This is a genomic window from Streptomyces bathyalis, assembly GCF_015910445.1.
Taxonomy (GTDB): Bacteria; Actinomycetota; Actinomycetes; order Streptomycetales; family Streptomycetaceae; genus Streptomyces; species Streptomyces bathyalis.
Genome location: NZ_CP048882.1, coordinates 6,731,840 through 6,788,689, shown reverse-complemented (window position 1 = coordinate 6,788,689; position 56,850 = coordinate 6,731,840). Strand labels below are relative to the sequence as shown.

Here is a 56,850-nt window from a genome sequence, read left to right as displayed (position 1 = left end):
CCTTCATCGGCTTCTTGCCCTGGGGCTGCACCCACAGCAGTTCGACGGGGTGCGAACCGGTGCCCGCCCACACGGAGTTCTTGTTCGCGCGCAGTTCGCCGGGGCCCGGGTCGCTCTCACCGGGAACGGGGTGCTCCGGGTGCTGCGTCAGCGAACGGATCTTCAGCCGCTCGCCCCGGAAGAGCGTCCACGCTCCGGGCGCCGGGGTGCAGCCCCGTACGAGACGGTCCACGCGCAACGCCGGCGCCGTCCAGTCCACTTGGGCGTCCTCGACGTTCAGCTTGGGCGCGAGCGAGACGCCTTCCTCGGGCTGCGGCTCGGCACGCAGCGTGCCGTCCTCGATGCCGTCCATGGTGGCGGCCAGCAGCCCGGCGCCCGCGAAGGCGAGCCGGGTGAGCAGATCGCCGCTGGTGTCGCTCCCGCGCACCTTCTCCGTGATCACCCCGTAGACCGGCCCCGAGTCCAGGCCCTCCTCGATGAGGAAGGTGCTCGCGCCGGTCATGTCGTCGCCGGCCAGCACCGCGTGCTGCACCGGCGCCGCGCCGCGCCAGGCGGGAAGCAGGGAGAAGTGCAGGTTGACCCAGCCCCGGGCGGGCACGTCGAGCGCGGCGCGCGGCAGCAGCGCCCCGTACGCGACGACGGGGCAGCAGTCCGGCCCGATCTCGCGCAGCCTGGCGAGGAAGTCCTCGTCCCGTGGACGTGCCGGCTTGAGGATCTCGATGCCGGCCTCTTCGGCCCGCTGCGCGACCGGGCTGGGCACCAGCCGGCGTCCCCGTCCGGCGCGCGCGTCCGGACGCGTCACGACGGCCGCCACCTCGTGCCGCTCCGAGGCGATCAGTGCGTCGAGCGCGGGCACGGCGACCTCGGGGGTGCCTGCGAAGACGAGCTTCATGGGTGGGGAACACCTCTCACTCAGCAGCGGCGCCGCGTATTGCGCGGTCGCGGACGACGACGCGCCAGTCTACGGTCCTCACGTTCCGTCACATTGCCCCGCCCGAGGGGGCGTACGGGCCGCCGCGCAACCCTGCCCTGCCAACCACACCGCCCCCGGGCGTGACCCAGGCCACTGTTACCGCGTTGGTCAAGTCATATTGACCGAAACGAGCCGTTCCGCGGCTCCTATCCTCTGCAAGATGGTTCGAGAGGCTTGTTCATGGCCGACCACGCAACCCACGACGCCCAGGCGAGGGCCAGCCTGCACCTTCTGGTGCGGGACATCGAGCGGGTCCGCCGCCAGGTGGACGCGCTGCGTACCCTCACCGCCCAACTCGGCAATGTCTACCGCCCGCGGCGGTCCGCCCCGTCCGCGGGCTTCGTCGTCTACGGACGTGCTCCCGCCCCCACGGTGCGGCTCGCCCAGGAACTGCGGGACAGCGTGGAGACGCTGGTCACCGCCGCTGTGGACTTCGACCGGTCGCTGGGATTCTCATGGGACGCGGTGGGCTCCGCGCTCGGAGTCACCAAGCAGGCGGTGCACCGCCGTTACGGATCGCGCCGCAACACCTCACGCGAACTGGCCGACGCGGGCGGGCAGTCCGCCGACGAGTCCACCGCGTCCGGCCCGGTACCGGCGCTGCCGGGCCCATCTGGAAACGGGAACGTCCTTCCCGCGGCTGCCGCCGCGCCTCCCGCTGCGGCGTCCCGGCCCGCCGCGGGCGCGCTGCCCGCGTCGCGTCCTGTACCCGGCCAGCCCGGCCGCGACCGCGACCACAGACCGGGGGCCCTCCCTGGCCCCCGCAACGGCTGACTCCTCCACGGCCGTTGCTCCGCCGCCCGGTGGCGTTCCGAACGCCACCGGGCGGTGTGATGTCCGCCCGCGTCGACGGGAACCCGGTGCCGCAGCGCTTCAGCCGATGTCCTGCGGGTCCACGCGGATCCACACCGGCGTCCCCTCACGCCGCGTCAGCCGCGCCACGTGCGCCGTCTTCAGCGCCGACGCCATCGCCGCGCCCGAGCCCTGGGGCACCCGCACCAGCGCACGCACCCACTCCTCGCCCACCGGCGGATCACCGGGACGGCGCGGCCTGCCGGGTTCGATCACGGCAACCGGCACCGGGCCCAGCACCTCGGCGTCGCCGGGGAGCCGGGCCTGGGACAGCAGCCCGGCCACGGCCTCCGGCCGCCCGCTGACCGCCGCCATCCGCGAGACCGGGGGAAAGCCCAGCTCCGCTCGATCCGCGAGTTCACGCACCGCGAAGCCCGCCGGATCCCAGCGCACGAGGGCCTGCACCGGCCGCAGCGTGGGCTCGGCCACGACCAGCACCGTGCCGTCACCGTCGTCGCCCTCGCCGCCCGGCCGTACGAGCGCCGCGGCCGACAGCCATCTGCGCAGCGCCTCTTCCCCGGCCCGCAGATCGGGACGTCCCAGCAGCGCCCAGGCGTCCAGCAGCAGCGCCGCCGCATAGCCGGGGCCCTCCGCGACGGGCTCCGCACCCGGCGTGGAGACGACGATCGCCGGAGAGGCGGGGACGCTCTCCAGCACGTGGTCACGCCCGGAGGTGCGCACCGGCACCGAGGGAAAAGCCCGCCCCAGTTCCTCAGCGGTGCGCCGGGCGCCGAAGACCCGGCCGCGTACCCGGGTACCGCCGCACTGGGCGCAGTGCCAGTCGGGAGCCTCGCGGGCGCACCAGCCGCAGCGCAGCACGGCACCCTCCTCCGGCGCCTCCAGCGGACCCGAGCAGTGAGCACATCTGGCGGGGGCGCGGCACTGCTCGCACGAAAGCCTCGGTACGTAGCCGCGCCGCGGCACCTGCACCAGTACCGGCCCGCGCTGCAGGGCGTCACGGGCCGTGGACCAGGCGATGCTCGGCAGCCGCGCCGTACGCGCGGCGGGATCACGTGCCTCATCGAACTCGCCGACCGTGCGGATCAGCGGCGCCGCCCTCCGCAGGGTCTCCCGGCCGGCCTCGATCGGCCTCGCCCACCCGGACTCGACGATCTGAGCCGCCTCGACCGTGCAGCTGTGCCCGCCGAGCAGGAAGCCCGTCTGCTCGGTGACGGCGCGCTGGAGCAGCACCTCGCGGGCGTGCGGCTGGGGTGCGTGGTCGTCGCTGAGGGCGGCGTCCCCGTCGTCCCACAGGACGGCAAGGCCCAGATCGCGGACCGGCGCGAACATGGCCGCCCGCGTCCCCACCACGGCGCGGACCGATCCGCGCTTGACCGCAAGCCAGCGCGTGTAGCGCTCCTCGGGGCCCGCCTCGGCGGTCAGCAGCACGTGGTGCCCGTCACCGAGCAGCGAGGTGAGCGCGGCGTCGACACGCTGCGCCGCACGCCCGTCGGGCAGCACCGCCAGGGCGCCCCGCCCGGAGGCGAGCGCGGCCACGACCGCGCGCGCCAGCTCCTCGGGCCAGTGCGGGCCGGGCAGCGCCGTCCATACGGCGCGAGGGGTTCCCCCGCCGGCCAGGGCCGTCAGATATCCCGGGCCCTCCGCGTACCGCTCCCAGGTCCCGGGCACCGGCGGCTCCGGCGGAGGCTGCGGCTCGGGCGACGGACGCTTCTCCGCGCGCGCCATGCGCGGAGGCACCGCCAGCTGCACGACGTCCGCGAGCGACCCGGCGTACCTGTCCGCGACGGCACGGCACAGGCGCAGCAGCTGAGGCGTGAGCACACGCTCCGGGGAGAGCACCTGCGCGATGGGGGCGAGGGCGCCCGGATAGTCGCTGTGCGCCACCCGCTCCACGATGAACCCATTGATCAGCCTGCCGCCCTCGCGCCGACCCTCCTTCTCACCGGCACCGAAGCGCACCCGCACCCGCACGCCGGGCTGGGCCTCCTCGTCCATCGCGGCGGGCACCGCGTAGTCGAAGTACCGGTCGAGATGGACGAGCCCCTTGTCGACCAGCACGCGCGCCACGGGCAGCTCGCCGGCGAGCTGCGCACCGCGCCACGTGCGCGGCTTCGCCTTCGGGGACTTGCGCTTCCGTACGGTCTCCCGCAGCAGCGCAAGCTGCTCCGGCGCCTCGCCGGAGGACTCCCCCTGCCCGTTGTCGCTGCTCACAGCGTTCAGTCATAGCAGACGGCAGGGACAGGGCGGCTGGAAGGAGCACGCTGTCCGCGCAACCGCATACGACGAGGCCCGGCCACCCCCTGAGGGCGGCCGGGCCCGTGAGTCCGTGCGCGGTGGCGCGAGCCGGCCTGTTACAGCCCGGCGGCCTTGCGCAGCGCGTCGACGCGGTCGGTGCGCTCCCAGGTGAAGTCCGGCAGCTCACGGCCGAAGTGGCCGTACGCCGCGGTCTGGGCGTAGATCGGACGGAGCAGGTCCAGGTCGCGGATGATCGCGGCCGGGCGGAGGTCGAAGACCTCGCTGATCGCTGCCTCGATCTTCTCCACGTCGACGGCGGCGGTGCCGAAGGTCTCGACGAAGACACCCACCGGCTCGGCCTTGCCGATCGCGTAGGCGACCTGGACCTCGCAGCGGGTGGCCAGCTCGGCAGCGACGACGTTCTTCGCCACCCAGCGCGTCGCGTACGCAGCCGAGCGGTCGACCTTGGACGGGTCCTTGCCGGAGAAGGCGCCGCCACCGTGGCGGGCATAGCCACCGTAGGTGTCGACGATGATCTTGCGGCCGGTCAGACCGGCGTCGCCCATCGGGCCGCCGATCTCGAAGCGGCCGGTGGGGTTGACCAGCAGCCGGTACCCGCTGGTGTCCAGCTTCACGCCGTCCTCGTCGATGAGGCGCTTGAGCTCCGGCTCCACGACGTACTCGCGGATGTCCGGGGCGAGCAGCGAGTCGAGGTCGATGTCCGCGGCGTGCTGCGAGGAGACCACGACGGTGTCGAGACGGACGGCCTTGTCGCCCTCGTACTCGATGGTGACCTGCGTCTTGCCGTCCGGGCGCAGGTAGGGGATGGTCCCGTTCTTGCGGACGTCCGAGAGGCGCTCGGAGAGCCGGTGGGCCAGCTGGATCGGCAACGGCATGTACTCGGCCGTCTCGTCGCAGGCGTAGCCGAACATCAGGCCCTGGTCGCCCGCGCCCTGCTTGTCGAGCTCGTCCTCGTCGCCCTCGACACGGTTCTCGTACGCGGTGTCGACGCCCTGCGCGATGTCGGGGGACTGGGCACCGATGGACTCCGAGACGCCGCAGGAGGCGCCGTCGAAGCCCTTCTTCGAGGAGTCGTAACCGATGTCCAGGATCTTGTTGCGCACCAGCGAAGAGATCGGGGCATAGGCCTTGGTGGTCACCTCACCGGCGACGTGCACAAGGCCGGTGGTGATCAGAGTCTCGACGGCGACCCGCGAGTGCGGGTCCTCCTTGAGCAGCGCGTCGAGGATGGTGTCGCTGATCTGGTCAGCAATCTTGTCAGGATGACCCTCGGTCACGGATTCCGAGGTGAACAGACGGCGGGACACATCGCTCCCTGGGGTTGCAGCGGCTGCTGGCTATTCATGGGCGGACCGGTCGGGGGCTGTGCGCGAGAGCAGAGGCCCAAGCACGGTCCGCCGCCAGTTTATCCATCTACGGCCGCATCCAATCACGTCGTCTCGAAGTTCGATACCACGGTGACCTGCGTAACCCTGCCCGGAATCGCCCACGAGGCCCTCTTGACGCGATGACGGAACAGCGACCACCTCGTGACATATCACACAAGTCGGGCTTGGCGGAACCGTTGATTCCACGCCGGTGTCCCACGGCCGCCCGGGTCAGGGAAAACGCAGTGCGACCAGGTCCCAAACCGTATCGGACAGCGCCTCTTTGGGGCCGTACGGGACGGGGGTCTCGCTGCCGTCGGCGCCGAGTACCACGGCCTCGTTGTCCTCGGCACCGAAAGTCCTGTGCTCCCCGACCTCGTTGACGACGAGAAGGTCGCACCTCTTGCGCGCGAGCTTGGTGCGGCCGTTGGCGAGAGCGTCCTCCGTCTCGGCGGCGAAGCCGACGACGATCTGGCCGGCGCGCGGCCGGTCCGTGGACAGTTCCGCGAGGATGTCCGGGTTGCGCACGAGGGCGACGGGGTCCGGGTCGGCACCGTTCCGCTTCTTGATCTTGCCGGGCGCGTAGACGGCGGGCCGGAAGTCGGCGACGGCAGCCGCCATCACCACGGCGTCGGCGTCCCCGGCGGCCTTCACGACGGCCTCGCGCAGCTGAGCGGCCGTCTCAACGGGCACCACGTCGACGCCGGCGGGGGCGGGGAGGGTGGTGTTCGCCGCGACCAGCGTGACGCGTGCGCCTCGGGCGGCGGCCGTACGGGCCAGCGCGTAACCCTGCTTACCCGACGAGCGGTTGCCGAGGAACCGCACGGGGTCGAGCGGTTCGCGCGTACCGCCCGCGCTGATCACCACGTGCCGCCCTGCCATGTCGGCGGGCACCTCGGCGCTTCCCCGGGTGAGGACCCGGCGGCACAACTCGAAGACGCTCTCCGGGTCCGGGAAGCGCCCCTTGCCGGTGTCGACGCCGGTCAGACGCCCCACGGCGGGCTCGATGACGAGCGCGCCCCGGCGGCGCAGCGTGGCGACGTTCTCCTGTGTGGCCGGGTGCTCCCACATCTCCGTGTGCATGGCGGGCGCGAAGATCACCGGACATCGCGCGGTGAGAAGGGTGTTGGTGAGCAGGTCGTCCGCGAGCCCGTGAGCGGCCTTGGCGAGGATGTCGGCGGTGGCAGGTGCGACCACCACGAGGTCGGCGCCCTGCCCGATCCGTACATGCGGGACCTCATGGACCGAATCCCACACGTCCGTTGCGACGGGCTTGCCGGACAGGGCCGCGAAGGTGGCGGCGCCGACGAAGTGCAGCGCCGACTCCGTCGGCACCACCCGCGTCTCGTGACCGCTCTCCGTCAGGCGCCGCAGCAGCTCGCACGCCTTGTAGGCGGCGATGCCGCCGGTGACTCCCAGGACGACCCTGGGCCGCTCCTGCTCGCGCTGCTCCATCGCTCGCCTCTCCCCACGCGGCGCCCGTCGCCCGGGCCCGGCCTGCCCTGCCTCTGCGTGTTCTGCGTTTCCGCTCACTCGCACATGACACACCACGGGCCCGGCAGCCGCGCTGCCGGGCCCGTGAGAGAAGCCTTGTCCGCTGCCTGCCCGCGCTACGCGGACGGGCGGACGATTACTGCGTGACCGGCACGTCGACGGCCTCGGAGGTCAGCAGCCCCGCGTTGATCTCGCGGAGAGCGATCGAGAGCGGCTTCTCGTGGACGTGTGTGTCCACGAGGGGGCCCACGTACTCGAGGAGGCCCTCACCGAGCTGCGAGTAGTACGCGTTGATCTGCCGGGCGCGCTTGGCCGCGTAGATCACCAGGCTGTACTTCGAGTCGGTGGCTTCGAGCAGCTCATCAATCGGGGGGTTGATGATGCCCTCGGGCGTGGAGATGGAAGAGGACACGCTCTGCCTTCCGGAGGGTGTGTGAAGGTCGGAAAAAGATCAAGAATCAAGCGATCCGCATCAAGGCTAGCAGCTCGGCGCTGACGTCCTCGACCGAGGTATTGACAAGGGTGGTGTCGAACTCTTCCTCTGCGGCCAGCTCCGTACGGGCCACCGCGAGACGGCGCTCGATCACCTCGGGGTCCTCCGTGCCGCGGCCGGTCAGGCGGCGCACCAGCTCGTCCCAGCTGGGCGGTGCGAGGAAGACGAGCCGGGCCGAGCACATCGCCTGCTTCACCAGCCGGGCCCCCTGCAGATCGATCTCCAGGAGCACGGGCTCGCCGCTCTCGAGGTGCTTCAGTACGGGCCCTCGGGGCGTGCCGTAACGGTTGCCGGCGAACTCGGCCCACTCCAGGAGCTCACCGTTGGCGATCAGCTTGTCGAACTCGTCGTCGCTGACGAAGAAGTACTGCACACCGTGCACCTCGCCGGGGCGCGGTCTGCGCGTGGTGGCGGAGACGGACAGCCAGACCTCGGGATGGACCGTGCGCAGATGCGCGACGACCGTGCTCTTGCCGACGCCCGAAGGGCCGGAGAGCACGGTCAGCCGCGGCGTGCCGGCGGGAGGTTCGGGGGTGGCCCCCCGGGGAGCTGCTGAACTCATGCAGCGATTATCCCGGTTTTCGGCGGTGCCTTGCCACCACGGCACCGCAGGCCGGGGCCCACGGTGCCGTGCGGTGCGAGGTCAGGCGGACGCGCCGCCGAACTCCCGCTCCAGAGCGGCGATCTGGTTGGAGCCGAGGCCGCGGACGCGGCGGCTCTCGGAGATCCCGAGACGCTCCATGATCTGCTTGGCGCGGACCTTGCCGACGCCGGGCAGACTCTCCAGGAGAGCACTGACCTTCATCTTGCCGATGACGTCGTTCTCCTGGCCCTGTTTGATCACATCGTGCAGGGTCGCACCGGAGTGCTTCAGCCGGTTCTTGACCTCGGCGCGCTCCCGGCGAGCCGCGGCGGCCTTTTCGAGCGCGGCTGCGCGCTGTTCAGGGGTAAGGGGCGGAAGAGCCACGCCTACGTCACCTCAGTTAGAACTGTCGGAAATGGATTCGGTGAGGAACCTCGTAGCCCCGCACAGGCGGAGCAGCGAGCAACGCGCCTGTTCACGCTGCTCCCGACGGAGACTAGCGGGCGACAGCGCCTGAGTCAGCGAGAACTGCGGAAAAGTCCTGGTCAGACTCAAGTCGATCGGTACATAACGGCCCAAACCGCTCCAGTTTTTTGGCCAACTGCGCGATTTTGCACGGGCGTCGACGTCACTGCGGGGCATCTCCGCAGGTACGACGCGGGTGCGGGGCGACGGACCGAGCGGAGCGGTGAAGGGGTGTCCCGGGGGCGGTCCGCGTTCTCACGGGCGACCGTTTCGCGCCCTTTCACGCACGTTCTATCGAGGGGTTCACCCGGCACCGCGCGCCTTCACGCGAGGGCTTCGGCCATGAGGCGCGCCTCGGCGGCTGCCGCCTTCCGCAGTGCTTCCCCCGACGGCCCGTGCTTGAGCACTCCCCTGCTGATGCTCGGCAGCACATTGCCAAGGGCCGTACCGAAGACGCGTGGAAGATCGGCCGCCGTCGCGCCCTGGGCCCCGATTCCCGGGGCGAGCAGCGCTCCGCCGATGTCAAGGTCGACGTCCGTTCCGCCGGCGAGCGAGTTCCCGAGGGTGGCCCCGACGACCGCGCCGAAGGGGCCGAGGGGCTCCTCGCCCGCGTTCTCCCGCGCGAGGTGCCCGAGGACGGTGGCCGCGACGGTGCGGCCGTCGCCGCCCGCCGCGTGCTGCACCTCGGCCCCCTCGGGATTGGAGGTCAGCGCCAGCACGAAGAGTCCGCAGCCGGACGCGCGGGCACGGTCGAGGGCCGGGCGCAGCGAACCGAAGCCCAGATACGGGCTGACGGTCAGCGCGTCCGAGAACAGTGGGGAGGAGGGGTCGAGGAACGCGTCCGCGTAGGCGGCCATGGTCGATCCGATGTCCCCGCGCTTGGCGTCCATGACGACGAGCGCCCCGGCGTCCCGTGACTCGGCGACGGCACGTTCCAGCACGGCGACGCCGCGGGAGCCGAAGCGTTCGAAGAAGGCCGACTGCGGCTTGAGCACGGCGACCCGGTCCGCCAGCGCCTCGACAACGGTGCGGGTGAAGCGCTCGAGTCCGGCGATGTCGTCGCCGAGGCCCCAGTCCGCGAGGAGCGCCGCATGCGGGTCGATGCCCACGCAGAGCGGGCCCCTGGTGTCCATGGCTCGGCGCAGCCGGACGCCGAACGGCTCCCTGCGGGCGGCGCCGCCACGGCCGGCGGCACGGGAGTGCCCGTTCCCGGGGCCGGTGGTGGTCGGGTTCATGGGGCTCATGCGGCTTCGGCCTTCCTGTTCTCGGCTCCGACGGCTTCGGCGAGCGTCGCGTACGGGCTTGCGGCCAGCCGCTCCGCCAGGCCCGCGTGCAGTTTCCGCGCCCAGCCGGGACCTTCGTACACGAAGGCGCTGTAGCCCTGGACGAGCGTCGCGCCGGCGAGGATGCGCTGCCACAGGTCGTCGGCCGTGGTCACCCCGCCGACGCCGACGAGAGTGACCCGGTCGCCGACCCGTGCGTACAGGCGTCGCAGTACCTCCAGCGAGCGCTCCCGCAGCGGGGCGCCCGAGAGGCCGCCGGTCTCCGAGGCGATGGAGGGGTCGCCGCTCAGCCCCAGCCCGTCGCGGGCGATGGTGGTGTTGGTGGCGATGATGCCGTCCAGGCCCAGTTCGACGGCGAGGTCAGCGACGGCGTCCACGTCCTCGTCCGCGAGATCGGGCGCGATCTTGACCAGCAGCGGCACTCGACGGTCCGGGACGGCCTCGTCTGCGGCCTCCCGCACCGCGCCCAGCAGGGGGCGCAGCGACTCGGTGGCCTGGAGGGCGCGCAGTCCGGGGGTGTTGGGCGAGGAGACGTTGACCACGAGGTAGTCGGCGTATGCGGCGAGCCGCCGCGCCGAGGTGACGTAGTCGGCTGCCGCCTCCTCCTCCGGAACGGCCTTGGTCTTGCCGATGTTGACGCCGACCACCGGTGTCCGTCCGGCGGGCCGGCCGGAGCCGCGGCGGCGGGCGCGGGCCGCGAGCCGCGCGCCGACGGCGGCCGAACCGTCGTTGTTGAAGCCCATGCGGTTGATCAGGGCCCGGTCCGGCAGCAGCCGGAAGAGCCGCTTGCGCGGATTCCCGGGCTGCGCCTGACCGGTGACCGTGCCGACCTCGACGTGGTCGAAGCCGAGCATCGCCAGGCCGTCAATGCCCTCGGCATTCTTGTCGAAGCCCGCGGCGAGCCCGAAGGGCCCCGGCATGCTGCGGCCCAGCGCCCGTACGCCCAGCTCCTCGCGGCGCGGGGCGAACCGCGCGGCGATCACCCCGCGCACCAGGGGAAGGCGCGCGGCGAGACGGATCAGGCCGAAGGCCAGCCGGTGAGCCGCTTCTGGATCCATCCGCGCGAACACGGTCTTGAACAGCAGGGAGTACATACGGGCCGGGCCTTCACGTGCGTACGGGCGGGGAGTCGGGGCGAGAGCGGTGCCGGATGCTTCGGGACGGGGACGGGGACGGGGACGGACGGTTCAGCCGGACCCGCGGGCGGCGGTGAGGTGGTCGGCGTGCTCCTGGAGCGAGCGGACACCCACCTCTCCGCGCGCCATCGCCTCGATGCCCTGCACGGCCGCGGCCAGTGCCTGGACGGTCGTGAGGCAGGGAACGGCGCGGGCGACGGCGGCGGTGCGGATGTCGTACCCGTCGAGGCGGCCGCCGGTGCCCCAGGGCGTGTTGACGATGAGGTCGATGTGGCCGTCGTGGATGAGCTGGACGACGGTCGGCTCACCGTCAGGGCCGGGGCCCTGGCTGTGCTTCCGTACGACGGTGGCGTTGATGCCGTTTCGCCTGAGGACCTCGGCGGTGCCGGAGGTCGCCAGCAACTCGAAGCCCATGGCGGCCAGTTCGCGTGCGGGGAAGATCAGCGAGCGCTTGTCGCGGTTGGCGACGGAGACGAACGCCCGCCCCTTCGTGGGCAGCGCACCGTACGCGGCGGCCTGCGACTTGGCGTAGGAGGTGCCGAACACGGCGTCGATGCCCATGACTTCGCCGGTGGAGCGCATCTCCGGGCCGAGGATGGTGTCCACCCCGCGCCCCTGCACGTCGCGGAAGCGCGTCCAGGGCAGCACCGCCTCCTTCACGGAGATGGGCGCGTCCAGCGGCAGATCGCCGCCGTCGCCCGTGGCGGGCAGCATCCCCTCGGAACGCAGCTGCGCCACCGTGGCACCCAGCGAGATGCGGGCGGCGGCCTTGGCCAGGGGGACGGCCGTGGCCTTGGACGTGAAGGGGACGGTGCGGGACGCGCGGGGATTGGCCTCCAGCACGTAGAGGATGTCCCCCGACATCGCGAACTGGATGTTGATCAGCCCGCGTACGCCGACACCGCGCGCGATGGCCTCCGTCGAGGCGCGCAGACGCTTGATGTCGTGGCCGCCCAGGGTGATGGGCGGCAGGGCGCAGGCGGAGTCGCCGGAGTGGATACCGGCCTCCTCGATGTGCTCCATGACGCCGCCGAGGTAGAGCTCCTCGCCGTCGTACAGGGCGTCGACGTCGATCTCGATGGCGTCGTCGAGGAAGCGGTCGATGAGGACGGGGTGTTCGGAGATCAGCCCCGCGTGCCGTTCCAAGTAGGCGGCGAGCGCGGCCTCGTCGTAGACGATCTCCATGCCGCGTCCGCCCAGCACGTACGAAGGACGCACCATCACCGGGTAGTTGATGCCGGCGGCGATGTCCTTGGCCTGGTCGAAGGAGTAGGCCGTGCCGTACCTGGGTGCCGGGAGCCCGGCCTCCTCCAGTACGCGTCCGAAGGCACCGCGCTCCTCGGCGAGGTTGATCGCCTCGGGCGGCGTGCCCACGATCGGCACGCCTGCGTCCTTCAGCGCCTGTGCGAGGCCGAGCGGCGTCTGGCCGCCCAGCTGGACGATCACGCCCGCGACCGGCCCGGCCTCCTGCTCGGCGTGGACGATCTCCAGCACGTCCTCCAGTGTGAGCGGCTCGAAGTAGAGCCGGTCGGAGGTGTCGTAGTCGGTGGAGACGGTCTCCGGGTTGCAGTTGACCATCACGGTCTCGTAGCCGGCCTCGCCCAGGGCGAAGGAGGCGTGCACGCAGGAGTAGTCGAACTCGATCCCCTGGCCGATGCGGTTCGGCCCGGAGCCCAGGATGATCACGGCGGGCTTCTCACGCGGCGCGACCTCGCTCTCCTCGTCGTAGGAGGAGTAGAAGTAGGGCGTGCGGGCGGCGAATTCGGCGGCGCAGGTGTCGACGGTCTTGTAGACGGGACGGATTCCCAGCGCGTGCCGCACCTCGCGCACCACGTCCTCGCGCAGCGAGCGCACCTGGGCGATCTGAGCGTCCGAGAAGCCGTACCGCTTGGCCACGGACAGCAGTTCGGGGCTCAATTCCCGTGCCGCAGCGAGCTCTTGGGCGACCTCGTGGATCAGGAAGAGCTGGTCGGTGAACCAGGGATCGATCTTCGTGGCGTCGAAGACCTCCTCCTGCGTGGCCCCGGCACGGATGGCGTCCATGACGGTGTTGATCCGCCCGTCGGTCGGCCGGGCGGCCTGCTCCAGCAGCACGCTCTTCTCCCCCACCGGAGAGGTGAAGTCGAACTGGCTGCCCTTCTTCTCCAGCGAGCGCAGTGCCTTGTTGAGCGCCTCGGGGAAGTTGCGGCCGATGGCCATCGCCTCGCCGACGGACTTCATCGTGGTCGTGAGGGTGTCGTCGGCCGCCGGGAACTTCTCGAAGGCGAACCGCGGCGCCTTGACCACCACGTAGTCCAGCGTCGGCTCGAACGAGGCCGGGGTCTTCTCGGTGATGTCGTTGGGGATCTCGTCGAGCGTGTAGCCCACGGCGAGCTTCGCCGCGATCTTGGCGATGGGGAAGCCGGTGGCCTTCGAGGCGAGCGCGGAGGAGCGGGAGACCCGCGGGTTCATCTCGATCACGACGACGCGCCCGTCGGACGGGTCGACCGCGAACTGGATGTTGCAGCCGCCGGTGTCGACGCCGACCTCACGGATCACGGCGATGCCGATGTCCCGGAGGATCTGGTACTCCCGGTCGGTCAGTGTCATCGACGGTGCGACGGTGATGGAGTCACCGGTGTGCACGCCCATCGGGTCGAAGTTCTCGATGGAGCAGACGACCACGACGTTGTCGTTCTTGTCGCGCATCAGCTCCAGCTCGTACTCCTTCCACCCGAGGATCGACTCCTCCAGCAGCACCTCGGTGGTCGGGGAGAGAGCCAGGCCCTGCCCGGCGATGCGGCGCAGTTCCTCCTCGTCGTGCGCGAAGCCGGAGCCCGCGCCGCCCATCGTGAACGACGGGCGTACGACGACGGGGTAGCCGCCCAGACCGTCGACTCCGGCCAGGACCTCCTCCATGGAGTGGCAGATGACCGAACGGGCGGACTCGCCGTGACCCGTGCGGGCACGGACGGCCTCGACGACCTCCTTGAACCGGTCGCGGTCCTCGCCCTTGTTGATGGCCTCGACGTTGGCGCCGATCAGCTCCACGCCGTGCTCGGCCAGGGCCCCGGACTCGTGCAGCGAGATCGCGGTGTTCAGGGCCGTCTGGCCGCCCAGCGTCGGCAGCAGCGCGTCCGGCCGCTCCTTCGCGATGATCTTCTCGACGAACTCCGGTGTGATCGGCTCGACATACGTCGCGTCCGCGATCTCCGGGTCCGTCATGATCGTGGCCGGGTTGGAGTTGACGAGGATCACCCGCAGGCCTTCCGACTTCAGCACTCGGCAGGCCTGCGTACCGGAGTAGTCGAACTCGGCCGCCTGGCCGATCACGATCGGGCCCGAGCCGATCACCAGAACGGACTCGATGTCGGTGCGCTTAGGCACGCCGGTCCTCCATGTGCGCCTTGGTGCTGTGCTGTTCGTTGCTGCTGTGCTGTTCGTTCCTGCCGTGCTCGCCGTCCGCGGCGCCGCTCATGAGCGCGGTGAAGCGGTCGAAGAGGTACGCGGCGTCGTGCGGACCGGCCGCCGCCTCGGGGTGGTACTGGACGCTGAAGGCGGGCCGGTCGAGAAGCCGCAGCCCTTCCACCACGCCGTCGTTGAGGCAGACGTGGGAGACCTCGGCGCGTCCGTACGGGGTCTCGCTGACGGTGTCCAGCGGTGCGTCGACCGCGAACCCGTGGTTGTGCGCGGTGACTTCGACCTTGCCCGTCGCCCGGTCCTGCACGGGCTGGTTGACGCCCCGGTGGCCGTACTTGAGCTTGAACGTGCCGAAGCCGAGGGCCCGTCCGAGGATCTGGTTGCCGAAGCAGATGCCGAAGAGGGGCGTTCCGCGCTCCATCACCGCGCGCATCAGCGCCACGGGGTGCTCGGCGGTCGCCGGGTCGCCGGGCCCGTTGGAGAAGAACACCCCGTCCGGCCGGACGGCGTAGACGTCCTCGACGCTCGCGTCCGCCGGCAGCACGTGCACCTCTATCCCGCGCTCGGCCATGCGGTGCGGGGTCATGCCCTTGATGCCGAGGTCGACGGCGGCGACGGTGAAGCGCTTGGTGCCGTGCGCCGGCACCGTGTACCGCTCCCGCGTGGCCACCTCGCCGCACAGGTCGGCGCCCTTCATCGCCGGAGCGGAGAGCACCCGCTCCAGCAGAGCAGCACCGTCCGCCGAGGCCGCGTCCCCGGAGAAGATCCCAGCGCGCATCGCACCGCGCTCGCGCAGGTGCCGGGTGAGCGCGCGGGTGTCCACGCCGCTGATCCCGACGACGCCCTGCGCGGCGAGCTCCTCGTCGAGGGTGCGCACGGAGCGCCAGTTCGAGGGCCTGCGCGCCGGGTCGCGTACGACGTAACCGGCGACCCAGATGCGCGCGGACTCCGGATCCTCGTCGTTGACGCCCGTGTTGCCGATGTGCGGGGCGGTCATCACGACCACCTGGCGGTGGTAGGAGGGGTCGGTGAGCGTCTCCTGGTAGCCGGTCATGCCGGTGTTGAAGACGGCTTCCCCGAAGGTCTGCCCCACCGCTCCGTACGCGTGTCCGCGGAAGCTGCGGCCGTCCTCCAGCACGAGTACGGCGGAACTTCCGGCGGCCCGCCGGTCGGTGCTCGTCATCATGTGTCCTTCTCCGGGGTTACTGCGTGGTGGTGCCTGCCGGCGACGCCGCTGTCGCCGGACGCGATTGCGGTGATCTGCTCCGCCCAGGCCGTGTGCCCGGCGGCGCGGTCGAAGCGGAAACCGGAGTCGAGGCGGCGGTCGCCGAGCTGCCAGGTGATCACCAGCAGGCCCCCTTCGGTGAGGACCTTGCCCGCGATGCCCTTGTCCAGGCGGGCGCCGCGCAGCTGCCCCGCCGGGACGAAGAAGTCCCGTGCGCCGGGCCGCAGCACCTGGACGCCCCCTGCCGTCAGCGTGAGTTCGGCCCGGCTGCGGGTGCCCAGGCCGTGGGCGACGACGCGGTCCAGCCACTGCCCGGCCGTCGTGGAGCCGTGGTAGCGGCCCGCCGCGTGAAGCAGGGTCTCGCCGGTCTCCTCCGGTGCGGGCGGCGACGCGGGCTCCGGCAGGTCGCCCTGAAGGGTGCCGCGCCACTTCCAGCCCTGCCGCATCAGCCAGTACAGCAGCGCGACGAAGAGCAGCAGACCGACGACCCAGCCGATGCGAGCGGCCCAGTCCGTGACCTCCTGCGACTTGGGTTCGCGCGCCAGGTCCGCGGCCAGGGAAGCGAGAGGTTGTGCGATCACGCCAGTTTCCCGTCGACGAGTGTTGCCCGTCCCCGCAGCCAGGTGTGCGTGACGCGTCCCGGCAGTTCGCGGCCCTCGTAGGGGGTGTTACGGCTGCGGGAGGCGAAGCCCGCGGGGTCCACCGCCCCACGGTAGTCCGGGTCGATGAGCAGCAGGTTCGCGGGTTCACCGGCGGCGACGGGACGGCCCTGGCCGTTCAGGCGCCCGATCGCGGCGGGGCGGTGCGACATCCGTTCGGCGATGCCCGCCCAGTCCAGCAGGCCGGTCTCCACCATCGTGTGCTGGAGCACGGACAGCGCCGTCTCGAGGCCGAGCATCCCCATGGCCGCGGCGCCCCACTCGCAGTCCTTGTCCTCGTGCGGGTGGGGTGCGTGGTCCGTGGCGACGCAGTCGATGGTGCCGTCGGCGAGCGCCTCACGCAGTGCGCGCACGTCGGTCTCGGTGCGCAGCGGCGGATTCACCTTGTAGACCGGGTCGTAGGAGCGCACGAGTTCGTCGGTGAGCAGCAGATGGTGCGGGGTGACCTCTGCAGTGACGTTCCAGCCCTTGGACTTGGCCCAGCGCACCAGCTCGACGGAGCCGGCCGTGGACAGGTGGCAGATGTGCAGGCGGGACCCGACGTGGGCGGCGAGCAGCACGTCCCTCGCGATGATCGACTCCTCGGCGACGGCGGGCCAGCCGCCCAGGCCGAGTTCCGCGGAGACGGTGCCCTCGTTCATCTGGGCGCCCTCGGTGAGCCGCGGCTCCTGCGCGTGCTGGGCGACGACGCCGTCGAACGCCTTCACGTACTCCAGTGCCCTGCGCATGATGACCGCGTCGTCGACGCACTTGCCGTCGTCGGAGAAGACCCGCACGCCCGCCGCGGAGTCGTGCATGGCGCCGAGTTCGGCGAGTTGCTTGCCCTCCAGCCCGACGGTGACCGCGCCGATGGGCTGCACGTCGCAGTACCCGGACTCGCGGCCCAGACGCCACACCTGCTCGACGACGCCGGCGGTGTCCGCGACCGGGAAGGTGTTGGCCATGGCGTGCACGGCCGTGTAGCCGCCCGTGGCGGCGGCCCTGGTGCCGGTGAGCACGGTCTCGGAGTCCTCACGGCCCGGTTCGCGCAGATGTGTGTGCAGGTCGACGAGACCGGGCAGCAGGATCCGGCCTCCGGCGTCGATCACGTCCGCGCCGGTGGCGTCGAGGCCGCTGCCGGTCTCCGCGATCTTCTCCCCGTCGATCAGTACGTCCTGGGGCTCGCCTCCGAGCACGCGTGCGCCGCGGAGGAGCGTACGGGCGGTGGAGCTGTTCTTGCCTGCCATGGTCAGTCGTTCTCCTCGGTACGGGCGGCTTCCGCGCGGTCGGCGGGAGCTGCGGAGACGGCGGGTTCGGAACCGCCGAGCAGCAGATAGAGCACCGCCATCCGGATGCTGACGCCGTTGGCCACCTGCTCGACGGCGGTGCAGCGGGGCGAGTCCGCGACCTCCGCGGTGATCTCCATCCCGCGGTTCATGGGGCCGGGGTGCATCACGACGGAGTGCTCGGGCATGCGCGCCATCCGCTGCCCGTCCAGCCCGTAGCGGCGCGCGTACTCGCGCTCGGTCGGGAAGAACGCCGCGTTCATGCGCTCCCGTTGGACGCGCAGCATCATCACGGCGTCGGACTTGGCGATGACGGGGTCCAGGTCGTAACTGACCTCGCAGGGCCAGCTGCCCACCCCGACAGGAACCAGGGTGGGCGGGGCGACGAGCGTGACCTCGGCGCCGAGCGTGCTGAGCAGGTGGACGTTGGAGCGTGCGACGCGGCTGTGCAGCACGTCGCCGACGATCGTGATGCGCTGCCCCGACAGGTCGCCCTCACCGCCGGCCAGGCGCCTGCGCATGGTGAAGGCGTCCAGCAGGGCCTGCGTGGGGTGCTCGTGGGTGCCGTCTCCGGCGTTGACGACCGAGCCGCCGATCCAGCCGGAGGTGGCCAGCCGGTGCGGAGCCCCGGAACGGTGATGCCGGATGACGACGGCGTCGGCACCCATGGCCTCCAGGGTGAGCGCTGTGTCCTTCAGCGACTCGCCCTTGGAGACGGACGACCCCTTCGCGGAGAAGTTGATGACGTCGGCGGAGAGGCGTTTGGCGGCTGCCTCGAAGGAGATCCGGGTGCGCGTCGAGTCCTCGAAGAAGAGGTTCACGACGGTGCGGCCGCGCAGGGTCGGCAGCTTCTTGATCGGCCTGTCGGCGACGCGGGCCATCTCCTCGGCGGTGTCGAGGACGAGCACGGCGTCGTCGCGGGTGAGATCGGCGGCCGAGATGAGGTGACGCTTCATCTGTTGCCTTCCGTGGGTCAGTCGTCCGTGGGCGTGGCGGACGGGCAGGCGGTGGGCGGGAGTTGGACGCGGACGGGGTCCGGGGCGTGCGGCTGCTTGCCGCCCTACCCGTGCCGGGGTGTCACGCGGCGGGGCTCAGGGCCGTCGACCGGCGTGCGGGACACGTCGGGAAGCGGCCGGACGGTCGTGCGGTGCACCGGAGGTCTCGTGCTCCCTCCGGCGGGGCTAGCGCTCCGCGTGCTGTGCTGGCTGCTGTCCGCCGCTGTGCGGCCGTTCGCCGCCGGGCGCGGACCCGAGGAGCACCCCGTCGCGTCCGTCCTCCTCCGTGAGCTGGACCCTGACCGTCTCGCGCAGCGAGGTGGGCAGGTTCTTCCCCACGTAGTCGGCACGGATGGGCAGTTCGCGGTGTCCGCGGTCGACGAGCACGGCGAGCTGAACGGCCCGGGGCCGCCCGATGTCACCGAGAGCATCCAGAGCGGCACGGATGGTGCGTCCGGAGAAGAGAACGTCGTCGACGAGGACCACCAGGCGCCCGTCGACCCCGTCCGGCGGGATGTCGGTGTGCGCCAGCGCGCGGGCGGGACCGAGCCGGAGGTCGTCGCGGTACATGGTGATGTCCAGCGAACCGTGAGGAACCGGGCTGCCGGTGACCTCCGCGAGCTTCGCCGCCAGGCGCCGTGCCAGGAAGACGCCGCGGGTGGGAATGCCGAGAAGCACCACGTCGTCGGCGCCCTTGGCGCGTTCGACGATCTCGTGGGCGATGCGGGTGAGGACGCGCGCGATGTCCGGCGCCTCGAGTACGGGGCGGCCTGCGGCCATGCCCCTGCTGCCGTCGTCCGTACGGCTGTCCATACGAAAAGGACCTCCTTCCCCGCCTCACGGGACGGGCCTTAAAGGACGTCTGAACTGTCAGCGCAACGGTACCAGGGGGCCTGAGTCCGTCCGTGCCGGGGCCGGATTCGATCGGAGAAATGTTCGGATGCGAACCGGACCCGTCAGTTCCGCTCTACCTCGCAAAGCTGATCGGCGTTCGGCTTGACGGCAGACATTACGCTGCGTAACCTCACAGTGAGTTACCACTTTCTCGTCCGCGGGGAGCGATATGTCCAGCGAATACGCCAAGCAGCTCGGAGCGAAGCTCCGGGCCATCCGCACCCAGCAGGGGCTCTCCCTCCACGGGGTCGAGGAGAAGTCCCAGGGCCGCTGGAAGGCGGTCGTGGTCGGTTCCTACGAGCGCGGCGACCGCGCCGTCACCGTCCAGCGCCTCGCCGAGCTCGCCGACTTCTACGGCGTGCCCGTGCAGGAGCTGCTGCCCGGCACCACCCCGGGCGGCGCCGCCGAGCCGCCGCCGAAGCTCGTCCTCGACCTGGAGCGCCTGGCACACGTGCCGGCGGAGAAGGCAGGCCCTCTCCAGCGGTACGCGGCCACGATCCAGTCCCAGCGCGGCGATTACAACGGCAAGGTCCTCTCCATCCGTCAGGACGACCTGCGCACCCTCGCCGTCATCTACGACCAGTCCCCCTCGGTGCTGACGGAGCAGCTCATCAGCTGGGGCGTCCTCGACGCGGACGCCCGCCGCGCGGTGGCCCACGAGGACGCCTGACGGCCTGACCGAGCGCCTTCCGCCGAAACGTACCGCCGCCGGTGGCGCGCCCTCTGAGGGCGTACCACCGGCGGCGGTTTCTCTTTGCCGTTCTCCCGATCGAGCCCCTTCACGGACGTGAGCGAGCCACCACGGAAAGTGACCAAATATCCGGTGAAGCTGGCCCGTTCACACGAATGGGGCAATGTCCCCGAACGGATTTCGAACCGCATTCCGGACACCGGAGTGCGGCCCTCCTCGTGCGGCGGAACGCGACCGGTTGATCCGGCGGCCAGCAGCCGACCACGGCGCGGAACGGGGGCCGCAGAAGCGGCCCCCGTCAGCGGCGGAGCGTCGGCTTGAGGTCCTGAAGACGGCCGAGGAGACCGTTGATGAACGGCGGCGACTCGTCCGTGGAGAACTCCCGGGCGATGTCCAGCGCCTCGTCTATGACGACCGCCTCGGGAACGTCTTCCGACCAGATCAACTCGTAGGCGGACAGCCGCAGGATGCTGCGGTCCACCGCCGGCATCCGGTCGAGCGTCCAGCCCACCGAGTAGGTGGAGATCAGCTCGTCGATGCGCTCGGCGTTCTCGGCGTAGCCCTCGATGAGCTGCATCGTGTACTCGCTGACGGGCGGCTGCCGCTCGTCGGTCCCCGCATGCCGGATCCAGTCCTGCATGACGGCCGTCGGCGTACTGTCCCGCTGGTCCGCCTCGAAGATGATCTGAAAGGCACGCTTACGGGCCTTGTTACGGGCTGCCACGGCTAGCTGTTCACCCGGCCGAGGTACTCGCCGGAGCGGGTGTCGACCTTGATCTTCTCACCCGTGGTGATGAACAGCGGGACGCCGACCTCGTAACCCGTCTCCAGGCGGGCGGGCTTGGAGCCACCGGTGGAGCGGTCGCCCTGCACGCCGGGCTCGGTGTGCTCGATGACGAGCTCGACCGCGGCGGGCAGTTCGACGAACAGAGCCTCGCCCTGGTACATCGCGACCGTGGCCTCGAAGCCCTCCATCAGATAGTTGGCGGTGTCGCTGACGATCTCGGGGGCGATGTGGATCTGGTCGTACGTCTCCATGTCCATGAAGACGAAGTACTCGCCGTCCTTGTACGAGAACTGCATCCCGCGTCGGTCCACGGTGGCCGTATCGACCTTGGTGCCCGCGTTGAACGTCTTGTCGACGGTCTTGCCGGACATGACGTTCTTCAGCTTCGTACGGACAAAGGCGGGCCCCTTGCCGGGCTTGACGTGCTGGAACTCGACGACGGACCAGAGCTGGCCGCCTTCGAGCTTGAGCACCATGCCGTTCTTGAGGTCGTTCGTGGATGCCACGGTTGCGGAATCTCCTGAGACTGCTGCTGCGGAGACCAGAGGGCCGCCCCGGCTCCGTCGCCCCGTCAGGGGCTAGAGGGCGAGCAGCTCTTTGGTCGTGATGGTGAGTAGCTCGGGTCCGCCGTCCGCCGCGGGGCGGACGACGAGAGTGTCATCGATCCGGACACCGCCCTGGCCCGGTAGGTGGACCCCGGGCTCGATGGTGACCGGCACACAAGCGTCCAGTTTACCCATGGCCCCAGGTGACAGCCGAGGGTCCTCACCGATTTCCAGCCCCACCCCGTGGCCCGTCGCCGGGCCCAGCGCCTCGGCGTGACCGGCGCCCTTCAGTACCTGGCGCGTGGCACGGTCGACGTCGCTGCAGGCCATGCCGGGTGTCAACGCCTCACGTCCGGCGCGCTGGGCGGCGAAGACGAGGTCGTACAGCTCCACCTGCCAGTCCTCAGGAGCGGTGCCGATGACGAACGTGCGGCCGATCTGGCAGCGGTAGCCGTGGTATTGGGCGCCCAGTCGCACGGAGAGGAAGTCGCCCTCCTCCACCCGCCGGTCGGTCGGACGGTGCAGGGCCAGACCGGAGTTCCGGCCCGTCGCCACGCATGTGGGGAAGGCGGAGCCCTCCGCGCCATGGTCGATGAGCCTGCGCTCCAGTTCGAGAGCGAGGTGCCGTTCGGTGCGTCCGACGAGGATCGACTCCAGCAGCTCGCCGAGCGCCTGGTCGGTGATCTCTGCCGCGATGCGCAGGGCGGCGATCTCCTCGTCGTCCTTGATGACGCGCTGGGCCTCGACCGGACTGTCGAGGGCCGCCAGACGGAGCCCGGACGCGACGGATGCCATGGCCCGGTGCCTGGCCACCGTCAGATGGTGCTCCTCGACGGCGAGGAGCCGTGCGCCCGCGGTGGCGGCAAGGTCGGCCGCGGCCACGGCCGTGTCTCCCTCCGGGTTGGAGAGCCGGCCGGTGCGCAGCTCGTCGTCGTGGTGGCTGCCGGGCTCGTGGTGCGGGGTGTCGTCGGAGGCGGGCCCGAGCAGCGTGTCGATGCCGTCCGGGCCGATCAGCAGCGCGGCACCGTACGGCGGACGGCCGGTCAGATAGCGGATGTTGGCGGGCCGGGTGACCAGCACCGCGTCGGGGGGACCGTCCTTCGCCGCAGTCGCGGAGCAGCGCTCACGGAGCAGGGCGCGGCGAGCCACATGGACCTCGGACATGTTTCCGAGCCTACGGAGAGCCGGGGACGGCGGCAGTCCGTGCGGGGCCGTGCGAGCGACGTGGCGTGCGACAGGGTGAGAACGTCCGCGCTCCGCCCAGGTGAACTGCGGGCCACCCGGACCCCTCCCGCGAACCCGGTGTCACCAGCGCGGCGGGCTCGCCAGGCTGCGGGCCACCACGTCGTCGAGCATCCGGGCCGTGGTCGCGACGTCCTGCCGGGAGTTGTCGATGATGGGCAGGCCCGAGCCGTACCAGCCGGCCATCCGGCCGTGGATCTGGGCGACCTCCTCATCGCTGAGCCGGCGGTTGCCGCTGCGGACGGCGTTGCGCTCCAGCACGACCTCCAGTCCGGGCAGGAGCACCACCGGGATCAGGCCGGGCCCGACGTGACGCTTCCAGCCGCCCAGCCCGACGACGGGACGGTCGGGGAAGACGGCGTCGTCGAGGATGCAGGAGATGCCGTTGGCCAGGAAGTTGCGGGCGGCGAAGCCGCAGGTGCGGCGTGCCAGCCGGTACTGCGCCTCGGAGTGGTCGTTCCAGCCGCTCTGCGGGTCGGCGAAGCCGGAGCGCACCCACTCGCGTACGTCGTCGAGGCTGATGTGCGAGGTCGGCACGGCACGCCGGTCGGCCCAGTAGCGGGCGACGGTGGTCTTGCCCGCCCCGGCCGGGCCGATGAGCAGTACTGCCACGGCCGCCCGCGTCGCGTCCAGCTGCGCGGGGTCCGCGTCGGGCGTGGGGATCTCGACGGGGGCGCCGCGGGAGAGCAGCAGATGACCGGTGGACTCGGTGGGGTTGGTGTCCGTATCGCCGGGGTGCCCCTGACCCGGCGGCGGCTGCGCCGGAGCGGTGGGCACCGGCGGCGGCGCACCGGGTGCGGGCGGCTGAGCGGGGGCCGGGGGCTGAGCGGGGATCGGCGGGCCCGCCGGCGGCGGCTGCACGGGCGGCCGTGCCGGTGGCTGGAGAGGGGGCTGAGGCGGCTGGGAGTGCGCGCCCGGCCAGGCCGGCTGCGGCACCACTCCGCCCGGGGCGGGAGCGGGGGGCGGTGGAGGCACCTGACCGTCGTGCTGCCCGTCGAACTGTCCGTCGTACTGGGGATGCGTGCCCTGCTGATGTCCCGGAGCGGGGTCCGGAGGAGGGACGGGCTGTTGCGCCCCGTACTGCTGCATCCGCTCCCCAACTCCGCTCGGGTCCGCCGACGCTGCCCCCGCAGCGCCATGATTGTGTGACAGTACCGGAAGGTACCGCCCAGGTCGTTCCTGTTGAACGCCGGAGAACAGCGATCAGTGCCCGATATCCGGAACCGGCACGGGCGTTCGCCCCGCGCCGTCGCCCCGGGGCCGGTGCCTACGCCGCGATCTCCGCGTGGGCGGCGAGCAGCATCGCCGGGTCGGGCCCCTCCAGCACCGACGGCTTCGCCAGACCGTCGAGCACGATGAAGCGCAGCATGTCGCCGCGGGACTTCTTGTCGACGCGCATCGTCTCCAGCAGCTTGGGCCACTGGTCGCCGCGGTAGGTGACGGGCAGGCCCACCGACTCCAGTACGGCACGGTGCCGTTCGGCCGTGGGGTCGTCCAACCGGCCCGCGATACGGCCCAGTTCGGCCGCGAAGACCATGCCGACGGAGACGGCGGCGCCGTGGCGCCACTCGTAGCGCTCGTTCTTCTCGATGGCGTGGGCCAGCGTGTGCCCGTAGTTGAGGATCTCGCGCAGCCCGGTCTCCTTCAGATCGGCGGAGACCACCTCCGCCTTGACCCTGATGGAGCGCTCGATCAGCTCGGCGGTGTGCGGGCCCTCGGGGCTCCGCGCTGCCTCCGGGTCGGCCTCGATCAGGTCGAGGATGACCGGATCGGCGATGAAGCCCGCTTTGATGATCTCGGCGAGGCCGCCGACGTAGTCGTGCACGCCCAGCGACTCCAGCGCGGCCAGGTCGCACAGAACCCCGGCCGGCGGGTGGAAGGCGCCCACAAGGTTCTTGCCCTCGGCGGTGTTGATGCCGGTCTTTCCGCCGACGGCGGCGTCCACCATGCCCAGGACCGTCGTCGGGACGGCGATCCAGCGCACCCCTCGCAGCCAGGTCGCGGCGACGAAGCCGGCGACGTCGGTCGTCGCGCCCCCGCCGACGCCCACGATGACGTCGCTGCGGGTGAAGCCGGTCTGGCCCAGCGCCTTCCAGCAGTAGGCGGCGACCTCGGCCGTCTTGGACTCTTCGGCGTTCGGGAGCTGAACGGCGATGGCCTCGTAACCCTGCGCCGCGAGGTCCTCGCGGAGCACCTCGCCGGTCTCGGTGAGCGCCTCGGGGTGCAGGACGGCGACGCGATTGGCGGCGTTGCCGATGAGCCCGGGGAGCTCCCCGAGCAGCCGGTGGCCGATGAGCACGTCGTAGGGCGTGGTGCCCGGGCCTCCGCCGACGGTGATGCGGGTGTGGGCGTCCTGCCCGTCCGAGGCCATGGGGGAAGGGTTCTGGCTGGTCACTTCTGCTTCAGCTCCAGGACGTCGAGGATCTCGCCGACGACCTCGTCGGGTGTGCGGTTCTCGGTGCTGACGACGGCCCTTGCGACCTCGGTGTAGAGGGGGCGGCGCGCGTCCATCAGCTCCCGCCACTGCTTGCGCGGGTTCATCATCAGCAGCGGCCGCGGTGCGTCGAGTCCGACCCGCTTGACGGCCTCCGCGACGTCCATGTCGAGGAAGACGACGGGGGCGCCCGCCAGCAGCTGCCTGGTCTCCGGAGCGAGGACGGCGCCGCCGCCCAGGGCCAGCACCCCGGTGTGCTCGGCCAGCGCCGTGCGCACGGCCTCGAGTTCCAGGGCGCGGAAGTGCGGTTCGCCGTCGTCGAGGAAGATCTCGGAGATCGGCTTGCCCGCGGCCTCGACGATGTCGTGGTCGGTGTCGCGGCAGCCGACGCCCAGTCGCTCGGCCAGGAGTTCGCCGACGGTCGTCTTTCCCACGCCCATCGGGCCCACGAGGATGACGACGGGCCCGGTCACTTGATCTCCAGGCTGTCGAGGAAGCCGTCGACGTTGCGGCGGGTCTCGGCGACGCTGTCGCCGCCGAACTTCTCCGCCACGGCGTCCGCCAGCACGAGCGCCACCATCGCCTCCGCGACGATCCCGGCGGCCGGAACGGCGCACACGTCCGAGCGCTGGTGGTGTGCGCGGGTCTCCTCGCCCGTCTGCACATCGACGGTGGCCAGCGCGCGCGGCACGGTCGCGATCGGCTTCATCGCGGCCCGTACGCGCAGGAGTTCACCGGTGGAGAGCCCGCCCTCGGTGCCGCCGGAGCGGCCGGAGCTGCGTCGGATCCCCTCGTCCGTGGAGACGATCTCGTCGTGGGCCCTGGATCCCGGCACCCGTGCGAGGCCGAAGCCGTCGCCCAGCTCGACGCCCTTGATCGCCTGGATGCCCATGAGTGCTCCGGCGAGCCGCGAGTCCAGACGCCGGTCCCAGTGGACGTGCGAGCCCAGTCCGACCGGGACGCCGTACGCGGCCACCTCCACCACGCCGCCGAGGGTGTCGCCGTCCTGGTGTGCCTGGTCGATCTCCGCGACCATCGCCTTGCTCGCGTCGGCGTCCAGGCAGCGCACCGGGTCGGCGTCGAGCCGCTCCACGTCGCCGGGCTCCGGGACGAGGCCGTAGGGAGCCTTGGCGGCGCCGAGTTCCACCACGTGGGAGACGATCTCGATCCCGGTGGTCTGCTTCAGATACGAACCGGCGACGGTGCCGAGGGCCACTCGCGCCGCAGTCTCCCGCGCGGAGGCCCGCTCCAGCACGGGGCGTGCCTCGTCGAACCCGTACTTCTGCATGCCCGCGAGGTCCGCGTGACCGGGCCGGGGCCGGGTGAGGGGCGCGTTACGGGCCAGACCGGCCAGCACCTCCGGGTCGACCGGATCGGCGGCCATCACCTGCTCCCACTTGGGCCACTCCGTGTTGCCCACCATGATCGCGACGGGCGAGCCGAGTGTGAGCCCGTGCCGTACGCCGCCGATGAAGGTGACCTCGTCGCGCTCGAACTTCATCCGCGCCCCGCGCCCGTAGCCGAGACGCCGCCGCGCCAGCGCGTCGGCCACCATGTCGGTGGTGACCGGCACGCCGGAGGGCAGCCCTTCCAGCGTCGCCACCAGTGCGGGGCCGTGCGACTCCCCCGCGGTCAGCCAGCGCAACCTGCTCAACGGTGCTCCTCGATCTCGCGCCTGGGCGGGCGCCTTCGCTCTACGTGTTCGGCTCTGCCCCGATCTTCCCACGTGCGCGGCCCGGGGCCCGCCTCGGTCCACTGGCCGGACTTGCGCGTCGGGGGCCCGTGACGGTCGTGCCGGTGCGTCCGTCCTCCCGGCGGGCGCGGCGGTCAGGCCGTGCGCGCGTGCAGTGCCGCCTCACCAGCGGCACGCATCGCTTCGAGCGGCGCGGGCGCGTGCCCCGTCATCAGCTCGACCTGGAGCACGGCCTGGTGCACGAGAAGGTCGAGCCCGGAGACGACGGTGCCTCCGCGATCGGACCACTCCGCCGCGAGCCGCGTGGGCCACGGGTCGTAGAGGACGTCGAAGAGCGTGCCGGGAGCCGCTGGTACGTGCTCGGACAGCGCGTCGGTGGCCCCCGCCGGGGTGGTGGCGATCACCAGGGGCGCGGTGAGCGCCTCCGCCGCGTCCGCCCAGTCGGCGGTGCGCAGGCTCAGCCCGAGGCGATCGCCCCAGCCGCGCATCTCGCGGGCACGCTCGTCACTGCGTACGTACGCCGTGACCAACCCGTCGCAGATCTGCGTGAGCGCGGCCAGCGCCGAGGACGCGGTGGCCCCCGCGCCGAGAACGGCGGCCTTCTCGACCCTTACGATGCCGCGCTCCCGCAAGGCGGCCACTATGCCCGGGATGTCAGTGTTGTCCCCGATGCGCGTTCTGCCCCTGAAGACAACGGTGTTGACCGCCTCGACGGAGTCGGCCGTGGGGCTGACGTCGTCCAGCAGCGGGATGACGGCACGCTTGAGCGGCATCGTCAGGGAGAGCCCGGCCCATTGTTCGTCGGTGGCGCCGAGGAAGGAGGCGAGGCCTTCCTCGTCCACCTCGTACCGCTCGTACGTCCAGTCCTCCAGGCCCAGTGCCGCGTACGCGGCACTGTGCAGCACCGGCGAGAGGGAGTGGGCCACGGGTGAGCCGAGAACGGCGGCGCGCCGTACGGCAGATGACGCCGCCGGAGCGGGCCGTACGGAGTGCTGCCGGTCCATCAGCCGCCGTTCTCCTTCTTCTTGCGCTGTTCCTTGTTGAAGTCCTGGACGTTGCGGTCGTGTTCGGCCTTGCTCGCGGTGAAGCGGGTGTCACCCGGTTTGACGGTGACGAAGTAGATCCAGTTGCCCTTGGTCGGGTTGAGCGCCGCTTCGATGGCCTGGTGCCCGGGGTTGTCGATCGGACCGGGCGGCAGTCCGCGGTTCAGGTAGGTGTTGTAGGGCGATTTCAGCTTGGTGTCCTCGACCGAAGTGTCCAGCGAGGAGCGTCCCTTGGCGTAATTGATGGTCGAGTCGAACTGGAGCAGTATGTCCTTGTCCAGCCGGTTGTGGATGACGCGGGAGACCTTGCCGAACTCGCCGTCCTGCTGCGCCTCTGCCTGGATGAGCGACGCTATTGTCAGGATCTCCTCGGGAGTCTTGCCGGCCTTCCTCGCCTCGCCCGCCAGATCGACCTTGGTGTGCTCGGCCTTGGCGCGTCCGACCATGTCCCGCAGAACGTCGAGCGGATCGCTCTTCTGGCCGACGCTGTAGCGCGAGGGGAAGAGGAAGCCCTCCGGGTTGCCCTTGGCGAAGGCCGGAAGACCCAGGTCCGTGGAGTTGGCGTTCTTGGCGGTCTTCTCGGTGGTGCCCTTGGCCTTGCCGAGCTTCTCGTCGATCAGCTCGTAGATCTTCTTCGCCCGCAGCCCCTCGGAGATGATCAGCCCGTTCTGGCTGGCCGGGTCGAGCATGAGCTTCACCGCTGCGGCGCCGGACATCTTCTTGCGGAGGCTGTAGGTGCCGGGCTGGATCCCGCTCGCCTTCTGCTCCGCCTCTGCGGCCTCGACGAAGGCGCGGGCGCTCTTGACCACCCCCGCCTTCTGCAGCTCGGTCCCCATGTCGGCGATCGAGGCGCCGTCCGGGATCTTCACCTGGGCCTGGCCGGAGCCCTTCCCGGGGTAGTCGGGCGCAGGTGCGAGGTAGGTCTGGTACAGGTCGTACCCGAAGTAGCCGGCGGTGCCGAGACCTCCCGCGAGGAGCACCGAGACCGCCAGGCAGGCGCAGCCGCTGCGGCGCTTGGTCTCTCCCCCACGGTTGCGGCGCCCGGACCGCTTGGAGCGCCCTTCGTCGTCGTCGAGGTCGTCGTCGCTGTCGTCGCGCTCCGAGAAGAAGGCGTGCTCTCCCTGGTCAGGCCCGGGATCCCAGCCTGTCTCGGGGTCTGCGTCGGGTCGGCCGGGAGGCGGTGCGGCATAGCCTTCCGGGACGGGCTGTGCGTACGGCCCGGGGTAGCCCTGCCCCTGCGGCTGCTGTTGCGGGAAGCCCTGCTGGGCCCCGTAGTAGCCGGGCTGCTGGCCGGTGTTGTACGGATCCGTGACGGTCGGCATGCCGTTCGGGTCCGTCGCTCCCATGCCGTAGCCGGGGTCGTAATGCCCGCCCGCTGCCGGCCCTTCGTAGCCGCCCTGCCCGTAGTACTGCTGTTGCTGCGGCTGTTGCGTGTAGTAGCCCTGCTGCTGGTGCGGCACCTGGTGCTGACCGGTGCTGTACGGGTCCGCGTACTGGCCGGCGTAAGGATCGCCGTCGCCCGGGTGGGTGCCGTCTCTGCCACCGTCCCACCCCTTGTCCCCGAAGAGAGGGTCGTCGGGATGCCACGGTGGGAGGCTCTGCCCCCGGCCATACTCAGTCATCGATCCCCTAGATCCGCCGGACGGCAGCCTTCTGCCGTACGCAAAATAGGCAGTGCACCCGCGGCACCATTGGGTGTGCCGACCCCCACCGGCGGTTGCGCGTGTCGCGGGAACGTTACCGTATCGCAATCAGACAACCACTTCGACGCATTCCCCGGGTGGGCTGCCTGACATCCGTTCAGTCTCCAGGGCGTTCTGCAGAATGACCACTGCCGCGGCCTGGTCGATGCGGGATCGGCCCTTCTTGGAGTTCACGCCGGACGCACGCATGTCGTGTGCAGCCGTGACTGTACTCATACGCTCGTCCACCAGCCGAACCGGCACCGGTGTGATCTTCCTCGCCAGCTCCTCGGCGAACGCACGGACCTTGGCCGCGGCCGGCCCCTCGCCCCCGTTGAGGGAACGGGGCAGGCCGGCCACGACCTCGATCGGTTCGTACTCCTCGACCAGTGCCGCCAACCGCCGCCGGGCCGCGGCCAGATCACGCCCCGGCACCGTCTCGACCGGCGTCGCGAGCAGCCCGTCCGGATCGCTGCTGGCGACGCCGATGCGGGCGTCACCCACATCGACGGCCAGCCGGCGGCCTCGACGCATCAGGCGCTGCCGCTCTCTGTCACGAGCCGTTCGACGGTGGCGATGGCCTCGTCCACCGCGTCCGGGTTCTGGCCGCCGCCCTGCGCGACATCCGGCTTGCCGCCGCCACCGCCGCCGAGGGTCTTGGCGGCACCGCGCACCAGGTCACCGGCCCTCAGGCCGCGGTCCCGTGCGGCGTCGTTCGTGGCGATCACGGTCAGCGGACGGCCGCCGGTGACGGCGAACAGAGCGACGACGGCGGGACGCGAACCCGGGATGCGCTGACGGACGTCGAGCACGAGCGTGCGCAGGTCCTCCGCGGCGGTGCCGTCCGGCACGCGCGCGGCAGCCAGGGCCACGCCCCGTACGTCCGTGGCGCCTTCGGCGATTCCGGCAGCGGCCTGGAGCACCTTCTCCGCGCGGAAGCGCTCGATCTCCTTCTCGGCGTCCTTCAGCCGGGTCACCATCGAGGAGATCCGCTCGGGAAGCTCCTCCGGACGGCCCTTCACCAGATCGGTGAGCTGGGAGACCACCGTGTGCTCACGGGCGAGGAACTTGTAGGCGTCGACGCCGACGAGGGCCTCCACACGCCGCACTCCGGAGCCGATGGAGGACTCGCCCAGCAGCTTGACCAGGCCGAGCTGCGCGGTGTTGTGGACGTGGGTTCCGCCGCACAGCTCCTTGGAGAAGTCGCCGATCGTCACCACGCGCACCCGCTCGCCGTACTTCTCGCCGAACTCGGCCAGCGCGCCCTGCTTCTTCGCGTCGTCGATGCCCATGTACTCGGCGGAGACGTCGAGTTCGCGGGTGAGCACCTCGTTGATCCTCTGCTCGACGTCCGTGAGGACCGAGCCGGGCACGGCCGTCGGCGAGCCGAAGTCGAAGCGGAAGCGGCCGGGCGAGTTCTCCGAGCCGGCCTGCGCGGCCGTGGGCCCGAGGGCGTCACGCAGCGCCTGGTGCGTGAGGTGCGTGGCGCTGTGGGCACGGGCGATGGAGCGGCGCCTGTCGATGTCGATCTGCGCGTGGGCGGACGACCCGACGGTCACCTCGCCGACCTGGACGACGCCCTTGTGCACGGAGACACCGGCGACCGGCTGCTGCACGTCGCGGACCTCGATGACCGCGCCGTTCTCCAGCCGGATGCGGCCGGTGTCGGCGAGCTGGCCGCCGCCCTCGGCATAGAACGGGGTGCGGTCGAGGACGACTTCGACCTCGTCACCCTCGTGGGCCGCGGGCGAGGAGACGCCGTCCACGAGCAGCCCGACGATCGAGGCCTCCCCCGCCGTGTGCTTGTAGCCCGTGAAGTCCGTGGCGCCGCTGCTGTCGGCGATCTCGCGGTACGCGGAGAGGTCGGCGTGACCCTGCTTCTTGGACTTGGCGTCGGCCTTGGCACGGTCGCGCTGCTCCTGCATCAGCCGGCGGAAGCCGGCCTCGTCGACCGTGAGGCCCTGCTCGGCGGCCATCTCCAGCGTGAGGTCGATCGGGAAGCCCCACGTGTCGTGCAGCAGGAACGCCTTCTCCCCGGGCAGGACCGAGCTGCCGGAGGCCTGGGTCTCGCTGACGGCGGTGTCCAGGATGTTGGTCCCGGAACGCAGGGTCTTCAGGAAGGCGGCCTCTTCGGCGAGGGCGACCGTCTCGATGCGCTTGCGGTCGGTCTCCAGCTCCGGGTACTGCGGCGCCATGGCCTTGATGACGGTGTCCGTGAGCTCGGCGACGGTCGGATCCGTCGCACCGAGGATGCGCATGTTGCGGATGGCGCGGCGCATGATGCGGCGAAGTACGTAGCCGCGGCCCTCGTTTCCCGGTGTGACGCCGTCGCCGATGAGCATGACGGCGGTACGGATGTGGTCGGCGACCACGCGCAGGGAGACATCGGTCTGCTCGGCGGCGCCGTAGCGCACACCGGTCAGTGCGGTGGCCTTGTCGAGCACCATGCGCGAGGTGTCGATCTCGTACATGTTGTGCACGCCCTGAAGGATCATCGCCAGGCGCTCGAAGCCGAGGCCGGTGTCGATGTTCTGGCTGGGCAGATCCCCGATGATCGGGTAGTCCTTGCCCTCCCCCGGACCGCGCTCGTACTGCATGAACACCAGGTTCCACAGTTCGACGTAGCGCTCGTCGTTGACGGCGGGACCGCCCTCGGGACCGAACTCCGGGCCCCGGTCGTAGCTGATCTCCGAGCACGGGCCGCAGGGGCCGGGAACGCCCATGTCCCAGTAGTTCTCGTCCTTGCCGAGCCGCTGGATGCGCTCGGCGGGGACGCCGACGACGTCGCGCCAGATGCGCTCCGCCTCGTCGTCCTCCTCGAAGACAGTGATCCACAGGCGCTCGGGGTCCAGACCGTAACCGCCCTTGTCCTGCGGGGTCGTCATCAGTTCCCAGCCGTAGACGGCGGCGCCTTCCTTGAAGTAGTCGCCGAAGGAGAAGTTGCCGCACATCTGGAAGAACGTGCCGTGGCGCGTCGTCTTGCCGACCTCTTCGATGTCCGGTGTGCGCACGCACTTCTGCACGCTGGTGGCGCGCTTGTACGGCGCCTTGACCTCGCCGAGGAAGTAGGGCTTGAAGGGGACCATGCCCGCCGGGACGAGCAGCAGCGTCGGGTCGTCCGCGATCAGCGACGCCGACGGCACGACGGTGTGCCCCCGCTCCTCGAAGAAGCGCAGCCAGCGGCGGCGGATTTCAGCCGACTCCATCAGTGGTCCTCGTTTCGGTCGTTCGGTCGGTCGGGGCCCTGCCGGTGGTGTGCGGAGCCCAGTTGTGGCCTGCGGGCTTGAGTGGGGAGCCCGGGGCCTTGGTCGGGAGGTGGAGTGTCCAGTCCGAGAGCGTCGTTCAACTCGCTTTCGCGCTGGGCCATTCCGGCGCGTACGTCCAGGGCGAAGTCCTTGAGCCGGTGGCCCCCCTTGACGGCCTTGTCAGCGGCACGGACGGCGAGCGCGTCGGGTGCGAGCGAGCGCAGCTTGCGCTGGACCTTGGTGGTGGCCCACACACCGGCTGCGGCGCCCGTGGTGAACCAGAAGGCACGGCGGAACATCTGCGGATCAGCCCTTTCCTCGCTCACGCCCAAGTCCGCCGCGCCGTGCACCCGGCAGGGTGCGGGTCACGACGACGGGCGGCGGCTTCTGCGATGCCTCGGCCTTCCGCTTCCGGCCGAGCGCACGCCGTACGCCGTAGCCGAAGGCCGCGACCTTCACCAGCGGTCCGCCGAAGGTGGTGGAGACGGTGGAGGAGAGCGCGGAGGCGTTGGAGGTGACCTCCTGGACGTCCGTCGCGATCGCGTCCACGCGGGCCAGCTGCGTCTGGGCGGAACGCACCGTCGCGGACGCCTCTCCCAGCAGCGGGACGGCCCGTTCGGTCACGCCCGTCACCAGCTTGGTGGCCGCCTTGAGCGTCTGTGCGAGCCTCACCAGCACCACGGCGAGGAACGAGACCAGAATCGCCCAGAAGACCGCCACGAGGAGACCGGCCACCTCTCCACCGGACACGCTGCACCGCTTCCCTCGGGTCGTTCGGGGTCCGCCTCCGTTCCTGGACGCGCTCGCACACGGACCGCGTCCGGCACCCTGTCCGGGCGGCGGAGGCTCTGTACCGAGCCTATCGCGCCCGCAGGGCCCGTTCGTACCGCATAAATGACGGCATCGGAGCAGGACGGAGGGCGTGCGCTCCGCCGGTGGAGCACGTACGCGCGGCACGGCCCCCGGCCGCGGTACGGGACCGGACGGAGCGGCCGGCGGCCCGAAACGGCATGTGCGGCATGGAGGTTGGTCGCGCTGAGACGAACGAACGCGCATCCGGGCCGGGTTGAGCTCTCACGGGGACACGGCAGCCCGCCGTGCCGGCGCCGGGCCGGGGGCCGGACGCGTGCGGCAGGCGGGCTGTGCCGTCGTGTTGCGCTGTCGTCGCAACGCGACGCCGAGGGCGCCGCAGGAGGCGCGAGGCGAATGTACCGCTGGACCGTGTGGCCTCTCCCGCGCCCGCGGGCTCAGCGTGCGTAGTACTCGATGACCATCTGCTCGTCGCAAACCACAGGGATCTCCTTGCGGTTGGGCGTGCGGTCGAGACGGAAAGCGAGCGCCTCCAGGTTGACCTCGAGGTAGCGCGGGGTCTCGCCGTCGGGGGCGTAGCCGCCCTCGCGTGCCACCAGGAAGGGGTGCTTGGTGCGGCTGCGCTCGCGGACCTGCACCACGTCGTCCGGCTTCAGCCGGTAGGAGGGCTTGTCGACCTTACGGTCGTTCACCGAGATGTGGCCGTGCACGACCATCTGACGGGCCTGGTAGATCGTGCGGGCCAGGCCGGAGCGGAGAACGAGGGCGTCGAGGCGGCGCTCCAGCTCGATGACGAGCGCGTCGCTGGTCTTGCCGTCGCTCTTGCGGGCGCTCTCGTAGGCACGGACCATCTGGCGCTCGCTGATGTCGTACTGGGCACGCAGCCGCTGCTTCTCCAGCAGCCGGACCTTGTAGTCACTGTTCTGCTTGCGACCCCGGCCGTGCTCCCCCGGCGGGTAGGGCCGGTGCTCGAAGTACTTCACGGCCTTGGGGGTCAGCGCGATGCCGAGGGCACGCGACTTCTTGACCTTGGGACGCGACTGGTTCACTGAACGGACCTCCATGTAAGTTAGGTGAGGCTTACCTTAGCGGAGGAGAACGTATGTTTCGACCTGGGATTCCCCGCACCGACTCCGGCGGGGGACAGCCGCGTCCCGTGGAAGACGCCCGGGCACCAACTGCCGCGGAGCGCGTACGAACTCTCGTTGAATCCAGCGTATCGGCCGTGCTGGACATTCCGTCGGCCCGGTCGGCGGAGCCCGCCCCGGTCGGATACGGCAGTCCGGAGGCACGGGCCGTCACCAAGGACGGTGACGTGGTGCTCCTCGTCCCCGCCTCCTCACCGGCGGCTCAGCTGGCGGAACACGCGAGCGGCGACGAGGTCGTCGCGGTGATGGAAATCACCGACGTCGCGCCCGTCGCGGTTCCCCACCGCGTGCGGGGCAGGGCCTGGGTCGCGGGCTGGCTGACCGCCGTCGGGCCCGGTGAGCGCGCGGCGCTCGCGCGGCTGGTCGCGGACCGGCACCCGGCCGGACCGCCGGCGGCCGACGTGGCGTGGGTCCTGCTTCGGCTGGAGGTCGGCGAGGCACACGTCGATGACCTGTGGGGCTCGGAAGCGGTGGAACCCGACGACTTCGCGGCGGCGACGCCCGATCCTCTGGCGCCCCACGAGGCCGAACTGCTCCAGCACCTGGCGTCCTCGCACGATGACCAGATGCGCACTCTGTGCGGGCTGCTGGGCGAGACCGGGCCGGCCTGCGCGGCGGCCGGCGCCGACGCTGTGCCCCTGTCCGTGGACCGCTACGGGATGCGGGTGCGCTTCTGCGGCATCGAGGGAGAGCCCCCCTCGGCATGCTTCGACGCCAGGTTCGAGTTCCCGGACCCGGTCGACGACGTGGCTCAGCTGCGGCAGGCGATGCGACTGCTCTTCGAGGCCGCCGAGCAGTAGCGGACGCGGGAGAGCGGCAGAGGACCGGGGACATGCGCGGTCACGCGCGGGCCCGGGATTCGCCGGGCCCCGCGCCGTGTCAGCCCTCCTGGGACTTCTTGGATTCCTGTGCGGGCTGCGGCTCCTCGGACGCGGGGGCGGTACCGCGCAGCCGCTCACGGACGCGCTCGGCCACCTCCGCGTAGCGGGCCTCGGCGCCGTAACGCGTCGGCTCGTAGTAGCGCTTGCCGTGGATCGCGTCCGGGGCGTACTGCTGCGCGGCGATGGCGCCCGGCAGATCGTGCGGGTACTGGTAGCCCTTGCCGTGGCCGAGCTTCGCGGAGCCCTGGTAGTGGGTGTCGCGCAGATGTGCCGGGACGGGGCCGGCCGCCCCGTCCCGCACGTCGGCGAGGGCCGCGTCGATCGCCATGTACGCGGCGTTAGACTTCGGGGCCAGGGCGAGCGCGACAACGGCATGGCCCAGCGTGATGCGGGCCTCCGGGAAGCCGATCATGGCGACCGCTTGGGCTGCCGCCACAGCCGTCTGCAGGGCCGACGGGTCGGCCAGCCCGATGTCCTCGCTGGCGGAGATCATCAGGCGGCGCGCGATGAACCGGGGGTCCTCCCCCGCCTCGACCATGCGCGCCAGATAGTGCAGCGCCGCATCGACGTCCGAGCCACGGATGGACTTGATCAGAGCGCTCGCCACGTCGTAATGCTGGTCGCCGTCGCGGTCGTAAGTGACCGCCGCCCGGTCGACCGCCTCCTCCAGAGTGGCGAGGGTGACGGCCGTCTCCCCCTTGGCCAGGGCGGCACCCGCGCCCGCCTCCAGGGCGGTCAGCGCACGCCGGGCGTCGCCTCCTGCGATGCGCAGCAGATGGCTCTCGGCCTCGGGCGGCAGCGTCACCGAGCCGCCGAGGCCGCGCTCCTCCTCAACGGCACGGCCGATCAGGGAGCGCACGTCCTCATCGGTGAGCGCCTCCAGCGTCAGCAGGAGCGAACGCGACAGAAGCGGAGAGATCACCGAGAAGTACGGGTTCTCCGTCGTCGCGGCGATCAGGGTGACCCAGCGGTTCTCGACCGCGGGCAGCAGGGAGTCCTGCTGGGCCTTGCTGAACCGGTGGATCTCGTCGAGGAAGAGGACCGTGTCCTTGCTGTACGCACCGGAGGAACGGCGCGCGCTCTCGATGACCGCGCGGACCTCCTTCACGCCCGCCGTGATGGCGGACAGCTCCACGAAGCGCTTGTCGGTGGCCTGGCTGACGACGTACGCGAGGGTCGTCTTGCCGGTGCCCGGCGGGCCCCACAGCATCACCGACGACGGACCGGCAGGACCTCCGCCGCCCTCCCCGACGAGGCGGCGCAGCGGAGACCCCGGGCGCAGCAGGTGCTGCTGGCCCACGACGTCATCGATGGTGCGCGGGCGCATCCGCACGGCCAGCGGGCTGGCCGACGGATCCTTCGCCTGGCGTTCCTCTGCGGCCGCGGTGAACAGGTCGGGTTCCACGCCAGGAACCCTAAATCAACCCTCCGACAACGACGGCGGGAGTGCCTCCGGCGTCAGCCGGTCCAGAACTCCCACCAGCGCACGAGGATCAGCAGGCCGATGATCCCGATGTGCAGGAGCGGAAGCACCCAGGGGAACTCGTCGAGGAAGCCCCGGACAGGAGCGGGTGCGGGCAGGAAGCCGTGCCGCACGTTGTGCGCCGTCACGTACCAGAACATGGTGATCGTGGCGACCCAGGCGAGGCTGCACCACAGGCACAGGGCGCCGATGTCGTACAGCGACTGGTACATGAGCCAGGTGCAGAATCCGACGCCGAAGAGCGTGCCGGCGTTGAACGTCAGCCAGTACCAGCGAGGGAAGCGGGCCTTCGTCAGGAGGCTCATCCCGACGCAGATCACGATCGCGTACGCCACGAGACCGATCATCGGGTTCGGCACCCCGAAGGCCTCGGCCTGCTCGCTCTTCATGATGCTGCCGCAGGAGATGACCGGGTTGAGGCTGCAGGCGGGTGAGAAGTCCGGGTTCTCCGCCAGCTTGATCTTGTCGAGGGTGATCACCCAGGACGCCAGCAGCCCGGCGGCCGCCGTGATCAGCAGCATCCAGGCGAAGGCTCGTCCGGCGCCGACGACGCTCCTGGGGGGCTCGTCCGTGCCCGTGCGAGCGTCGTCGAGGGGTGCCGTCATGGTCATAAGCCCTTGATCCCGTCGTCGGTCCTCTTCTGCCCCGTGTGCCGCTCATTGTGCACCAAGGCCCGCGCCGTCAGCGGAGTTTCGCGGCCACCTCGGCCACCACTCCGTCGAGCGGCACGGCGGTCTGCTCGCCGCTGAGCAGATCCTTCAGCTGCGCCACTCCCTGGGCCAGATCCCGCTCCCCGACCAGCAGCGCGTAGCGCGCGCCGGAACGGTTGGCCGATTTCATGGCGTTCTTCATGCCCTTGCCGCCGTACGCGAAGTCGGCGGCGACGCCCTCCCGGCGCAGTTCGGTCACCACCCGAAAGAGTGCGCGGCGTGCCTCGTCGCCGATCGGCACCGCGAACACGTCCGTGGCCGCGGGCAGTTCGAGCTCCACGCCCTCCGCGCGCAGCGCCAGGACCGTGCGGTCCACGCCCAGGGCCCAGCCGACGGACGGCAGCTCCGGACCGCCGATCATCTCCGACAGTCCGTCGTAGCGCCCGCCGCCGCCCACGGCGGACTGCGAACCGAGCCCGTCGTGCACGAACTCGAAGGTGGTGCGCGTGTAGTAGTCCAGCCCGCGCACCAGCCGGGGGTCGTCCTCGTAGGCGACGCCCGCCGCCGTCAGCAGTTCGCGCACCTGCTCGTGGTACGACTTGCACGCCTCGCACAGGTGGTCCCGCATCATCGGCGCGTCCGTCAGCTGCCGCTGCACGCTCTCCCGCTTGTCGTCCAGAACACGCAGGGGGTTGATCTCGATGCGGCGGCGCGTGTCCTCGTCGAGGTCGAGACGCCGCAGGAACTCCTGGAGCGCCGCACGGTAGACGGGGCGGCACTCCTTGTCCCCGAGGGAGTTGAGCAGGATGCGGAACTCGCGCAGCCCGAGCGAGCGGTACGCGTCGTGCGCCAGGACGACCAACTCGGCGTCCAGCGACGGGTCTTCGGCACCGATCGCCTCGGCGCCCACCTGTGAGAAGTGCCGGTAGCGGCCCTTCTGCGGACGCTCGTAGCGGTAGTACGAGCCCGAGTACCACAGCTTCACCGGAAGGTTGCCGCTCTTGTGCAGGCTGGCCTCGAGGGCGGCGCGCAGCACGGAGGCGGTGCCTTCGGGACGCAGCGCGAGCTCGTCGCCGCCCTTCGTGGTGAGGGTGTACATCTCCTTGGTGACGATGTCGGTGGACTCGCCGACACCGCGCGCGAAGAGCTCGACCTGCTCGAAGCCGGGCGTCTCGGTGTAGCCGTACCCGGCCCGGCGCAGCGGTGCCGAGAGCGCCTCACGCACCGCGAGGTAGTCCGCGGACTCGGGCGGGATGAGGTCGTAGGTGCCCTTGGGGGCCTTGAACGTGGTCACGGAAGGTCTCGTCACATTCCTCGTCGCGGGGCGGCGCCCGTACTGCCGCCGCCCGGCCCGGCAGCCACCTGCTGCATGAAGGGGTTGGTGGCACGCTCCCGGCCGATGGTCGTCTGGGGGCCGTGGCCCGAGAGCACCACCGTCTCGTCCTCCAGCGGCAGGCACACGCGCGCCAGCGACTGAAGGATCTCCTCGTGGTCGCCCCCGGGAAGATCGGTGCGTCCGATGGAGCCGGCGAAGAGCAGGTCGCCCGAGAAGAACACCGGTGGCACATCTGCCTGTTCGGGCATCCGGAACGTCACCGACCCTTTGGTATGGCCCGGTGCGTGCGTGACGGTCAGCTCCAGCCCGGCCAGGCGGAGGGTGGCGCCGTCGGTGAGCTCCTCGATGTCATCGGGCTCGCCCACGGTCAGCTCACCCATGAGCGGCTGCCCGATGCTGCGGCCCAGGGCCTTCTCCGGGTCGCTCATCATGTAGCGGTCCTCGGGGTGGATCCAGGCGGGCACGTCGTGGGCGCCGCACACCGGCACCACCGAGGCGACATGGTCGATGTGGCCGTGGGTCAGCACGACGGCAACCGGCTTCAGCCGGTGCTTGGCGACGGCCTCCGCCACACCTTCGGTGGCCTGGTGGCCAGGGTCGATGATCACGCACTCCTCGCCGGCGGCGGGGGCGACCAGGTAGCAGTTGGTCCCCCAGGCCCCGGCGGGGAACCCGGCAACGAGCACGATCGTCCTTCAGTCGTCCGGAAACGGTCACGGCGGCCGGGGCATCCTGCCCGGGGAGCGCCGGGAGCCCGCGGCGGTCAGCGCAAATCGCCCCGCCGATCAAGCTGGTCACAGCCTACCGGCGGCGGCCACGGAGCCGCGAACCCGTATACGGTACGGGCGGACTCTGGTAGGTACGCACGCATCCCCACGCACGCACGGCCCGAAGGAGAAGCCCCCGGTGGTCAGCAGCGAACAGCGCAGAAAGCAGCTCGCACGCGAGAAGTACCTGAGACAGCAGGAGCGGCGGGCGCAGCGCCGGCGCCGGGCACGTCTGCGCACCATCGGGATCCTGACGGGCGCCGCGCTGGTGATCGGGGCGGGCGCGGCCTACATGGCCTCGGGCGGCCTCGATGGCGAGGAGAAGAAGAAGGACGCCTCCGCGAACAAGGACCCGGACCCCTGCACCGAGGCCGCACCGGGCAAGCCGAGCGGAGAGAAGTGGAAGAAGGAGCCCGAACTCGGCATCGACGAATCCGCGAAGTACGCGATGACGCTGCGCACGACATGCGGTGACATCAGCTTCGACATGGACGCGTCGAAGACCCCGCGCACCGTCAACTCCTTCCGCTTCCTGTCCGGGGAGAAGTTCTTCGACCACACCAAGTGCCACCGCCTCGTGAAGCAGGGCCCCTACGTCCTGCAGTGCGGCGACCCCACCGCCACCGGCAAGTCCGGCCCCGGCTACACGCTTCCGGACGAGAACCTGAAGGACCCACGTGTGAAGGGCGGCACCTACCCGGCCGGCACCGTCGCGATGGCGAACCGGTACCAGGCGCAGACCGGCAAGGGCCGGGACACCGGGGGCAGCCAGTTCTTCCTCGTCTACAAGGACAGCAAGCTGCCGCCGGACTTCACGCCGTTCGGAAAGATCACCAAGGGCATGGGTGTGCTGAAGAAGATCGCGGCGGCGGGTTCGAGGCCGGAGCCGGAGAACCGGAACGTCGCCCCGATCGCGACCGTGGTGATCGAGGGGACCTCCGTACGCAAGTCCTGACCGGCCCGCCCGTATACGCACAGTGCCCTTCGCATGCACAATTTCGCTCCGTCGGCATGCGGACAGCGTGGGCGACGTTCGCCTATGTTGGCAGTGACGAGATCTGTGGACGATGCCGGGGGGCCCGCACCCAGCCTGGGCATCTTGTGGAGGAGGCGCTGTGAGCAGCGACCCGTCGTGGGGCCGCGTCGATGAGGCGGGGACCGTATACGTGCGTACAGCCGACGGTGAGAAGGTCGTCGGATCGTGGCAGGCAGGCTCCCCGGAGGAAGCCCTCGCCTACTTCACGCGCAAGTACGAGGGCCTGGTCGTGGAGATCAGCCTCCTGGAGAAGCGTGTGCAGACCACCGATCTGTCCGCCAAGGACGCCAGTGCCGCGATCGAGCATCTTCGCGAGCAGGTGGACGCGCATCACGCGGTCGGCGACCTGGACGCGCTCAGCAAGCGCCTCGACGCCCTGACGGTCGCCGTGGACAAGCGCCGCGAGGAGCGCAAGGCGGAGAAGGCGCACCAGAACGAGCGGGCGCGCCAGTCCAAGGAGGAGCTGGTCAACGAGGCGGAGGAGCTCGCGCAGAGCGAGCAGTGGCGGGCCTCCGGCGAGCGGCTGCGTGCCCTGGTCGAGAACTGGAAGCGCCTGCCGCGGCTCGACCGCAAGACCGACGACGAGCTGTGGCGCCGCTTCTCCCACGCCCGTTCGGCCTTCTCCAAGCGCCGCAAGGCCCACTTCGCCCAGCTCGACGCGCAGCGTGAGGAGGCCCGTCAGCGCAAGGAGAAGCTGGTGGCCGAGGCCCAGGCCCTCTCCGGCTCCCGCGAGTGGGGCCCGACCGCGGCCAAGTACCGCGAGCTGATGCAGGAGTGGAAGGCCGCGGGGCGTGCGCAGCGGGAGTACGAGGAGGACCTGTGGCAGCGCTTCCGCGGCGCTCAGGACGTCTTCTTCCAGGCCCGCAGCGAGGTGTTCGCCGAACGCGACGTCGAGCAGCGGGAGAACCTGGCGCGCAAGGAGGAGCTGGCCGCCGAGGCGGAGAAGCTGCTGCCCATCACCGATCTGAAGACGGCCCGTGGCTCCTTCCGCGCCATCAACGAGCGCTGGGACGCCGTGGGGCATGTCCCCCGCGACGCCCGGCCCAAGATCGAGGGCCGCATGCACGCGGTGGAGCGGGCGATCCAGGAGGCCGAGGAGGCCGAGTGGCGCCGTACGAACCCCGAGGCGCGGGCACGCGCGGCGGGGCTGACGGGCCAGCTGCAGGACGCCGTCGACAAGTTGCGCGGCCAGGCCGAGAAGGCCCGCGCGGCGGGGAACACCGCCAAGGCCGAGAAGCTGGAGAAGGAGCTCGCCGGCCGCCAGGAGCTGCTGGACCAGGCGATGAAGGGCCTGGAGGAGTTCGGCGGCTGACGGGGAGCCCGATCACCCGGGGACCGGAAGCCGGTGCGCTGTCTGCGGTGGCAGGCAGCGCACCGTTCTGTGTGCACCGGGCACACCGAGGCGCCGGACGCACCAGGGCAGGGCTCCATGACCGGGGAGGCCCCGAGGGTCAGGACGGCCTGCGTGCCGAGGTCACCCGGTAGACGTCGTAGACACCCTCCACGCCACGCACCGCCTTCAGCACGTGCCCGAGGTGCTTGGGGTCGCCCATCTCGAAGGTGAAGCGCGAGGTGGCGACGCGGTCCCGAGAGGTCTGGACGGCCGCCGAGAGGATGTTGACGTGCTGGTCGGAGAGGATTCGCGTGACGTCCGAGAGCAGCCTGGAGCGGTCCAGAGCCTCGACCTGGATGGCGACGAGGAAGACCGACGACTGGCTCGGCGCCCACTCCACGTCGATGATCCGCTCGGGCTCCTTCGTCAGGGAATCCACGTTGACGCAGTCCGTACGGTGCACGGAGACACCGTTGCCCCTCGTGACGAAGCCGATGATGGGGTCACCGGGCACCGGCGTACAGCAGCGGGCCAGTTTGACCCACACATCGTCGACGCCCTTCACGACGACACCCGGGTCGGAGTTCGCCCGCCGCTTGGCCCGCCGTGTGGCGGCCGGCATGGGCGGCGCGGTCTCGGCGAGGTCCTCGTTGGCGGCGTCCTCCCCGCCGAGGGACTGCACGAGCTTCTGAACGACGCTCTGCGCCGACACATGGCCCTCGCCGATGGCCGCGTAGAGGGCGGAGATGTCGGCGTAGCGCATCTCGTGGGCCAGGGTCACGAGGGAGTCGCCGGTGAGGATGCGCTGGATCGGCAGGTTCTGCTTGCGCATCGCGCGGACGATGGCGTCCTTGCCCTGCTCGATGGCCTCGTCCCGGCGTTCCTTGGTGAACCAGGCGCGGATCTTGTTGCGGGCACGGGGCGACTTGACGAAGCCCAGCCAGTCGCGGGAGGGCCCGGCGCCCGGGGACTTGGAGGTGAAGACCTCGACGGTGTCGCCGTTCTCGAGCGTCGACTCCAGCGGCACCAGACGCCCGTTGACGCGGGCCCCGATGGTGCGGTGGCCGACCTCGGTGTGCACGGCGTACGCGAAGTCGACGGGTGTGGCTTCCGCGGGAAGCGCGATGACGTCGCCCTTGGGGGTGAAGACGAAGACCTCGTTGCGGGACAGGTCGAAGCGCAGCGACTCCAGGAACTCGCCCGGGTCCTCGGTCTCCTTCTGCCAGTCCAGCAGCTGGCGCAGCCAGGACATGTCGTTGACGTGCTCGTCGCCCTTGCCGGTGCCCTTGGGCACGTCCGTGCGCACCTTGGAGGCGCCGGCGACGGCCTGCTGCTTGTACTTCCAGTGGGCGGCGATGCCGTACTCGGCACGGCGGTGCATGTCGAAGGTGCGGATCTGAAGTTCGACGGGCTTGCCCCCAGGCCCTATCACCGTCGTGTGCAGCGACTGGTACATGTTGAACTTCGGCATCGCGATGTAGTCCTTGAACCGGCCGGGAACCGGATTCCACCGTGCGTGCACGGTGCCCAGTGCCGCATAGCAGTCGCGGACGGTGTCCACCAGGACGCGGATGCCGACCAGGTCGTAGATCTCCGCGAAGTCCCGGCCGCGGACGATCATCTTCTGGTAGACGCTGTAGTAGTGCTTCGGGCGGCCGGTGACGGTGGCCTTGATCCGGGCGGCGCGCAGATCGCCCTGCACCTCGTCGGTGACGACGGCCAGATACTCGTCCCGCTTCGGGGCCCGCTCGGCGACGAGCCGCACGATCTCGTCGTACATCTTCGGGTAGAGGATCGCGAAGGCGAGATCCTCCAGCTCCCACTTGATGGTGTTCATGCCCAGGCGGTGCGCGAGGGGTGCGAAGATCTCCAGGGTCTCCCGGGCCTTCTGCTCCTGCTTCGCCCGCTTCAGGTAGCGCATCGTGCGCATGTTGTGCAGCCGGTCGGCGAGCTTGATGACCAGCACCCGAGGGTCCTTGGCCATGGCGACGACCATCTTGCGCACGGTCTCCGCCTGCGCCGCCTCACCGAACTTGACCTTGTCCAGCTTGGTGACGCCGTCGACGAGGAGCGCCACCTGCTCTCCGAAGTCGCGGCGGAGGGTGTCCAGGCCGTACTCGGTGTCCTCGACGGTGTCGTGCAGCAGCCCGGCCATGAGCGTCGCCGGGTCCATCCCGAGCTCCGCGAGGATGGTGGTGACGGCGAGCGGGTGCGTGATGTACGGGTCGCCGCTCTTGCGCTTCTGGCCGCGGTGCCAGCGCTCGGCGACCTGGTAGGCGTGCTCGATCTGGCGCAGCGTCGCCGACTCGATCTTGGGGTCGTTGCCGCGCACTATCCGCAGCAGCGGCTCCAGGACCGGGTTGAAGGGGCTGGAGCGCTGGACGCCGAGACGCGCGAGACGGGCCCGTACGCGGTTGGAGGAGCCGGAGCGGCCCGAGACACCGGAGACGGCGCGGGCCGGGGCCACACGCTCGCTCTGCGCCTTCTCGGCCGACTCCGCGGCTGCGGCGCGCTCCTCCACGGCCGTGCCGGCGGGATTGGCGCTGCCTCCGTCCTCATGCGCGGATCCGGTCGGGCCGCGGCCGCCGCGCTGCGGCCCGGCAGGGGGACGGGAACCGCGGGTCTCACGGTGGTCCGCGGCGCCGGCGCCGTCCCGAGGCAGCCCGTCCGGGGCAGCGGCGAGAGCGCCGGGCCCGCCGGGCTCGGCGTCGTGACGCTGTGCCGCGGTGTACGGCTGGGCCTCGTCTGGCAAGAGCACTCCTCGTTGGACCCCAGGTCGGACTGCTGCCATGGTATCGACCTCGGAGGCGCCCCCGCCCGCCACCGGCGGTGCGGCCACAGCACGAAGGCGGTCACCCGCGTCTCCTGGGGAGAACGTACCGGGTGACCGCCCCATGGCGTCCTGTCGTGGTCAGACCGTGACCAATGCGTCCAACGGGGCATCGCGCAGCGTGGGCTTGAGCTTGTCCCGGCCACCGAGGAAACCGAGCTCCATCAGGACCGCGATGCCGGCGACCTGCGCCCCGGCCCGCCGCACCAGCTGCAGCGCGGCCTCGGCGGTGCCCCCTGTGGCCAGCACGTCGTCGACGATCACCACCCGGTCCTCCGAGGTGAGGTCCTCGGCGTGCACCTCCATCTCGGCGGTGCCGTACTCCAGCTCGTAGGACTGCGCGAGCGTGGCGCCCGGGAGCTTGCCGGCCTTGCGTACCGGGATGAAGCCGAGGCCCGCCCGCACGGCCACCGGCGCGGCGAGGATGAAGCCCCGCGCCTCGAGGCCGACGACCTTGGTGGCGCCGCGCCGGGAGCAGATCGCCGCGAGGCTGTCGGTGAGCACCGTGAACGCCTCGGGGTCGGCGAGGAGCGGCGTGATGTCCTTGAACATCACCCCGGGCACCGGGTAGTCCGCCACGTCGCGGATCCGGCCGAGCAGCATGTCGCGCACGGCGCCGGGGACCGCGGCCTCCGGGTCGCTGATGCCGGTCATCGGATCACCTGCGCTTTCCGGACGGACGGTTGCGGCTGCGGCTGCGCGAGGGCGGCTGGCGACGCTGGCTGCGGGAACCTGCCTCGCTCCCGCCGCGCGGGCCGACGACTCCGGCGGCGGCCGTCGCGGCGGCGTCCGGGGCCTGCACACCGCCGTGCCCGGGGCCCTCGAAACCGTCGGACGGACCGTGGCCCTCGAATCCGTCCTCCTCGTCCTCGCGGGCTTCGCGGTCCTCGTTCTTGAGCCTCTTGCTCCGCACGCGGCGGGCCAGGGCCTTCATCTCCGGCTGACGCTCCTTGAAGTCGGCGACGAGCGGCGTCGCGATGAAGATCGAGGAGTACGCACCGGCCGCGAGGCCCACGAAGAGGGAGAGCGCGATGTCGTTGAGCATGCCGCCGCCCAGCAGACCGCCGCCGATGAACAGCAGCCCCGCGACGGGCAGCAGCGCCACGACTGTGGTGTTGATGGAACGCACCAGGGTGGAGTTGATGCTGCGGTTGGCGATCTCGCTGTAGGTGTAGCGCGTCTGCTTGGTGACGCTTCGGCTGCTCTCTCTCAGGCTGTCGAAGACGACGACGGTGTCGTAGAGGGAGTAACCGAGAATCGTCAGCAGGCCGATGACTGTGCCCGGCGTGACTTCGAACCCGACGAGCGAATAGATGCCGACGGTGATCGTGATGTCGTGGATCAGCGCGATGAGCGCGGCCAGCGCCATCCGCCACTCGAAGGCGATGGCCAGATAGATCACCACGAGGACCATGAAGATCCCCAGACCCAGCCACGCCTTGTTGGCGATCTGCTCACCCCAGCTGGGGCCGACGAGCTGAGTGTCGATCTGGTTGGCGTCGACCTTCAGCTCTTTCGAGATGGATTCCTTGACCTCCGTCGACTTGTCCGTGTCCAGACCGGCGATCTGGATGCGCATGCCGCCGCTGCCCAGCTGCTGGACGATCGCAGCGCGGCCGGATTCCTTCTCCACGACCTCGGTCGTGTGCTGGATGGAGGCGGTCGTCTTGGGCGTTGTGAGCACCGCGCCGCCCTGGAACTCGATGCCCATGTTGAGGCCGCGGACCACGAGCCCCACGATCGCCGTGATCGTGATCAGGATGGAGACGCCGTACCAGAACTTGCGCTTGCCGATGAAGTCGTAGCCGACGTCACCGCGGTAGAGCCGGGCACCGAGGTTGCCGAGTCGCGACATCTCATGCCTCCTTCGGGTCGGTACGGACGGCGGACGCGCGTCGGCCGCGGCGCAGTGGAGGTTTGGCCCCGAGCCTGGTCGGGTCGAGGCCCGACCACGAGTGACCGCTGGAGAAGAACCTCGTACGTGCCAGCAGCGTCATCAGCGGCTTGGTGAAGAAGAAGACCACGACGATGTCCAGGAGCGTGGTCAGTCCGAGCGTGAACGCGAAGCCCTGCACCTTGCCGACGGTGACGATGAACAGCACCGCCGCGGCGAGGAACGACACGAAGTCGGAGACCAGGATGGTGCGCCGGGCGCGTGGCCAGCCCCGCTCGACGGCGGGCCTCAGCGTGCGTCCCTCGCGGATCTCGTCGCGGATGCGTTCGAAGTAGACGATGAACGAGTCCGCGGTGATACCGATGGCGACGATCGCACCGCACACCGCCGGGAGGTTCAGCGCGAAGCCGATGGCGGGGCCGAGCAACGACATGATCGTGTACGTCAGCACCGCGGAGACCAGGAGGCTGAGAATCGCGATCAGGGACAGGCCCCGGTAGTACGCGACCAGATAGACCACGACGAGTCCCAGTCCGATCGCACCGGCGATGAGGCCCGCCATCAGCTGTTCGCTGCCGAGGGCCGGGGTCACCGTCGTGACGTCCGACTCCTCGAATGTGAGGGGCAGCGCGCCGTAGGAGAGGATGTTGCCCAGCTCCTGTGCCGACTCCTGGGTGAAGCTTCCGGAGATCTCGGCGTTGGCCGACAGCCGCTGGCTCACGGAGGGCGCGGAGACGACCTCGCCGTCCAAGGCGATCGCGAACTGGTTCTGCGGCTGCTGCTTCTTGGCGAGCTTGCCCGTGGTGTCACCGAAGTCGTCGGAGCCCTTGCCGTCGAAGGACATGGTGACGATCCACTGACCGCGCTGCTGGTCGAACTGGGCCTTGGCGTCGGTGACGTTCTTGCCCTCGACACCGACCGGACCCAGCGCGTACTTGATCTTCTCCTTGGAGTCGCAGGCGAGGACCGGCTCGCTGGACTTGGCGGCGGAGGCCCGCTCGCTCACCTTGGCCTTGGCCTGCTTGCCGTTGCAGTCCAGCTTCTGCAGCTTCTTCGCCAGCTCCGGCGGCACACCCGGCGGCAGCTGCTGCTGCGGAGGCGTGGTGGGCGGCGTGGTCTTGTCCGGCTTGGGGCTGGGCTTGTCGTCGGCGGGTGCGGCGGCTGCGGCCTGCGCCTTGAGCCCGTCGGTGACGGCACGGCCCTGGTCGTCCTGGCCACTGCCCTGCTGGCCCTGACTGCTCCGGCTCTCGCTGGACTGCGAGGGCGACTTGGAGGGGGACTGCGAGGGCTGCTGCTGCGGCGGCTTGGGCTGCTTGGTGGTCGGCATGTACGTCAGCACGGGCCGGAAGGCCAGCTTGGCGGTCGTACCGACCTGTTCGCGCGCCTGCTTCTCATTGGTGCCGCGGGGGATGTTCGCGATGATGTGCCGGTCGCCCTGGGTCTGGACCTCGGCCTCCGACACACCCAGACCGTTGACACGCCGCTCGATGATGCCAACGGCGGTTTCCATGTTGGTCTGATTGATCGCGTTCGGCTTCCCCGGCTGGTTCTTGGCCTCGAGCGTGATGCTCGTACCGCCGGCGAGATCGATGCCCAGCCGGGGGGTGCTGTGACCGGAGAAGAACATTCCCCCGGTCAGGCCCACCAGTGCCAGCAGGATCAGCAACAGCGAACGCCAAGGTTTCGCGTGTGCGCCCGGGCTCCTGCGGCCTTTCTTCGGTGCTGCCACCTTCTCGTCTCTCCTGTCCCAGCAGCCTGTGCCGGCCCAGGAGTTGAGTGGGGCCGCCACGCGGCGCACAAATGGTCTGCGGACGTGCTTCGCCGCCGGGCCCGGTCAGTGGCCCGGCGGCGCCGACCTTACTCGGAGTCGGTGCCCTTCCGCTTGGCGTCCTCGGGCTGGTCGTCGCCCTTTGCCGACTCGTCCTTCGCGTCGGCCGCCGTGGTCTTGGCGTCCTTGGCGGAAGCGGACTCGTCGTCGTCCTTGGCGAAGTCCACCTTGGAGCTGTCGGCGTCGTCGTCCGAGGTGAGCGAGGAGGCGTCGTCCGGGACGACGGTCTTGCCGATCTCGAGGTCGCTGGGCGCGCCGTTCACGATCCGCTCGTACTCCTCCTGCTCGAGCACGGCGCCGACGGCGTTCTTGGCGTAGAGGGCGTGCGTCCCGGGAGCAACCTCAAGGAGGACCGTGTCGTCGCGGATCTCCTTGACGGTGGCGTACATGCCGCCGATCGTGCGGACACCGGTGCCCGGCGTCATCGCATCACGCATGGCGGCGGCCTTGCGCTGCTTGTTCTTGGCGGACCGGGTCATCAGGAACATGGCCCCGATGAGCACGATGAAGGGGAGGAGAGTAACGATATTCACGGCGGGAGAAAGTCCTTCGACGGACCGCGACAGAAGCGGCCGGGTTTCGGGGTGGGCGTGCCGCCCGTGAAGGGACGGCGTCGGCGGAGTCTAAGCGAGCCCTCGCCAATGGAACAACGTCAAGGGTGCCACTGGGGTTCCTGGTGTGCCCCGGTCGTCCACGTCACTCTCCGAAGAGGCCCGCCTGCCCCGGCCCCGCGGGGGAATCCGGGCGCCCGTGGGCCTGCGGGGGGCGGGCCATTCCCAGGTGGTCCCAGGCCGCCGGGGTGGCGATGCGGCCGCGCGGCGTGCGGGCCAGCAGTCCCTCCCGTACGAGGAAGGGCTCGGCCACCTCCTCGACGGTCTCGCGCTCCTCCCCCACCGCCACGGAGAGCGTGGAGAGGCCCACGGGCCCGCCTCCGAAGAGCTTCACCAGCGCGCCCAGGACGGCGCGGTCGAGCCTGTCGAGGCCCCTCTCGTCCACCTCGTAGACGCCGAGGGCGCGGGAGGCGATCTCCCGGTCGATGACTCCGTCCGCCTTGACCTGGGCATAGTCGCGGACCCGGCGCAGCAGGCGGTTGGCGATGCGCGGCGTGCCACGGGAGCGGCCGGCGATCTCGGCGGCGCCCTCGGCGTCCGTACGCACTTCCAGCAGGCGCGCGGAACGGTGGACGACCTGCTCCAGTTCGGCCGGCTCGTAGAACTCCATGTGGGCGGTGAACCCGAACCTGTCGCGCAGCGGAGGAGGCAGCAGCCCGGCACGCGTGGTCGCGCCGACCAGGGTGAACGGCGGCAGCTCCAGCGGGATGGCGGTGGCGCCGGGGCCCTTGCCGACGATCACGTCGACGCGGAAGTCCTCCATCGCCATGTAGAGCATCTCCTCGGCGGGCCGCGACATCCGGTGGATCTCGTCGAGGAAGAGGATCTCGCCCTCCTGGAGCGAGGAGAGGATCGCGGCGAGGTCGCCCGCGTGCTGGATGGCGGGGCCCGAGGTGATGCGGATGGGGGCGCCCATCTCCGCGGCGATGATCATGGAGAGTGTCGTCTTGCCGAGACCGGGGGCGCCGGAGAGCAGGACGTGGTCGGCCGTGCCGTGACGCTGGCGGGCGGCCTTCAGCACCAGGTCGAGCTGCTCGCGCACCTTGGGCTGGCCGATGAACTCGCTCAGCTCCTTGGGGCGCAGCGCGGCCTCGACGGCGCTCTCGTCGCTGTCCGCCTCGGGGCCGACGAGGCGGTCCGTGCCGTCGTCCGCCGCGCCCGCTCCTGCGTACTCCTCGCCGCTCATGGCGTCTGCCTCCGACTGTGGTGGTGCACGGGGCCGTGCATATGGCTCTCTTGCGGCTCCCGCGGGGCATCGGCGCGGGGCGTCCCCTGCGATGTCCCCGGTCGTGCCCCGGCAGTTCTCCTGCGCGGCGTCACTCGCGGCTCACCGCGCCCGGTTCAGCGTCTGGAGCGCGGCACGCAGCAGCTGCGGCACGGGCGGCTCCGCGCCGGAGGCCGCCGCCTCCTCGGCCTGCGGGGCGACGGCCGCGACTGCTTCGTCCGCCTCGCGCGTCGCATAGCCCAACCCGACGAGAGCGGAGTGCAGTTGGCCGCGCCAGCCCCCGCCACCCGCCGCGCCCGCACTCTGCCCGGGAAGGTGTGCCGCCGCGGCGGACACCGGCTCACCGAGGCGGTCCTTGAGCTCCAGCAGCAACTTCTGCGCACCCTTCTTCCCGATGCCCGGCACGGCCGTCAGGGCCTTCTCGTCGCCGCTCGAGACGGCCGCCCGCAGCGCGTCCGGCGAGTGGACCGCCAGCATGGCCTGGGCGAGGCGTGGCCCGACCCCGCTCGCCGTCTGCAGCAACTCGAAGGTCTGCCGGGCGTCTTCGTCGTCGAAGCCGTACAGGGTCAGCGAATCCTCCCGTACGACGAGGGAGGTTGCGAGTTTGGCGTGCCGGCCGACGCGCAACTGGGCGAGCGTGCCCGGCGTGCACTGCAGGGCCATGCCGACACCGCCGACCTCGACAACGGCCGTGTCGGGGGCGAGAGATGCGACGGTGCCGGATACGAAGGCGATCATCGGGAGGTGCCTTTCGGGGCTCGTGCGGTGTCGTCCGCGGCGGCAGCCTGTGCACCCGCACCGGGCCCGGGTGAGGAGGCGGCGGCGTGCCTCGCGTGCGCCTGCTGGAGGCGGTTGAGGCGCTGCTGGAACGGAGTGCGCCAGATGTGGCAGATCGCGAGCGCGAGGGCGTCGGCGGCATCGGCCGGACGCGGGGGTTCATCGAGCCGCAGCAGCCGCATGACCATGGTGCCGACCTGCGCCTTCTCCGCCCTGCCCGCGCCAGTGACCGCGGCCTTCACCTCGCTGGGAGTGTGGAGCTCGACGGGCAGTCCGCGGCGCGCGGCGCACAGCATCGCGACCGCGCTCGCCTGTGCCGTGCCCATCACGGTGCGGACGTTGTGTTGGCTGAACACCCGCTCCACGGCGACGGCTTCGGGGCTGTACCGGTCGAGCCACTGCTCGATGCCCTGCTCGATCATCACGAGGCGTTCGGCGACGGAGATGTCGGCCGGTGTGCGTACGACGCCGACCCCCTTCATCGTCAGCGGCCTGCCGGCGACCCCCTCGACGACACCGATGCCGCAGCGGGTCAGTCCCGGATCGACACCGAGCACACGCACGCCCGTCCTCCTCGCTCACGCCTCGCGCTCCGACTGTGTTCCCGCAGGTTATCGGCAGGCACCGACAATCCTGCGGCAACGTACCGGCACGGATGCGCGAACGGGTCGGTGAACGGGCCGGATCCCGGCGGCAGTTGCGGGCAGCGGAGACGACTCGGCCGCCGCGTGCGGCACTCCGCAGGCGGCGGCCGGAACGGCGACCCCGGGCAGGACGTCAGGCGTCGACCTTCGCCATGACGTCGTCGTCGACGTCGAAGTTGGCGAAGACGTTCTGCACGTCGTCGCTGTCCTCGAGCGCGTCGATCAGCTTGAAGATCTTGCGGGCGCCTTCCTCCTCCAACGGCACCTGCACGGTGGGCAGGAAGCTGTTGTCGGCGGACTCGTAGTCGATGCCGGAGTCCACCAGGGCCGTGCGCACCGAGACGAGGTCGGTGGCCTCGCTGATGACCTCGAAGTTCTCGCCCAGGTCGTTGACTTCCTCGGCCCCGGCCTCCAGGACCGCGGCGAGCACGTCGTCCTCCGAGAGCCCGTCGCCGCCCTTGGGGACGATCACGACCCCCTTGCGGTTGAAGAGGTACGAGACGGAGCCCGGGTCGGCCATGGAGCCGCCGTTGCGGGTCATGGCGACCCGCACGTCGGAGGCGGCGCGGTTGCGGTTGTCCGTCAGGCACTCGATGAGCACCGCGACACCGTTGGGGCCGTAGCCCTCGTACATGATCGTCTCGTAGTCGGCACCGCCTGCCTCCAGGCCGGCGCCGCGCTTGACCGCACTGTCGATGTTCTTGTTGGGGACCGAGCTCTTCTTCGCCTTCTGGATGGCGTCGTAAAGGGTCGGGTTGCCGTCGGGGTCGGCTCCTCCGGTACGGGCGGCGACCTCGATGTTCTTGATCAGCTTGGCGAAGAGTTTGCCGCGCTTGGCATCGACCACGGCCTTCTTGTGCTTGGTGGTTGCCCACTTAGAGTGGCCGGACACAGCCTCGCTCCTTCGACGTCACCGACATGAACCGACGCGGAGATCCTACCGTCAGCGGCTCAGAGCGCCGACCGCCCCGCTCTTCCGCCCCAGGCCCATGCCTTTTCGGCGTTGTCCTGCGCAACGGGGCGTGCACACCCGGTGGTCAGCCGCGTGCGCTGCGCACCATCTCCACGAACATCGCGTGCACCCGGTGGTCACCCGTGAGTTCGGGGTGGAAGGACGTCGCCAGCAGGGCGTCCTGGCGCACCGCGACGGTGTGCCCGTCGTGGACGGCGAGGACCTCGGCGCGCTCCCCCGTCGACTCCACCCACGGTGCCCGGATGAAGACTCCCTCGACGGGGCCGCCCTCGACGCCCTTGACGTCGAGCGGCGCCTCGAAGGACTCGTTCTGCCGCCCGAAGGCGTTGCGGCGCACGAGCATGTCGATCCCGCCGATGGTCTCCTGCTCCTGCCCACCGGAGGTGACGGGGGCGGTGCCCAGGATCTTGTCCGCGAGAAGGATCATGCCCGCGCAGGAGCCGTAGACCGGCATCCCCGCCCGCACGCGCTCACGCAGCGGCTCCATGAGACCGAAGAGGACGGCCAGCTTGGAGATCGTCGTCGACTCGCCGCCCGGGACGACCAGGCCGTCCACGCCGGCCAGTTCCTCGGCACGTCGCACGGCACACGTCCGCGCGCCCGCCGCGGCCAGGGCGGCGAAGTGCTCACGTACGTCGCCCTGCAGGGCGAGGACGCCGACGGTGGGAGTGCTCACGAACGGGTGCCTCTCGTACGGGTGTTGTTTCCTTGCGGACGTCCTACGGCGCCGGGTGGGTCACCAGCCGCGGGAGGCGTAGCGCTCACCCTCGGGCAGGGTGTCGCAGTTGATGCCCACCATGGCCTCACCGAGACCGCGCGACGCATCGGCGATGATCTTCGGGTCGTCGTAGAAGGTCGTGGCCTTCACGATCGCCGCGGCGCGCTTAGCCGGATCACCGGACTTGAAGATCCCGGAGCCCACGAAGACGCCCTCGGCGCCGAGTTGACGCATCAGCGCGGCGTCCGCGGGAGTGGCGACGCCGCCGGCGGAGAAGAGGACCACCGGCAGCTTGCCCAGCGTGGCGACCTCCTTGACCAGCTCGTACGGTGCGCGCAGCTCCTTGGCGGCGCCGTACAGCTCGTGGCTGTCCAGCGACCTGAGCCTGCCGATGTCGCCGTTGATCTGACGCATGTGCCGCACGGCCTCGACGACGTTCCCCGTGCCCGCCTCACCCTTGGAGCGGATCATGGCCGCTCCCTCGGAGATGCGCCGCAGGGCCTCGCCGAGGTTGGTGGCGCCGCACACGAAGGGCGTGGTGAAGGCGAACTTGTCGCTGTGGTTGACCTCGTCGGCCGGGGTGAGGACCTCGGACTCGTCGATGTAGTCGACGCCCAGCGCCTGGAGGAGCTGCGCCTCGACGAAGTGGCCGATGCGGGACTTGGCCATCACCGGGATCGTGACGGCCTCGATGATGCCCTCGATCATGTCGGGGTCCGACATCCGCGCGACGCCGCCGTCCTTGCGGATGTCCGCGGGAACCCGCTCGAGCGCCATGACCGCGACGGCACCGGCGTCCTCGGCGATCTTCGCCTGCTCCGGCGTCACGACGTCCATGATCACGCCGCCCTTGAGCTGCTCGGCCATGCCGCGCTTGACGCGCGCGGTGCCGGTCTCGGGGGCCTGGGCGGCGGAGGTGGCAGAGGGCACGGAAGACGGGCTGGACACGGATGACCTCACTCGACGGTAAAAAGTACGACAGGACCATGGTAGGTCCGCTGCATACACAGTCCCGGAGAGGGGTGGCCTTGGAAAAGGGCCAATCCGGCTGCGGTGGACTGCCCGTCGGGCACTCGGGAGCTCCGTGGCACGGCTCCCGGACGCGCCGTCGCCGCTGCTCCGCTGCCGCTGCCCGCCGCGCCTACCCGGGCGCTCCGTTGCCCCGGTCCGCCAGGGCCGGCGGCGGTTCGTCGTCCATCTCGAAGGCCAGCGGGAAGGGCGCGTAACCGGCGAGCCGGAGCCAGCGGACGGTGCGATGGCGCCGCAGGGCACGCGCGGCGCGCACCGCGTCGTTGTGGAAGCGCCGCGCCATCGGCACCCGCCGTACGGCCGCGGCGAGTTCGACGGCCGCGTCCTCTCCGCCCGGAGCGGCACGTACGGCCTCGACCTGCGCGCTCTCGTCGAACACGGCTCGCAGCGCCTGGCTCAGTTCGCTCTCGGCGACCTCGCGCTGCTCCTCCGGCGCCTGTCTCGCGTCGTGCGCGGCCTGGTAGAGGACCATCGACGCCGCGGGGTCGAGCACGCCGGCGGTGGCCAACTCCTGTGCGATGGAGGCCCGACGGAGCAGTTGGGCGTCGAGGGCGGCCCGCGCGGCGTCGATGCGGGCGTGCAGCCTGTCGAGCCGTCCGGCGGTCCAGCTGAGGTAGACGCCGATGAGGAGCACGGCTACGACGAGCAGGATCAGGGTGGTCATGGTGGGCATCGCTTCCGCGCTCTCCCTCGTTCTTCAGCGGTCGCCGGGCACTTCAGCCGTCACCGGGTACTTCAGCCGTCACCGGCCGCACGCCCGGGGGCCGCGGGACCGCTCGCAGCCCTGAGGGCCCGCCGTACGCGCCGAGCGACGGCGCCCCGCTCAGTCACGGGCCAGGCCGAAGCGGGCGCGCAGTCCGATGCGTTCGTCGGGCGCGACGGCGGCGGCGCCGTCGGTGACGGTCTCGTAGACGGCGAGGATGTCGGCGCCAACTGTGGACCAGTCGAAGCGCCGTACATGGCGGCTTCCGTACTCGCGCAGCCGCTCCCGCCGCTCCGGGTCGGACAGCAGCCGCACGGCGGCGTCCGCGAGGGCGTCGGCGTCCTCGTTGGGGAAGAGCTCGCCGGCCTCTCCCCCGTCCAGCACCTGCGCGAAGGCGTCCAGATCGCTGGCGAGAACCGGAGCTCCGGAGGACATCGCCTCGACGAGGATGATCCCGAAGGACTCGCCTCCCGTGTTGGGCGCCACGTACAGGTCGACGCTGCGCAGCAGGCGTGCCTTGTCCTCGTCGCTGACCATGCCGAGGAACTCGACCCGCTCCCGCACGTGTTCGGGGAGGTACTCCACGGCCTCTTCCTCATCGCCCCGTCCGGCGACCAGCAGCCGCGTTCCGGGCAGCGATTCGAGGATGCGCGGGAGTGCCTTCATCAGGACGGGAAGTCCCTTGCGGGGCTCGTCGATGCGCCCGATGAAGCCGATCGTGCCGCCCTGCCACTCGGCCTTGGGCTCGGCTCGCGCGAAGAAGTCGACGTCGACGCCGTTGGGAATGACGACGGCGTCACCACCGAGGTGCTCGACGAACGTACGCCGTGCGTACTCGCTCACGGCGATCCGCGCGCTGATCTTCTCCAGGGCGGGCTGCAGGATCGGGTATGCCGCGATCATCGCCCGCGAGCGCGGGTTGGAGGTGTGGAACGTGGCGACGATGGGGCCCTGGGCCGCCCAGCAGGTGAGCAACGCGAGGGAGGGCGTGGCCGGTTCGTGGATGTGCAGCACGTCGAAGCGGCCGTCGTGCACCCAGCGCCGTACGCGGGCGGCGGAGAGGAAGCCGAAGTTCAGCCGCGCAACGGAGCCGTTGTACGGAACGGGTACGGCGCGGCCCGCGGAGACCACGTAGGGCGGCAGCGGCGTCTCGTCGTCGGACGGCGCGAGCACGGAGACCTCGTGCCCCAGGCGGTGCAGGTGCTCCGCCAAGTCCCGCACGTGGAACTGGACTCCGCCCGGGACGTCCCAGGAGTACGGGCAGACGATCCCGATCCTCATGCCTCCCGCCCCTCCCCGGGCTTCGCGTGCCCTCCCACCGTGTCCTCCTCGGCGCCGCGGGCACCACCCCTCGGACCGGGGCGGGCCGGAAGGTCCGAGAGCCACAGCCGCTGGAGCATGTGCCAGTCCTCTGGGTGTTCGGCGATGCCGCCGGCGAAGGTGTCAGCGACGGCCTGCGTCATGACGGCGGTCTTCTCCTCGCGTGTGCCCTCCGAAGGCACCGGGACCGGC

The 56,850-nt window shown here is 70.8% G+C and carries 52 protein-coding genes (2 of these 52 only partly in view); 5 read left to right on the top strand and 47 right to left on the bottom strand.

The annotated features are described in order from the left end of the window. Window positions 1-892, bottom strand: partial view of a methionyl-tRNA formyltransferase gene (gene fmt, locus G4Z16_RS29570; RefSeq protein WP_197353631.1) — the 5' portion only. It extends 56 nt beyond the left edge of the window; only the first 892 of its 948 coding nucleotides appear in the window; its start codon is at window positions 890-892; its stop codon lies beyond the left edge, outside the window. 261 nt (window positions 893-1,153) lie between these two features. Between fmt and G4Z16_RS29565 the strand changes: the two genes are divergently transcribed. Next, complete coding sequence (locus G4Z16_RS29565; protein WP_197353630.1) at window positions 1,154-1,747, top strand: hypothetical protein; 594 nt, start codon at window positions 1,154-1,156, stop codon at window positions 1,745-1,747. A gap of 99 nt (window positions 1,748-1,846) precedes the next feature. Here the strand turns inward: G4Z16_RS29565 and G4Z16_RS29560 are convergent, their stop codons facing one another. The 14 genes from G4Z16_RS29560 to pyrR all read right to left on the bottom strand — a co-directional run bounded on the left by G4Z16_RS29560 (window position 1,847) and on the right by pyrR (window position 19,219). Further along, window positions 1,847-3,997: a primosomal protein N' gene (locus G4Z16_RS29560; RefSeq protein WP_197353629.1), complete on the bottom strand. Its 2,151-nt coding sequence runs from the start codon at window positions 3,995-3,997 to the stop codon at window positions 1,847-1,849. Between the two features lie 140 nt (window positions 3,998-4,137). Further along, window positions 4,138-5,349, bottom strand: coding sequence for a methionine adenosyltransferase (gene metK, locus G4Z16_RS29555; RefSeq protein WP_197353628.1), 1,212 nt, complete (start codon window positions 5,347-5,349; stop codon window positions 4,138-4,140). 291 nt (window positions 5,350-5,640) lie between these two features. Beyond that, the gene (coaBC, locus tag G4Z16_RS29550) at window positions 5,641-6,864 is read right to left on the bottom strand and encodes a bifunctional phosphopantothenoylcysteine decarboxylase/phosphopantothenate--cysteine ligase CoaBC (RefSeq protein WP_197353627.1); all 1,224 of its coding nucleotides are present in this window, start codon (window positions 6,862-6,864) and stop codon (window positions 5,641-5,643) included. Window positions 6,865-7,039: 175 nt separating this feature from the next. Continuing rightward, window positions 7,040-7,315 (bottom strand): DNA-directed RNA polymerase subunit omega, encoded by a 276-nt coding sequence (gene rpoZ / locus G4Z16_RS29545; protein WP_028431631.1) that lies wholly within the window; start codon window positions 7,313-7,315, stop codon window positions 7,040-7,042. Window positions 7,316-7,361: 46 nt separating this feature from the next. Further along, window positions 7,362-7,958: a guanylate kinase gene (gmk, locus tag G4Z16_RS29540; RefSeq protein ID WP_197353626.1), complete on the bottom strand. Its 597-nt coding sequence runs from the start codon at window positions 7,956-7,958 to the stop codon at window positions 7,362-7,364. An 81-nt stretch (window positions 7,959-8,039) separates the two neighbouring features. Further along, window positions 8,040-8,363, bottom strand: a complete 324-nt coding sequence (gene mihF, locus G4Z16_RS29535; protein WP_028431629.1) for an integration host factor, actinobacterial type — start codon at window positions 8,361-8,363, stop codon at window positions 8,040-8,042. Window positions 8,364-8,767: 404 nt separating this feature from the next. After that, entirely contained in the window at window positions 8,768-9,577 is an 810-nt protein-coding gene (gene pyrF, locus G4Z16_RS29530; RefSeq protein ID WP_246531395.1) for an orotidine-5'-phosphate decarboxylase, read from the bottom strand. Window positions 9,578-9,684: 107 nt separating this feature from the next. Beyond that, window positions 9,685-10,821, bottom strand: a complete 1,137-nt coding sequence (locus G4Z16_RS29525; RefSeq protein ID WP_197353625.1) for a quinone-dependent dihydroorotate dehydrogenase — start codon at window positions 10,819-10,821, stop codon at window positions 9,685-9,687. Window positions 10,822-10,914: 93 nt separating this feature from the next. Continuing rightward, entirely contained in the window at window positions 10,915-14,229 is a 3,315-nt protein-coding gene (gene carB, locus G4Z16_RS29520; RefSeq protein ID WP_197353624.1) for a carbamoyl-phosphate synthase large subunit, read from the bottom strand. After that, entirely contained in the window at window positions 14,222-15,445 is a 1,224-nt protein-coding gene (gene carA / locus G4Z16_RS29515; protein WP_197353623.1) for a glutamine-hydrolyzing carbamoyl-phosphate synthase small subunit, read from the bottom strand. Before carA ends, carB begins: the two co-directional genes overlap by 8 nt. After that, the gene (locus G4Z16_RS29510; protein WP_425508188.1) at window positions 15,445-16,065 is read right to left on the bottom strand and encodes a PH-like domain-containing protein; all 621 of its coding nucleotides are present in this window, start codon (window positions 16,063-16,065) and stop codon (window positions 15,445-15,447) included. The genes carA and G4Z16_RS29510 overlap by 1 nt, the downstream gene beginning before the upstream one ends. Continuing rightward, window positions 16,065-17,372 (bottom strand): dihydroorotase, encoded by a 1,308-nt coding sequence (locus G4Z16_RS29505; protein ID WP_197353622.1) that lies wholly within the window; start codon window positions 17,370-17,372, stop codon window positions 16,065-16,067. Before G4Z16_RS29505 ends, G4Z16_RS29510 begins: the two co-directional genes overlap by 1 nt. 2 nt (window positions 17,373-17,374) lie before the next feature. Beyond that, window positions 17,375-18,367 (bottom strand): aspartate carbamoyltransferase catalytic subunit, encoded by a 993-nt coding sequence (locus G4Z16_RS29500; RefSeq protein ID WP_197353621.1) that lies wholly within the window; start codon window positions 18,365-18,367, stop codon window positions 17,375-17,377. A 225-nt stretch (window positions 18,368-18,592) separates the two neighbouring features. After that, a complete protein-coding gene (pyrR, locus tag G4Z16_RS29495; protein WP_246531131.1) occupies window positions 18,593-19,219 on the bottom strand; it encodes a bifunctional pyr operon transcriptional regulator/uracil phosphoribosyltransferase PyrR in 627 nt (208 codons plus the stop codon). A 250-nt stretch (window positions 19,220-19,469) separates the two neighbouring features. On the opposite strand from pyrR, the gene bldD reads away from it, so the two are divergent. Next, window positions 19,470-19,970 (top strand): transcriptional regulator BldD, encoded by a 501-nt coding sequence (bldD, locus tag G4Z16_RS29490; protein ID WP_028431622.1) that lies wholly within the window; start codon window positions 19,470-19,472, stop codon window positions 19,968-19,970. Window positions 19,971-20,289: 319 nt separating this feature from the next. On the opposite strand, the gene nusB is transcribed toward bldD, so the two are convergent. The 14 genes from nusB to rpsD all read right to left on the bottom strand — a co-directional run bounded on the left by nusB (window position 20,290) and on the right by rpsD (window position 34,536). Further along, on the bottom strand, window positions 20,290-20,715 hold the full coding sequence (gene nusB / locus G4Z16_RS29485) for a transcription antitermination factor NusB (RefSeq protein ID WP_197353620.1): 426 nt from the start codon (window positions 20,713-20,715) through the stop codon (window positions 20,290-20,292). Between the two features lie 2 nt (window positions 20,716-20,717). Continuing rightward, a complete protein-coding gene (gene efp / locus G4Z16_RS29480; RefSeq protein ID WP_197353619.1) occupies window positions 20,718-21,284 on the bottom strand; it encodes an elongation factor P in 567 nt (188 codons plus the stop codon). A 72-nt stretch (window positions 21,285-21,356) separates the two neighbouring features. Then, on the bottom strand, window positions 21,357-22,487 hold the full coding sequence (locus G4Z16_RS29475) for an aminopeptidase P family protein (protein ID WP_197353618.1): 1,131 nt from the start codon (window positions 22,485-22,487) through the stop codon (window positions 21,357-21,359). 141 nt (window positions 22,488-22,628) lie between these two features. Beyond that, window positions 22,629-23,654: an AAA family ATPase gene (locus tag G4Z16_RS29470; protein ID WP_425508131.1), complete on the bottom strand. Its 1,026-nt coding sequence runs from the start codon at window positions 23,652-23,654 to the stop codon at window positions 22,629-22,631. A gap of 178 nt (window positions 23,655-23,832) precedes the next feature. Further along, on the bottom strand, window positions 23,833-24,936 hold the full coding sequence (gene aroB, locus G4Z16_RS29465) for a 3-dehydroquinate synthase (protein WP_197355002.1): 1,104 nt from the start codon (window positions 24,934-24,936) through the stop codon (window positions 23,833-23,835). 20 nt (window positions 24,937-24,956) lie between these two features. After that, entirely contained in the window at window positions 24,957-25,472 is a 516-nt protein-coding gene (locus G4Z16_RS29460) for a shikimate kinase (RefSeq protein ID WP_197353617.1), read from the bottom strand. After that, on the bottom strand, window positions 25,469-26,653 hold the full coding sequence (aroC, locus tag G4Z16_RS29455; protein WP_197353616.1) for a chorismate synthase: 1,185 nt from the start codon (window positions 26,651-26,653) through the stop codon (window positions 25,469-25,471). The genes G4Z16_RS29460 and aroC overlap by 4 nt, the downstream gene beginning before the upstream one ends. 173 nt (window positions 26,654-26,826) lie before the next feature. Further along, on the bottom strand, window positions 26,827-27,696 hold the full coding sequence (locus tag G4Z16_RS29450; protein WP_197353615.1) for a shikimate dehydrogenase: 870 nt from the start codon (window positions 27,694-27,696) through the stop codon (window positions 26,827-26,829). Continuing rightward, window positions 27,696-29,357, bottom strand: a complete 1,662-nt coding sequence (mltG, locus tag G4Z16_RS29445) for an endolytic transglycosylase MltG (RefSeq protein WP_197353614.1) — start codon at window positions 29,355-29,357, stop codon at window positions 27,696-27,698. Before mltG ends, G4Z16_RS29450 begins: the two co-directional genes overlap by 1 nt. 129 nt (window positions 29,358-29,486) lie before the next feature. Continuing rightward, complete coding sequence (gene ruvX, locus G4Z16_RS29440) at window positions 29,487-29,951, bottom strand: Holliday junction resolvase RuvX (protein WP_216865980.1); 465 nt, start codon at window positions 29,949-29,951, stop codon at window positions 29,487-29,489. After that, on the bottom strand, window positions 29,951-32,623 hold the full coding sequence (gene alaS, locus G4Z16_RS29435) for an alanine--tRNA ligase (protein WP_197353613.1): 2,673 nt from the start codon (window positions 32,621-32,623) through the stop codon (window positions 29,951-29,953). Before alaS ends, ruvX begins: the two co-directional genes overlap by 1 nt. Continuing rightward, window positions 32,623-32,961 carry a DUF6167 family protein gene (locus tag G4Z16_RS29430; protein WP_197355000.1) on the bottom strand — a complete coding sequence of 113 codons (339 nt, stop codon included), beginning with the start codon at window positions 32,959-32,961 and terminating at the stop codon, window positions 32,623-32,625. Before G4Z16_RS29430 ends, alaS begins: the two co-directional genes overlap by 1 nt. A gap of 7 nt (window positions 32,962-32,968) precedes the next feature. Continuing rightward, the gene (locus G4Z16_RS29425) at window positions 32,969-33,412 is read right to left on the bottom strand and encodes a DUF948 domain-containing protein (protein ID WP_197353612.1); all 444 of its coding nucleotides are present in this window, start codon (window positions 33,410-33,412) and stop codon (window positions 32,969-32,971) included. Between the two features lie 497 nt (window positions 33,413-33,909). Continuing rightward, the gene (rpsD, locus tag G4Z16_RS29420) at window positions 33,910-34,536 is read right to left on the bottom strand and encodes a 30S ribosomal protein S4 (protein WP_197353611.1); all 627 of its coding nucleotides are present in this window, start codon (window positions 34,534-34,536) and stop codon (window positions 33,910-33,912) included. Between the two features lie 38 nt (window positions 34,537-34,574). Between rpsD and G4Z16_RS29415 the strand changes: the two genes are divergently transcribed. Then, window positions 34,575-35,420, top strand: coding sequence for a DUF2470 domain-containing protein (locus G4Z16_RS29415; protein WP_197353610.1), 846 nt, complete (start codon window positions 34,575-34,577; stop codon window positions 35,418-35,420). A 79-nt stretch (window positions 35,421-35,499) separates the two neighbouring features. Here the strand turns inward: G4Z16_RS29415 and G4Z16_RS29410 are convergent, their stop codons facing one another. The 4 genes from G4Z16_RS29410 to G4Z16_RS29395 all read right to left on the bottom strand — a co-directional run bounded on the left by G4Z16_RS29410 (window position 35,500) and on the right by G4Z16_RS29395 (window position 39,656). Beyond that, window positions 35,500-36,906: a replication-associated recombination protein A gene (locus G4Z16_RS29410; RefSeq protein WP_197353609.1), complete on the bottom strand. Its 1,407-nt coding sequence runs from the start codon at window positions 36,904-36,906 to the stop codon at window positions 35,500-35,502. A gap of 53 nt (window positions 36,907-36,959) precedes the next feature. Beyond that, window positions 36,960-37,595 (bottom strand): vitamin K epoxide reductase family protein, encoded by a 636-nt coding sequence (locus tag G4Z16_RS29405; RefSeq protein WP_197353608.1) that lies wholly within the window; start codon window positions 37,593-37,595, stop codon window positions 36,960-36,962. A 70-nt stretch (window positions 37,596-37,665) separates the two neighbouring features. Next, entirely contained in the window at window positions 37,666-38,928 is a 1,263-nt protein-coding gene (gene hisS / locus G4Z16_RS29400; protein WP_197353607.1) for a histidine--tRNA ligase, read from the bottom strand. Window positions 38,929-38,939: 11 nt separating this feature from the next. Next, window positions 38,940-39,656 carry an MBL fold metallo-hydrolase gene (locus tag G4Z16_RS29395; protein WP_028435893.1) on the bottom strand — a complete coding sequence of 239 codons (717 nt, stop codon included), beginning with the start codon at window positions 39,654-39,656 and terminating at the stop codon, window positions 38,940-38,942. Between the two features lie 220 nt (window positions 39,657-39,876). Between G4Z16_RS29395 and G4Z16_RS29390 the strand changes: the two genes are divergently transcribed. After that, the gene (locus tag G4Z16_RS29390; protein ID WP_197353606.1) at window positions 39,877-40,692 is read left to right on the top strand and encodes a peptidylprolyl isomerase; all 816 of its coding nucleotides are present in this window, start codon (window positions 39,877-39,879) and stop codon (window positions 40,690-40,692) included. Between the two features lie 160 nt (window positions 40,693-40,852). After that, window positions 40,853-42,085: a DUF349 domain-containing protein gene (locus tag G4Z16_RS29385; protein ID WP_197353605.1), complete on the top strand. Its 1,233-nt coding sequence runs from the start codon at window positions 40,853-40,855 to the stop codon at window positions 42,083-42,085. A gap of 139 nt (window positions 42,086-42,224) precedes the next feature. On the opposite strand, the gene G4Z16_RS29380 is transcribed toward G4Z16_RS29385, so the two are convergent. The 14 genes from G4Z16_RS29380 to G4Z16_RS29315 form a co-directional block, all read right to left on the bottom strand. After that, window positions 42,225-44,858, bottom strand: a complete 2,634-nt coding sequence (locus G4Z16_RS29380; RefSeq protein WP_197353604.1) for a RelA/SpoT family protein — start codon at window positions 44,856-44,858, stop codon at window positions 42,225-42,227. A gap of 159 nt (window positions 44,859-45,017) precedes the next feature. Beyond that, complete coding sequence (locus G4Z16_RS29375; protein WP_197353603.1) at window positions 45,018-45,590, bottom strand: adenine phosphoribosyltransferase; 573 nt, start codon at window positions 45,588-45,590, stop codon at window positions 45,018-45,020. A gap of 4 nt (window positions 45,591-45,594) precedes the next feature. After that, on the bottom strand, window positions 45,595-46,791 hold the full coding sequence (secF, locus tag G4Z16_RS29370) for a protein translocase subunit SecF (protein ID WP_197353602.1): 1,197 nt from the start codon (window positions 46,789-46,791) through the stop codon (window positions 45,595-45,597). Between the two features lies 1 nt (window position 46,792). Further along, window positions 46,793-48,559, bottom strand: a complete 1,767-nt coding sequence (gene secD, locus G4Z16_RS29365; RefSeq protein WP_197353601.1) for a protein translocase subunit SecD — start codon at window positions 48,557-48,559, stop codon at window positions 46,793-46,795. A 128-nt stretch (window positions 48,560-48,687) separates the two neighbouring features. Then, complete coding sequence (yajC, locus tag G4Z16_RS29360; RefSeq protein WP_197353600.1) at window positions 48,688-49,191, bottom strand: preprotein translocase subunit YajC; 504 nt, start codon at window positions 49,189-49,191, stop codon at window positions 48,688-48,690. A 163-nt stretch (window positions 49,192-49,354) separates the two neighbouring features. Next, the gene (ruvB, locus tag G4Z16_RS29355) at window positions 49,355-50,455 is read right to left on the bottom strand and encodes a Holliday junction branch migration DNA helicase RuvB (RefSeq protein WP_197353599.1); all 1,101 of its coding nucleotides are present in this window, start codon (window positions 50,453-50,455) and stop codon (window positions 49,355-49,357) included. Window positions 50,456-50,596: 141 nt separating this feature from the next. Further along, window positions 50,597-51,232 carry a Holliday junction branch migration protein RuvA gene (ruvA, locus tag G4Z16_RS29350; protein WP_197353598.1) on the bottom strand — a complete coding sequence of 212 codons (636 nt, stop codon included), beginning with the start codon at window positions 51,230-51,232 and terminating at the stop codon, window positions 50,597-50,599. Continuing rightward, window positions 51,229-51,834 (bottom strand): crossover junction endodeoxyribonuclease RuvC, encoded by a 606-nt coding sequence (gene ruvC / locus G4Z16_RS29345; RefSeq protein WP_197353597.1) that lies wholly within the window; start codon window positions 51,832-51,834, stop codon window positions 51,229-51,231. The genes ruvA and ruvC overlap by 4 nt, the downstream gene beginning before the upstream one ends. A 214-nt stretch (window positions 51,835-52,048) precedes the next feature. Beyond that, a complete protein-coding gene (locus G4Z16_RS29340; protein WP_197353596.1) occupies window positions 52,049-52,807 on the bottom strand; it encodes a YebC/PmpR family DNA-binding transcriptional regulator in 759 nt (252 codons plus the stop codon). Window positions 52,808-52,952: 145 nt separating this feature from the next. Further along, on the bottom strand, window positions 52,953-53,564 hold the full coding sequence (pdxT, locus tag G4Z16_RS29335) for a pyridoxal 5'-phosphate synthase glutaminase subunit PdxT (RefSeq protein ID WP_197353595.1): 612 nt from the start codon (window positions 53,562-53,564) through the stop codon (window positions 52,953-52,955). A 60-nt stretch (window positions 53,565-53,624) separates the two neighbouring features. After that, window positions 53,625-54,536 carry a pyridoxal 5'-phosphate synthase lyase subunit PdxS gene (gene pdxS / locus G4Z16_RS29330; protein ID WP_425508130.1) on the bottom strand — a complete coding sequence of 304 codons (912 nt, stop codon included), beginning with the start codon at window positions 54,534-54,536 and terminating at the stop codon, window positions 53,625-53,627. Between the two features lie 211 nt (window positions 54,537-54,747). Continuing rightward, window positions 54,748-55,308, bottom strand: a complete 561-nt coding sequence (locus G4Z16_RS29325; protein WP_197353593.1) for a LemA family protein — start codon at window positions 55,306-55,308, stop codon at window positions 54,748-54,750. Window positions 55,309-55,458: 150 nt separating this feature from the next. Beyond that, window positions 55,459-56,619, bottom strand: a complete 1,161-nt coding sequence (locus G4Z16_RS29320) for a glycosyltransferase family 4 protein (protein WP_197353592.1) — start codon at window positions 56,617-56,619, stop codon at window positions 55,459-55,461. Continuing rightward, window positions 56,616-56,850 carry the 3' portion of a phosphatidylinositol mannoside acyltransferase gene (locus tag G4Z16_RS29315; RefSeq protein WP_197353591.1) on the bottom strand. Its footprint extends 749 nt past the window's final position, so only the last 235 of its 984 coding nucleotides appear in the window; the start codon falls outside the window, past its right edge; the stop codon is at window positions 56,616-56,618. The genes G4Z16_RS29320 and G4Z16_RS29315 overlap by 4 nt, the downstream gene beginning before the upstream one ends.

Excerpts from the sequence above, each read along its gene's own strand:
- G4Z16_RS29565 (WP_197353630.1), top strand. The coding sequence starts at position 1,154 with ATGGCCGACCACGCAACCCACGACGCCCAGGCGAGGGCCAGCCTGCAC.
- coaBC (WP_197353627.1), bottom strand. The coding sequence starts at position 6,864 with ATGGAGCAGCGCGAGCAGGAGCGGCCCAGGGTCGTCCTGGGAGTCACC.
- gmk (WP_197353626.1), bottom strand. The coding sequence starts at position 7,958 with ATGAGTTCAGCAGCTCCCCGGGGGGCCACCCCCGAACCTCCCGCCGGC.
- pyrF (WP_246531395.1), bottom strand. The coding sequence starts at position 9,577 with ATGGACACCAGGGGCCCGCTCTGCGTGGGCATCGACCCGCATGCGGCG.
- G4Z16_RS29525 (WP_197353625.1), bottom strand. The coding sequence starts at position 10,821 with ATGTACTCCCTGCTGTTCAAGACCGTGTTCGCGCGGATGGATCCAGAA.
- carA (WP_197353623.1), bottom strand. The coding sequence starts at position 15,445 with ATGACGAGCACCGACCGGCGGGCCGCCGGAAGTTCCGCCGTACTCGTG.
- G4Z16_RS29505 (WP_197353622.1), bottom strand. The coding sequence starts at position 17,372 with ATGGCAGGCAAGAACAGCTCCACCGCCCGTACGCTCCTCCGCGGCGCA.
- G4Z16_RS29500 (WP_197353621.1), bottom strand. The coding sequence starts at position 18,367 with ATGAAGCGTCACCTCATCTCGGCCGCCGATCTCACCCGCGACGACGCC.
- pyrR (WP_246531131.1), bottom strand. The coding sequence starts at position 19,219 with ATGGACAGCCGTACGGACGACGGCAGCAGGGGCATGGCCGCAGGCCGC.
- bldD (WP_028431622.1), top strand. The coding sequence starts at position 19,470 with ATGTCCAGCGAATACGCCAAGCAGCTCGGAGCGAAGCTCCGGGCCATC.
- G4Z16_RS29475 (WP_197353618.1), bottom strand. The coding sequence starts at position 22,487 with ATGTCCGAGGTCCATGTGGCTCGCCGCGCCCTGCTCCGTGAGCGCTGC.
- G4Z16_RS29470 (WP_425508131.1), bottom strand. The coding sequence starts at position 23,654 with ATGCAGCAGTACGGGGCGCAACAGCCCGTCCCTCCTCCGGACCCCGCT.
- aroB (WP_197355002.1), bottom strand. The coding sequence starts at position 24,936 with ATGGCCTCGGACGGGCAGGACGCCCACACCCGCATCACCGTCGGCGGA.
- G4Z16_RS29450 (WP_197353615.1), bottom strand. The coding sequence starts at position 27,696 with ATGGACCGGCAGCACTCCGTACGGCCCGCTCCGGCGGCGTCATCTGCC.
- mltG (WP_197353614.1), bottom strand. The coding sequence starts at position 29,357 with ATGACTGAGTATGGCCGGGGGCAGAGCCTCCCACCGTGGCATCCCGAC.
- ruvX (WP_216865980.1), bottom strand. The coding sequence starts at position 29,951 with ATGCGTCGAGGCCGCCGGCTGGCCGTCGATGTGGGTGACGCCCGCATC.
- alaS (WP_197353613.1), bottom strand. The coding sequence starts at position 32,623 with ATGGAGTCGGCTGAAATCCGCCGCCGCTGGCTGCGCTTCTTCGAGGAG.
- G4Z16_RS29430 (WP_197355000.1), bottom strand. The coding sequence starts at position 32,961 with ATGTTCCGCCGTGCCTTCTGGTTCACCACGGGCGCCGCAGCCGGTGTG.
- rpsD (WP_197353611.1), bottom strand. The coding sequence starts at position 34,536 with ATGGAGGTCCGTTCAGTGAACCAGTCGCGTCCCAAGGTCAAGAAGTCG.
- G4Z16_RS29415 (WP_197353610.1), top strand. The coding sequence starts at position 34,575 with ATGTTTCGACCTGGGATTCCCCGCACCGACTCCGGCGGGGGACAGCCG.
- G4Z16_RS29405 (WP_197353608.1), bottom strand. The coding sequence starts at position 37,595 with ATGACCATGACGGCACCCCTCGACGACGCTCGCACGGGCACGGACGAG.
- G4Z16_RS29375 (WP_197353603.1), bottom strand. The coding sequence starts at position 45,590 with ATGACCGGCATCAGCGACCCGGAGGCCGCGGTCCCCGGCGCCGTGCGC.
- secF (WP_197353602.1), bottom strand. The coding sequence starts at position 46,791 with ATGTCGCGACTCGGCAACCTCGGTGCCCGGCTCTACCGCGGTGACGTC.
- ruvB (WP_197353599.1), bottom strand. The coding sequence starts at position 50,455 with ATGAGCGGCGAGGAGTACGCAGGAGCGGGCGCGGCGGACGACGGCACG.
- ruvA (WP_197353598.1), bottom strand. The coding sequence starts at position 51,232 with ATGATCGCCTTCGTATCCGGCACCGTCGCATCTCTCGCCCCCGACACG.
- G4Z16_RS29325 (WP_197353593.1), bottom strand. The coding sequence starts at position 55,308 with ATGCCCACCATGACCACCCTGATCCTGCTCGTCGTAGCCGTGCTCCTC.
- G4Z16_RS29320 (WP_197353592.1), bottom strand. The coding sequence starts at position 56,619 with ATGAGGATCGGGATCGTCTGCCCGTACTCCTGGGACGTCCCGGGCGGA.